This is a genomic window from Citrobacter sp. XY323, assembly GCF_025106035.1.
GTDB lineage: Bacteria > Pseudomonadota > Gammaproteobacteria > Enterobacterales > Enterobacteriaceae > Citrobacter > Citrobacter braakii.
This window is the reverse complement of sequence record NZ_JANYUK010000020.1, coordinates 1-53,028: the sequence shown is the minus strand read 5'-3', so window position 1 is coordinate 53,028 and position 53,028 is coordinate 1. Positions and strand designations below refer to the sequence as shown.

General features: G+C 41.3%; 80 protein-coding genes (1 of these 80 only partly in view). 34 read left to right on the top strand and 46 right to left on the bottom strand.

Annotated features, from left to right (window positions below; translation table 11 throughout):
* The 10 genes from N0B36_RS23010 to N0B36_RS22965 form a co-directional block, all read right to left on the bottom strand.
* Positions 1–800 carry the 5' portion of a TrbI/VirB10 family protein gene (locus N0B36_RS23010; protein WP_109862480.1) on the bottom strand. 325 nt of this gene lie to the left of the window's left edge, so only the first 800 of its 1,125 coding nucleotides appear in the window; the start codon lies at positions 798–800; the stop codon falls past the left edge of the window.
* The gene (gene virB9 / locus N0B36_RS23005) at positions 790–1,632 is read right to left on the bottom strand and encodes a P-type conjugative transfer protein VirB9 (RefSeq protein WP_109862479.1); all 843 of its coding nucleotides are present in this window, start codon (positions 1,630–1,632) and stop codon (positions 790–792) included. The genes N0B36_RS23010 and virB9 overlap by 11 nt, the downstream gene beginning before the upstream one ends.
* Entirely contained in the window at positions 1,629–2,312 is a 684-nt protein-coding gene (locus N0B36_RS23000) for a virB8 family protein (protein ID WP_109862478.1), read from the bottom strand. Before N0B36_RS23000 ends, virB9 begins: the two co-directional genes overlap by 4 nt.
* Before the next feature lie 94 nt (positions 2,313–2,406).
* Positions 2,407–3,369, bottom strand: a complete 963-nt coding sequence (locus tag N0B36_RS22995; protein WP_109862477.1) for a type IV secretion system protein — start codon at positions 3,367–3,369, stop codon at positions 2,407–2,409.
* Positions 3,370–3,400: 31 nt separating this feature from the next.
* Positions 3,401–4,057 carry a P-type DNA transfer protein VirB5 gene (gene virB5 / locus N0B36_RS22990; protein ID WP_109862476.1) on the bottom strand — a complete coding sequence of 219 codons (657 nt, stop codon included), beginning with the start codon at positions 4,055–4,057 and terminating at the stop codon, positions 3,401–3,403.
* Positions 4,044–6,509 (bottom strand): VirB4 family type IV secretion/conjugal transfer ATPase, encoded by a 2,466-nt coding sequence (locus tag N0B36_RS22985; RefSeq protein WP_109862475.1) that lies wholly within the window; start codon positions 6,507–6,509, stop codon positions 4,044–4,046. The genes virB5 and N0B36_RS22985 overlap by 14 nt, the downstream gene beginning before the upstream one ends.
* Before the next feature lie 7 nt (positions 6,510–6,516).
* Positions 6,517–6,822, bottom strand: a complete 306-nt coding sequence (locus tag N0B36_RS22980) for a VirB3 family type IV secretion system protein (RefSeq protein WP_109862474.1) — start codon at positions 6,820–6,822, stop codon at positions 6,517–6,519.
* 15 nt (positions 6,823–6,837) lie between these two features.
* On the bottom strand, positions 6,838–7,122 hold the full coding sequence (locus tag N0B36_RS22975) for a TrbC/VirB2 family protein (protein WP_109862473.1): 285 nt from the start codon (positions 7,120–7,122) through the stop codon (positions 6,838–6,840).
* Complete coding sequence (locus tag N0B36_RS22970) at positions 7,122–7,400, bottom strand: hypothetical protein (RefSeq protein ID WP_109862472.1); 279 nt, start codon at positions 7,398–7,400, stop codon at positions 7,122–7,124. The genes N0B36_RS22975 and N0B36_RS22970 overlap by 1 nt, the downstream gene beginning before the upstream one ends.
* 71 nt (positions 7,401–7,471) lie before the next feature.
* On the bottom strand, positions 7,472–8,236 hold the full coding sequence (locus N0B36_RS22965; RefSeq protein ID WP_109862471.1) for a lytic transglycosylase domain-containing protein: 765 nt from the start codon (positions 8,234–8,236) through the stop codon (positions 7,472–7,474).
* Positions 8,237–8,337: 101 nt separating this feature from the next.
* Here N0B36_RS22965 and N0B36_RS22960 point away from each other — a divergent pair, with 101 nt between their 5' ends.
* Entirely contained in the window at positions 8,338–8,673 is a 336-nt protein-coding gene (locus N0B36_RS22960; protein ID WP_109862470.1) for a hypothetical protein, read from the top strand.
* Between the two features lie 68 nt (positions 8,674–8,741).
* Here the strand turns inward: N0B36_RS22960 and N0B36_RS22955 are convergent, their stop codons facing one another.
* Positions 8,742–9,575, bottom strand: coding sequence for a RepB family plasmid replication initiator protein (locus N0B36_RS22955; RefSeq protein ID WP_213707399.1), 834 nt, complete (start codon positions 9,573–9,575; stop codon positions 8,742–8,744).
* Between the two features lie 1,957 nt (positions 9,576–11,532).
* Between N0B36_RS22955 and N0B36_RS22950 the strand changes: the two genes are divergently transcribed.
* From N0B36_RS22950 to N0B36_RS22875, 16 genes are all read left to right on the top strand, one after another.
* A complete protein-coding gene (locus N0B36_RS22950) occupies positions 11,533–12,276 on the top strand; it encodes a ParA family protein (protein WP_109862537.1) in 744 nt (247 codons plus the stop codon).
* Position 12,277: 1 nt separating this feature from the next.
* Positions 12,278–13,348 carry a ParB/RepB/Spo0J family partition protein gene (locus N0B36_RS22945; protein WP_259689269.1) on the top strand — a complete coding sequence of 357 codons (1,071 nt, stop codon included), beginning with the start codon at positions 12,278–12,280 and terminating at the stop codon, positions 13,346–13,348.
* Positions 13,329–13,802 (top strand): hypothetical protein, encoded by a 474-nt coding sequence (locus N0B36_RS22940; RefSeq protein ID WP_109862535.1) that lies wholly within the window; start codon positions 13,329–13,331, stop codon positions 13,800–13,802. The genes N0B36_RS22945 and N0B36_RS22940 overlap by 20 nt, the downstream gene beginning before the upstream one ends.
* Entirely contained in the window at positions 13,802–14,128 is a 327-nt protein-coding gene (locus tag N0B36_RS22935; protein WP_109862534.1) for a hypothetical protein, read from the top strand. The genes N0B36_RS22940 and N0B36_RS22935 overlap by 1 nt, the downstream gene beginning before the upstream one ends.
* A 316-nt stretch (positions 14,129–14,444) precedes the next feature.
* Complete coding sequence (locus tag N0B36_RS22930) at positions 14,445–14,969, top strand: J domain-containing protein (protein ID WP_119918960.1); 525 nt, start codon at positions 14,445–14,447, stop codon at positions 14,967–14,969.
* Positions 14,970–15,017: 48 nt separating this feature from the next.
* The gene (locus N0B36_RS22925) at positions 15,018–15,581 is read left to right on the top strand and encodes a hypothetical protein (protein WP_119918959.1); all 564 of its coding nucleotides are present in this window, start codon (positions 15,018–15,020) and stop codon (positions 15,579–15,581) included.
* Between the two features lie 78 nt (positions 15,582–15,659).
* The gene (locus N0B36_RS22920) at positions 15,660–15,944 is read left to right on the top strand and encodes a hypothetical protein (RefSeq protein ID WP_119918958.1); all 285 of its coding nucleotides are present in this window, start codon (positions 15,660–15,662) and stop codon (positions 15,942–15,944) included.
* Positions 15,941–16,168, top strand: a complete 228-nt coding sequence (locus tag N0B36_RS22915) for a hypothetical protein (protein ID WP_259689267.1) — start codon at positions 15,941–15,943, stop codon at positions 16,166–16,168. The genes N0B36_RS22920 and N0B36_RS22915 overlap by 4 nt, the downstream gene beginning before the upstream one ends.
* Before the next feature lie 447 nt (positions 16,169–16,615).
* Positions 16,616–16,843, top strand: a complete 228-nt coding sequence (locus tag N0B36_RS22910) for a hypothetical protein (RefSeq protein ID WP_109862529.1) — start codon at positions 16,616–16,618, stop codon at positions 16,841–16,843.
* Positions 16,844–16,943: 100 nt separating this feature from the next.
* Positions 16,944–17,375, top strand: a complete 432-nt coding sequence (locus N0B36_RS22905; RefSeq protein ID WP_119918956.1) for an antirestriction protein — start codon at positions 16,944–16,946, stop codon at positions 17,373–17,375.
* Positions 17,376–17,465: 90 nt separating this feature from the next.
* The gene (locus N0B36_RS22900; protein WP_119918955.1) at positions 17,466–17,879 is read left to right on the top strand and encodes a hypothetical protein; all 414 of its coding nucleotides are present in this window, start codon (positions 17,466–17,468) and stop codon (positions 17,877–17,879) included.
* Between the two features lie 122 nt (positions 17,880–18,001).
* The gene (locus N0B36_RS22895; protein ID WP_109862526.1) at positions 18,002–18,301 is read left to right on the top strand and encodes a hypothetical protein; all 300 of its coding nucleotides are present in this window, start codon (positions 18,002–18,004) and stop codon (positions 18,299–18,301) included.
* Positions 18,302–18,360: 59 nt separating this feature from the next.
* Entirely contained in the window at positions 18,361–18,699 is a 339-nt protein-coding gene (locus N0B36_RS22890) for a hypothetical protein (protein ID WP_109862525.1), read from the top strand.
* A gap of 179 nt (positions 18,700–18,878) precedes the next feature.
* Complete coding sequence (locus N0B36_RS22885; protein ID WP_109862524.1) at positions 18,879–19,073, top strand: hypothetical protein; 195 nt, start codon at positions 18,879–18,881, stop codon at positions 19,071–19,073.
* Between the two features lie 52 nt (positions 19,074–19,125).
* Positions 19,126–19,707 carry a hypothetical protein gene (locus N0B36_RS22880; protein WP_119918953.1) on the top strand — a complete coding sequence of 194 codons (582 nt, stop codon included), beginning with the start codon at positions 19,126–19,128 and terminating at the stop codon, positions 19,705–19,707.
* A gap of 1 nt (position 19,708) precedes the next feature.
* Entirely contained in the window at positions 19,709–19,948 is a 240-nt protein-coding gene (locus tag N0B36_RS22875) for a hypothetical protein (RefSeq protein WP_142972605.1), read from the top strand.
* Between the two features lie 283 nt (positions 19,949–20,231).
* Here the strand turns inward: N0B36_RS22875 and N0B36_RS22870 are convergent, their stop codons facing one another.
* From N0B36_RS22870 to N0B36_RS22850, 5 genes are all read right to left on the bottom strand, one after another.
* On the bottom strand, positions 20,232–20,447 hold the full coding sequence (locus N0B36_RS22870; RefSeq protein WP_109862521.1) for a hypothetical protein: 216 nt from the start codon (positions 20,445–20,447) through the stop codon (positions 20,232–20,234).
* Positions 20,440–21,237, bottom strand: a complete 798-nt coding sequence (locus tag N0B36_RS22865) for a SprT-like domain-containing protein (protein ID WP_259689265.1) — start codon at positions 21,235–21,237, stop codon at positions 20,440–20,442. Before N0B36_RS22865 ends, N0B36_RS22870 begins: the two co-directional genes overlap by 8 nt.
* Positions 21,238–21,311: 74 nt before the next feature.
* Positions 21,312–21,671 carry a hypothetical protein gene (locus N0B36_RS22860; protein WP_119918951.1) on the bottom strand — a complete coding sequence of 120 codons (360 nt, stop codon included), beginning with the start codon at positions 21,669–21,671 and terminating at the stop codon, positions 21,312–21,314.
* Positions 21,672–21,673: 2 nt separating this feature from the next.
* Positions 21,674–22,369 (bottom strand): StbB family protein, encoded by a 696-nt coding sequence (stbB, locus tag N0B36_RS22855; RefSeq protein ID WP_109862518.1) that lies wholly within the window; start codon positions 22,367–22,369, stop codon positions 21,674–21,676.
* On the bottom strand, positions 22,366–22,731 hold the full coding sequence (locus N0B36_RS22850) for a hypothetical protein (RefSeq protein WP_109862517.1): 366 nt from the start codon (positions 22,729–22,731) through the stop codon (positions 22,366–22,368). The genes stbB and N0B36_RS22850 overlap by 4 nt, the downstream gene beginning before the upstream one ends.
* Positions 22,732–23,180: 449 nt before the next feature.
* On the opposite strand from N0B36_RS22850, the gene N0B36_RS22845 reads away from it, so the two are divergent.
* The 4 genes from N0B36_RS22845 to N0B36_RS22830 are packed head-to-tail and all read left to right on the top strand — an operon-like array spanning position 23,181 to position 28,148.
* Positions 23,181–23,519, top strand: coding sequence for a hypothetical protein (locus tag N0B36_RS22845; protein ID WP_119918950.1), 339 nt, complete (start codon positions 23,181–23,183; stop codon positions 23,517–23,519).
* 2 nt (positions 23,520–23,521) lie between these two features.
* Entirely contained in the window at positions 23,522–25,063 is a 1,542-nt protein-coding gene (locus tag N0B36_RS22840) for a type IV secretion system DNA-binding domain-containing protein (protein ID WP_109862515.1), read from the top strand.
* Positions 25,064–27,880 carry a MobF family relaxase gene (mobF, locus tag N0B36_RS22835; RefSeq protein ID WP_259689262.1) on the top strand — a complete coding sequence of 939 codons (2,817 nt, stop codon included), beginning with the start codon at positions 25,064–25,066 and terminating at the stop codon, positions 27,878–27,880.
* Between the two features lie 58 nt (positions 27,881–27,938).
* Positions 27,939–28,148, top strand: coding sequence for an Hha/YmoA family nucleoid-associated regulatory protein (locus N0B36_RS22830; RefSeq protein ID WP_109862542.1), 210 nt, complete (start codon positions 27,939–27,941; stop codon positions 28,146–28,148).
* 58 nt (positions 28,149–28,206) lie between these two features.
* Here the strand turns inward: N0B36_RS22830 and dinQ are convergent, their stop codons facing one another.
* Positions 28,207–28,512, bottom strand: a complete 306-nt coding sequence (gene dinQ / locus N0B36_RS22825; protein WP_224774472.1) for a damage-inducible type I toxin DinQ — start codon at positions 28,510–28,512, stop codon at positions 28,207–28,209.
* Positions 28,513–28,660: 148 nt separating this feature from the next.
* Positions 28,661–29,479, bottom strand: coding sequence for a tyrosine-type recombinase/integrase (locus N0B36_RS22820; RefSeq protein WP_213707386.1), 819 nt, complete (start codon positions 29,477–29,479; stop codon positions 28,661–28,663).
* 841 nt (positions 29,480–30,320) lie between these two features.
* Between N0B36_RS22820 and N0B36_RS22815 the strand changes: the two genes are divergently transcribed.
* Positions 30,321–31,196 (top strand): hypothetical protein, encoded by an 876-nt coding sequence (locus tag N0B36_RS22815; RefSeq protein WP_259689259.1) that lies wholly within the window; start codon positions 30,321–30,323, stop codon positions 31,194–31,196.
* A 5-nt stretch (positions 31,197–31,201) separates the two neighbouring features.
* On the top strand, positions 31,202–31,507 hold the full coding sequence (locus N0B36_RS22810) for a hypothetical protein (protein ID WP_213707383.1): 306 nt from the start codon (positions 31,202–31,204) through the stop codon (positions 31,505–31,507).
* Here the strand turns inward: N0B36_RS22810 and N0B36_RS22805 are convergent.
* Positions 31,504–31,716 carry a hypothetical protein gene (locus N0B36_RS22805; protein ID WP_213707381.1) on the bottom strand — a complete coding sequence of 71 codons (213 nt, stop codon included), beginning with the start codon at positions 31,714–31,716 and terminating at the stop codon, positions 31,504–31,506. The two genes, N0B36_RS22810 and N0B36_RS22805, sit on opposite strands and share 4 nt — an antisense overlap.
* Before the next feature lie 536 nt (positions 31,717–32,252).
* On the opposite strand from N0B36_RS22805, the gene N0B36_RS22800 reads away from it, so the two are divergent.
* The 7 genes from N0B36_RS22800 to N0B36_RS22770 are packed head-to-tail and all read left to right on the top strand — an operon-like array spanning position 32,253 to position 35,361.
* Positions 32,253–32,744, top strand: a complete 492-nt coding sequence (locus N0B36_RS22800; protein ID WP_259689258.1) for a hypothetical protein — start codon at positions 32,253–32,255, stop codon at positions 32,742–32,744.
* Positions 32,745–32,759: 15 nt separating this feature from the next.
* Positions 32,760–33,011 (top strand): hypothetical protein, encoded by a 252-nt coding sequence (locus N0B36_RS22795; RefSeq protein ID WP_143365062.1) that lies wholly within the window; start codon positions 32,760–32,762, stop codon positions 33,009–33,011.
* Positions 33,011–33,571, top strand: a complete 561-nt coding sequence (locus tag N0B36_RS22790) for a type II toxin-antitoxin system RelB/DinJ family antitoxin (protein WP_230133467.1) — start codon at positions 33,011–33,013, stop codon at positions 33,569–33,571. Before N0B36_RS22795 ends, N0B36_RS22790 begins: the two co-directional genes overlap by 1 nt.
* Complete coding sequence (locus N0B36_RS22785) at positions 33,568–33,780, top strand: hypothetical protein (RefSeq protein ID WP_259689256.1); 213 nt, start codon at positions 33,568–33,570, stop codon at positions 33,778–33,780. Before N0B36_RS22790 ends, N0B36_RS22785 begins: the two co-directional genes overlap by 4 nt.
* A 9-nt stretch (positions 33,781–33,789) precedes the next feature.
* Complete coding sequence (locus N0B36_RS22780) at positions 33,790–34,413, top strand: hypothetical protein (protein ID WP_259689255.1); 624 nt, start codon at positions 33,790–33,792, stop codon at positions 34,411–34,413.
* 28 nt (positions 34,414–34,441) lie between these two features.
* Positions 34,442–34,927, top strand: coding sequence for a hypothetical protein (locus N0B36_RS22775; protein WP_222214675.1), 486 nt, complete (start codon positions 34,442–34,444; stop codon positions 34,925–34,927).
* Positions 34,924–35,361: a hypothetical protein gene (locus N0B36_RS22770; protein ID WP_222214673.1), complete on the top strand. Its 438-nt coding sequence runs from the start codon at positions 34,924–34,926 to the stop codon at positions 35,359–35,361. Before N0B36_RS22775 ends, N0B36_RS22770 begins: the two co-directional genes overlap by 4 nt.
* Before the next feature lie 248 nt (positions 35,362–35,609).
* Here N0B36_RS22770 and N0B36_RS22765 read toward each other — a convergent pair whose 3' ends face one another.
* The 17 genes from N0B36_RS22765 to N0B36_RS22685 all read right to left on the bottom strand — a co-directional run bounded on the left by N0B36_RS22765 (position 35,610) and on the right by N0B36_RS22685 (position 44,571).
* A complete protein-coding gene (locus N0B36_RS22765; protein ID WP_259689254.1) occupies positions 35,610–35,831 on the bottom strand; it encodes a hypothetical protein in 222 nt (73 codons plus the stop codon).
* 96 nt (positions 35,832–35,927) lie between these two features.
* A complete protein-coding gene (locus tag N0B36_RS22760; RefSeq protein WP_222214672.1) occupies positions 35,928–36,323 on the bottom strand; it encodes a hypothetical protein in 396 nt (131 codons plus the stop codon).
* Positions 36,316–36,912 carry a hypothetical protein gene (locus N0B36_RS22755; RefSeq protein WP_259689253.1) on the bottom strand — a complete coding sequence of 199 codons (597 nt, stop codon included), beginning with the start codon at positions 36,910–36,912 and terminating at the stop codon, positions 36,316–36,318. Before N0B36_RS22755 ends, N0B36_RS22760 begins: the two co-directional genes overlap by 8 nt.
* Complete coding sequence (locus N0B36_RS22750; protein WP_222214668.1) at positions 36,905–37,105, bottom strand: hypothetical protein; 201 nt, start codon at positions 37,103–37,105, stop codon at positions 36,905–36,907. The genes N0B36_RS22755 and N0B36_RS22750 overlap by 8 nt, the downstream gene beginning before the upstream one ends.
* A 63-nt stretch (positions 37,106–37,168) precedes the next feature.
* Positions 37,169–37,336 (bottom strand): hypothetical protein, encoded by a 168-nt coding sequence (locus tag N0B36_RS22745; protein ID WP_259689252.1) that lies wholly within the window; start codon positions 37,334–37,336, stop codon positions 37,169–37,171.
* A 64-nt stretch (positions 37,337–37,400) separates the two neighbouring features.
* A complete protein-coding gene (locus tag N0B36_RS22740) occupies positions 37,401–37,595 on the bottom strand; it encodes a hypothetical protein (RefSeq protein WP_259689251.1) in 195 nt (64 codons plus the stop codon).
* Between the two features lie 877 nt (positions 37,596–38,472).
* Positions 38,473–38,727 carry a hypothetical protein gene (locus N0B36_RS22735; RefSeq protein WP_259689250.1) on the bottom strand — a complete coding sequence of 85 codons (255 nt, stop codon included), beginning with the start codon at positions 38,725–38,727 and terminating at the stop codon, positions 38,473–38,475.
* Between the two features lie 267 nt (positions 38,728–38,994).
* Positions 38,995–39,216, bottom strand: coding sequence for a hypothetical protein (locus N0B36_RS22730; RefSeq protein WP_259689249.1), 222 nt, complete (start codon positions 39,214–39,216; stop codon positions 38,995–38,997).
* 96 nt (positions 39,217–39,312) lie between these two features.
* Positions 39,313–39,675, bottom strand: coding sequence for a hypothetical protein (locus tag N0B36_RS22725; protein ID WP_259689248.1), 363 nt, complete (start codon positions 39,673–39,675; stop codon positions 39,313–39,315).
* Positions 39,662–39,958 carry a hypothetical protein gene (locus tag N0B36_RS22720; protein WP_259689246.1) on the bottom strand — a complete coding sequence of 99 codons (297 nt, stop codon included), beginning with the start codon at positions 39,956–39,958 and terminating at the stop codon, positions 39,662–39,664. Before N0B36_RS22720 ends, N0B36_RS22725 begins: the two co-directional genes overlap by 14 nt.
* Before the next feature lie 15 nt (positions 39,959–39,973).
* Entirely contained in the window at positions 39,974–40,228 is a 255-nt protein-coding gene (locus tag N0B36_RS22715; protein WP_259689245.1) for a hypothetical protein, read from the bottom strand.
* A 101-nt stretch (positions 40,229–40,329) separates the two neighbouring features.
* Positions 40,330–40,581 carry a hypothetical protein gene (locus N0B36_RS22710; RefSeq protein WP_213707359.1) on the bottom strand — a complete coding sequence of 84 codons (252 nt, stop codon included), beginning with the start codon at positions 40,579–40,581 and terminating at the stop codon, positions 40,330–40,332.
* A gap of 62 nt (positions 40,582–40,643) precedes the next feature.
* Positions 40,644–41,003, bottom strand: coding sequence for a type II toxin-antitoxin system HigA family antitoxin (locus tag N0B36_RS22705; protein ID WP_222214653.1), 360 nt, complete (start codon positions 41,001–41,003; stop codon positions 40,644–40,646).
* Positions 41,004–41,008: 5 nt separating this feature from the next.
* Complete coding sequence (locus tag N0B36_RS22700; protein ID WP_115784126.1) at positions 41,009–41,311, bottom strand: type II toxin-antitoxin system HigB family toxin; 303 nt, start codon at positions 41,309–41,311, stop codon at positions 41,009–41,011.
* Positions 41,312–41,345: 34 nt separating this feature from the next.
* Positions 41,346–41,633, bottom strand: coding sequence for a hypothetical protein (locus N0B36_RS22695; RefSeq protein ID WP_259689244.1), 288 nt, complete (start codon positions 41,631–41,633; stop codon positions 41,346–41,348).
* A gap of 381 nt (positions 41,634–42,014) precedes the next feature.
* Positions 42,015–42,281 (bottom strand): hypothetical protein, encoded by a 267-nt coding sequence (locus tag N0B36_RS22690; protein ID WP_259689243.1) that lies wholly within the window; start codon positions 42,279–42,281, stop codon positions 42,015–42,017.
* A 121-nt stretch (positions 42,282–42,402) separates the two neighbouring features.
* Positions 42,403–44,571: a type IA DNA topoisomerase gene (locus N0B36_RS22685; protein WP_109862504.1), complete on the bottom strand. Its 2,169-nt coding sequence runs from the start codon at positions 44,569–44,571 to the stop codon at positions 42,403–42,405.
* A gap of 408 nt (positions 44,572–44,979) precedes the next feature.
* Between N0B36_RS22685 and N0B36_RS22680 the strand changes: the two genes are divergently transcribed.
* A complete protein-coding gene (locus N0B36_RS22680; RefSeq protein ID WP_259689242.1) occupies positions 44,980–45,303 on the top strand; it encodes a hypothetical protein in 324 nt (107 codons plus the stop codon).
* 57 nt (positions 45,304–45,360) lie between these two features.
* Here the strand turns inward: N0B36_RS22680 and N0B36_RS22675 are convergent, their stop codons facing one another.
* The 9 genes from N0B36_RS22675 to N0B36_RS22635 form a co-directional block, all read right to left on the bottom strand.
* A complete protein-coding gene (locus tag N0B36_RS22675) occupies positions 45,361–45,933 on the bottom strand; it encodes a hypothetical protein (protein ID WP_142972604.1) in 573 nt (190 codons plus the stop codon).
* A gap of 12 nt (positions 45,934–45,945) precedes the next feature.
* A complete protein-coding gene (locus N0B36_RS22670; RefSeq protein ID WP_181654468.1) occupies positions 45,946–46,185 on the bottom strand; it encodes an antirestriction protein ArdR in 240 nt (79 codons plus the stop codon).
* A gap of 25 nt (positions 46,186–46,210) precedes the next feature.
* Positions 46,211–46,654 (bottom strand): hypothetical protein, encoded by a 444-nt coding sequence (locus N0B36_RS22665; protein WP_109862501.1) that lies wholly within the window; start codon positions 46,652–46,654, stop codon positions 46,211–46,213.
* Positions 46,655–46,699: 45 nt separating this feature from the next.
* On the bottom strand, positions 46,700–46,987 hold the full coding sequence (locus N0B36_RS22660; protein WP_119918925.1) for a hypothetical protein: 288 nt from the start codon (positions 46,985–46,987) through the stop codon (positions 46,700–46,702).
* A gap of 718 nt (positions 46,988–47,705) precedes the next feature.
* The gene (locus N0B36_RS22655; RefSeq protein ID WP_162536112.1) at positions 47,706–48,191 is read right to left on the bottom strand and encodes a thermonuclease family protein; all 486 of its coding nucleotides are present in this window, start codon (positions 48,189–48,191) and stop codon (positions 47,706–47,708) included.
* A complete protein-coding gene (locus tag N0B36_RS22650) occupies positions 48,181–48,597 on the bottom strand; it encodes an H-NS family nucleoid-associated regulatory protein (protein ID WP_259689241.1) in 417 nt (138 codons plus the stop codon). The genes N0B36_RS22655 and N0B36_RS22650 overlap by 11 nt, the downstream gene beginning before the upstream one ends.
* A complete protein-coding gene (locus N0B36_RS22645; RefSeq protein WP_259689239.1) occupies positions 48,594–49,166 on the bottom strand; it encodes a TrbM/KikA/MpfK family conjugal transfer protein in 573 nt (190 codons plus the stop codon). Before N0B36_RS22645 ends, N0B36_RS22650 begins: the two co-directional genes overlap by 4 nt.
* A gap of 29 nt (positions 49,167–49,195) precedes the next feature.
* Positions 49,196–49,396, bottom strand: a complete 201-nt coding sequence (locus N0B36_RS22640; RefSeq protein WP_119918921.1) for an EexN family lipoprotein — start codon at positions 49,394–49,396, stop codon at positions 49,196–49,198.
* Positions 49,393–49,914, bottom strand: a complete 522-nt coding sequence (locus N0B36_RS22635; RefSeq protein ID WP_213707343.1) for a lytic transglycosylase domain-containing protein — start codon at positions 49,912–49,914, stop codon at positions 49,393–49,395. The genes N0B36_RS22640 and N0B36_RS22635 overlap by 4 nt, the downstream gene beginning before the upstream one ends.
* 75 nt (positions 49,915–49,989) lie before the next feature.
* Between N0B36_RS22635 and pilM the strand changes: the two genes are divergently transcribed.
* Positions 49,990–50,418 (top strand): type IV pilus biogenesis protein PilM, encoded by a 429-nt coding sequence (pilM, locus tag N0B36_RS22630; protein ID WP_109862493.1) that lies wholly within the window; start codon positions 49,990–49,992, stop codon positions 50,416–50,418.
* 29 nt (positions 50,419–50,447) lie between these two features.
* Positions 50,448–51,035, top strand: coding sequence for a prepilin peptidase (locus N0B36_RS22625; protein WP_162536111.1), 588 nt, complete (start codon positions 50,448–50,450; stop codon positions 51,033–51,035).
* On the opposite strand, the gene N0B36_RS22620 is transcribed toward N0B36_RS22625, so the two are convergent.
* Complete coding sequence (locus N0B36_RS22620) at positions 51,027–52,145, bottom strand: site-specific integrase (RefSeq protein WP_109862491.1); 1,119 nt, start codon at positions 52,143–52,145, stop codon at positions 51,027–51,029. The genes N0B36_RS22625 and N0B36_RS22620 overlap by 9 nt on opposite strands.
* Before the next feature lie 377 nt (positions 52,146–52,522).
* Between N0B36_RS22620 and N0B36_RS22615 the strand changes: the two genes are divergently transcribed.
* Complete coding sequence (locus tag N0B36_RS22615) at positions 52,523–52,951, top strand: hypothetical protein (RefSeq protein WP_259689237.1); 429 nt, start codon at positions 52,523–52,525, stop codon at positions 52,949–52,951.
* Positions 52,952–53,028 lie beyond the last annotated feature (77 nt).

The window sequence follows — 53,028 nt, the reverse complement described above, 5'->3', positions numbered from 1 at the left end:
GCGCTGATTTCCATAAAGACACCCTTCGGTGTTTCTATCCGATCCCATGTTGCGAAAATACGAGTCTGCCCTTGCGCTACCCCCCCCTGAAAACTGCCTGTAAATTGAGTGTTACGCTCCATCAGTAGCACCTTTCCAGACGATGAATATACGTCCTGTATTGTGTGACATGTAAGCTGGCCTGGTACATTAGAATCAATGTTCCTATCCAAAGCACAAGGAATTGTGTTTCCTCGCGTCAGGATTAAATCAAGGCTCTTACGTGCCGTTGCTTTAACAGATACCGTTTTGATAGCACTAAGAGACTTAGAAAGCGCGTTGTCACTATCACCCAAGTCTTTACTATCTGACTTACTCTCCGACTGGCTATTATCCGCTTCTTCACCACCTCCAAAAGCAGATCCCAAACGCCGCTTTTGTGCTGCTTGTTCAGGGGTTAACCCGTCTTTGTCCAAAACAACATCCGGCTGACTTTCATCTTTCCCGGAATCCCCCGCAGCAGGTTGATCTACCTTCACCTCAACAGGAGCAGGGGTTTCAGGGACAGGCTTTTCGACCTCAAACTTACGCCTAAGCTTCTCTCTTTGTGGAACAACATCTGTACTTTTTAGTTCCGGCTCGGCCTTCTTAAAGTTCGCGAAAAGAAAGTATGAACCAGCACAGATCACAGCAAGAATTAATGCTAAAGCACTAAATAGTTTGTTACCTCCACCTTTAATTTTTCGCCGTGCAACTGAACCATCAATATTAGAGTTTTCTTTTTCAAGTTCAGCTAATGGATCAATTTCTTTATTGCTCATTGATAATCACCCTCTTGTATTTGTCAGATACTGTTCCTGTATAGTTTTCGTAAACTGGTTGACGGCCATCATTTTCGTTATAGACGCCAGCAACAGAAGTCCCCAATCTCAAACGGAACTCACGACTTATCCTATGAACAACAACAATCTCACTATTCAAACCCTCTTGGTGCTTAGTTACTTTGGACTCATTACCTAAAGAATCAACAGCGCTTATTGTCGGAATATCTTGACCTGGAGCGAACTTAAAATATGTAAACCCTTGAGTGTCCCATACATTCATCGGGGCAAGTTTCTTCTCCCCATTAATCGTGTATTTAAGATTTACCCCTTTTGCAAGAAGCTTATTAAATTCATTTTTACGCTGAACTTCATCATCAGCATCTTTTTTCTTTTTGGCCTCTACCTCTGGATATTTAAACTGGATCTGGAAAGTCATTTTATTATCAAACGTTCTTTTCCCTTTAGAACCCTTCAAGTACTCCTCGAAGTGGTATCTTATATCAAAGTTGTAAACACGCTTGTCAGTGACAATCGTAAGATTTGTATCGCCATTTTCTGCTTTAGGCTTGATAAAATAATGATTTTTCTTATAACTAAACTGCCAGGCATCACTATCACCAAAAGCATGCGTAAGATAAGTTTCATTAGCATCAAGAATAATATGGGTTGCAACGCCAATCACACTATCAACCTTTGTTACATCATCAGAATTATACATCACCGTCTTGATTCTCGAATCATAAGCAGAACCAACCGGAACGTCCAACGCATAGGAAGATAATGGCGAGATAAATAAGAGACAAACAAGGTATAACTTTTTGAATTTCATCGGCTAAATTCCTGAGATGAACGATAACCATCTACAATTATTCCCATAGGGTTAATCCCTCGTTTACTTCCTTTCATAACATCAGTGCTAATATGATAAGAAAGCTCTGCCGACCAATATTGAGTAATTGGCTCACGATTATTTTCTTTAAATGTCTTAGAAAAGCGAATAACCGCCTTTTGGTTTTGAAGGTCAACGCTTGTTGTTAAATTATCAACTACAATTTCGAGATTCCCTTGATAGCGTTTATCAATAGAATCTTTTTTGCCGAATTGATTATCATACTCCCCGCCAACACTATCATCTGACATTGCCATAGTTTGATCATAAGCTATTTGAATAAGCGAATAATTATAACCCTCACGGCCAGTAACGTACTTACGGATAAAGTAATCCATAACAGCTTCATTGCCAGTTATTTGGTCAGGTGTTAAAACGCTCAGAGAATTAACGCTTCCGGTACTTTTATCAAGCTCTAAAAGATATGGTTCTTTATCCTTGAGAGGAACTAATGAAGCTAAAGCAACAAGACTTAATGCGGCTAAAACAAAGAAACCAACACTAGCCATACGATGCCGTTTATTTGATTTTTGCAAAAGTAATACAACATCAATTTCAGCATCATTGGCTTCTTTCACAAATTCTTTTACAGCTTCTTTTGTACTTTCAGTTTTACGCATAAACTATCCCCCATTGAATATAAACATTATATTCAATTAAATCATAATTGCAATTTTGATTTAATAAATTTAGCCCGGAAAGCCGGGCTAATTATTATTTACCTCTGAATGGTGCTGATGCAGAAGATACTGGATTTTTTAATTCCCCAGGACTTCCACCACCGCCGCCGCCGCCACTATTCTTACTCGGTGTATTTGAGGGGGTATTACTAGAGGGTGCATTACTACTCCCGGCTTTAGCTAACGAAGCAATTGCTATCCCATTTGATAGTGCCTGACACAGCTTAGGTATTTCATTTAAGAGTCGATAGCCAATATAACTAAAACAAACGATAGCAAATGTTGTATAAAGCATATTAGCTTCACCAACTGTAAATTGATTTACCAACCTTGTGTACATACCCATTAAGAAACTGAAAAACAGAGCACTTAAAACCAGCATTAATGAATAGTGGATAATTTGGTTTGCCCAATTGTTGAAAAAATTTCTCAACGGTTCCCACAGAAGCGTAAATATGAAAATAAAACCAAGCCCCGCAAGAACAGCAACAACAACCTTTGAGATAAAAAAGAAAATAGCTGTTGTAGCAATCAGGAACATAGAGCTTATGATAAGCGCTACACCAACTAACGCATTCAGCCACGACTCAGGAGAGTACCCAATTAAGCTAAATATTTCCCCAGCCTTATTCACTGATTGCTCTGCTGCAATGTCCAGTACGTTCATTCCAGGACTATTAGAATCAATCAGTGCAGATGCTAACTCTGATGGTAAGCCTAAGATAGTACTTACCAACTCCCGTTGATATAACCCCCCCGCTCCGGCAACAAAAACAACTATGGCGATTACGGTCAATTTTTTGATCCAATCATTAACTGGATTATCATAGTTCCCTAAAAATATCATTAAGGAAAACCACAGAAGTGATATTGACAATCCAGTTTGAACAACTGGCAAAAAATATGTCAGAGCGTTATCAGATATAGAATTGACGATTGTCACCACCATATCATCAATGTTTTTTTCAAGGTCAGTAAAAAAAGTAAATTGAGCCATTTAACGCTCCATTTTTTGCATGCAAAAAAGATTAAAACCTTGGCATGGGTTTATCGCTCGACCAGATATTCTTCTGTATCTGCCTCTCCTTCTCAATCGTAATATTATGCTCAGCTTGCTGTAGCATACTTATAAGTTGCAATCTTGAAGTTTCATTTTGAATCAGCGCTTGTTCCTGTTGGATTCTTGCCTGGAGATCCATAGACGCTTTAGCATCCTGAGTAGCGTTAATCTGCCGACCTAATGATTCAATATTATCAAGGCGTTTTAACGCAGCACTATAAGCAGCTTCCCCCATTGACTTGTTAGCAACAGAATTTTCCCATTGTCTTTTTTTCAATGCTGCCATTTCAGAGGACTTACCAGCAACGCTTTCTGCATCCTCTATTGCATTAAATGAACCATCAAGCCCTTTATAACCTCCATTTTTAACCTGGTCATAAACGCCTTTCCAATCAGTAGGAAGATAATTACGTAATTCAGGTTGGTTTAATAAATCCCCCATATTACGAATGCCCTCTAACTGAGAACGAAGCCCTTTTATTTCATCTATCTGTTGTTTTAATTGAACAACCGTTTGCAACGCTTGTGCGAGTCCGGCAGCATCAAACACCGGAATACCTCCGGCATTTGCACTACCACATGTAAGAGCTACACAAAGAAATATTGAGCATTTAGACAGTTTCATATCTTTTACCCTCGCGAATTTTTTTAATTTTCTGATAGTAAACAGAAAGCCAGTCTTTAGGATCACTTGACGTTTCTGCTATTGCTTCTAACGCAACATCGGCCTTAGCTTTATCGGATGATAGAACCTGCATTTCTTCATTCTTATATTCTGAGAAATCAAATTCAGCTATGGAAGATATAGCCCCTTGCTTAATTATAAACTTATAATCATCCTCAGCCCATCTTTTAAGGATCGAGATTTCCACATCAGACAGCTTCAATAATTTATAATGTTCTTCATTTGCCTTATCGTTACGCAAACAGAGTATCGTAGATAATGAAGCAGCAAACGTTGCACCAATTTCAGAACTAAGAACATCATTTGGCTCTTGAGTACTAAAGATAACGATGCCATTTTCCTTACGGATTGTTTTAAGTTTGTCCTGAATTAAATCAATAAAGAACTTATCTTTAGTAAGCTTCCAGCACTCTTCAAATCCTAAAATGAATGGTGTAACTCCATCAATCAATGCATTACCTCTATGCATTAGATATTTAAGAATAGGTTCTCGTACAATGTCATTATCGAGGAAACTGGTTGTGTCAAAACCATAAATACCACGACTCAATGAGAGGTTATCAGTTGCATTATTAAAGACCCATTTCAAATCGCCTGTAATCCATTTTTCCAGCATGCCCCCCACAGACACCCTATCTTCATCACCATCTGGAAGCATTTGTTTCAGATGCCGCAAAGAACGGAGGTGCTTTTCTTCTCGCATTATTGTATCTACAGCCAAATCTACTTCATCATTATCTTTTTTTGTCAGCACTGCGCCAGAAGCTTTGACGGCTAAATCCTTAGTTAGCTCCTTTAAGAAATAGATGTTTTTCTCTGTAGGCTCCATTTGGAAGGGGTTCCATCCAGTAGGTACACCCCATGTAACCGAGTTATATACACCATTGATAGAACGAATCAGGACTTCCATACCCCTGTCTTTGTCAAAAATCACACCGTTCGGTCTATACTTAGTCGCCATTGCCAACAAGAAACAGAAAAGTGTTGTTTTACCTGCACCTGTTTTACCAAATATTCCTGTATGGCCGACAGGCCGATCACCAAACGAGTCTTGATTAAGTGGTGATTCATGGAAGTTGAAATTAATAGGGGTTTTTGATTCCGTTTTAAATACAGCAACCGCATCACCCCAAGGATTTCCATTTAACTTACCGCGCATAAAGTTATGGAACGACGAGAAGCACCAAAAATTAAGCGTTGTTGCAGGCTTAGGCTTAGGACGATACTTCCGGTTAGATGGAAACTGCGCCCAAAATGCTGCTTCAAGGGCTTGTGTATGTGGTTTTACGATGATCCCATGACTGGAGAGGTCTTTTGCAACCGACTCCATGCGCTTTTTAACTTCTTTAACATCGCTGTCGGCCACCATGATAGATAAATGATGATGCCCCATTCCGAACCTGCCACTGGTGATCTGGTCAAGAGCTTCATCAATCTCTTTAATTTGGGTTTCACCTACATCATTAGATTCGCGCAAAAACTTTTTGTGATTACTCAGAAATGATTTAGCGCTACGGTCAGTAACGGGCACAAAGCTGTTTACCATTACATAAGGAAACTCACTTTCCAAAAGGAGATCAAACTGCCCCGGCCATGTATCAGGATCATAGTCAGATATACCACAGATACCGATATATTCATGACCTTCTGTACTGCGGCGAATACCAAGATCAGCGTTCAAGCTAAACTTAACCTGAGACTGTACGATGGTATTACTTAACCGCTCTTTAGTGAGCGGAACGCGAACCTTACGACCATTGAAAATATAGCCCATAACTTCTAGAGGTTCAGAATATAAAACTGGCTTCGAAATTGCTTCCGCACCGCCAACTCCATCTTCCTGATAAACTCCACACACCCGGCAATTATACGAACTTAATGCCGAAACCATTTTTTCAGTTATAGCCTCAAGTTCTTTAGCCGATTCCTCATGCAATACGGCAATTGCTTCCCTGCCTTTAGCCCCCTGCTTCCTTATACCAGAGAGAAAATCACTACCATATGGCTTATATACAAGCGCTAAATATAAATCATTCACCATCAATGTGTTGTTTTTAGTATCGGTGAATTTTGTTTTATATTTTCTATCAAATTCAGTGGTGAAGTAATTATCAAATTTACTCTCTGGATATTCTGCTTCGCTACGTCGAATAACATAAGAAAGCATATCGACGTGTGGAGAAACAAAAGACCTTGATACCGTATTAAGGTTTTCTAACCAGCTAAAGATATCTTCAGCATCTGTAGTCTTATGAGAGCGACCTTGAATTTTGATAAGAGTCATAAATTCACATTGTTTCAAGGTTACTATCTTATCAGTTAAATGATAAGCAAAAGGCAGATGTGATGAACCCGGCGTTTTCTTCCGAAACGCCATCAAATTCTCTATCATAATTCACCTACTTCAAATGTTCTTTATGTTCGGTAAAGTCCTCAGTTTCATAACCCTGTTCTTTACCATCTTTTAATGCGTGTATGAATGTCGTTTGTAGGCTTAGCATTAGTAACTGCAATCCATCAGGATCTTTTCTGTATACTTTGAAAAGGAAAACATAAATTACAGGGGCTAGAAACCACAATCCTTTCCAAATAGCTAAACCGAGGCAAATTAATAGACCGAAAGTGACCAAGAAAACATTTCGAGGTATACCGTAGACGAGAGCGGCACGAGCCGCTCCTTTGTAGAAACTATAAGGTTTATTCATCCCCCCCCTCCGTTTTTATAAGAAGAGGCTAATAATCCATGAAATACTACCCGCGCCGATCAGACCAGTTAATAACTGCTGGAAGATCTGCTTCCCTATCTGACCGAACATATACAAAATAAATGTAATAACACCGCCGAGACCAGCAATGATTGGGAAAATCGAACTCAACCATGTGTTAAGTGAATTTAGGCCTGAATCTGATTTATTGACTCCTGCCGCCATAGCTAACTCCGGTAGTGCAATAGCAACCGCAAGTACTAAAACATTCACAGCAACTTGTTTACTTTTAGCTTTCATTAACTTTTCTCTCTATGTTCGCAAATTTTAAATTGTCCGTCTGTTATGCCAAATTTCGTATACATGAAATCAAACATCTTCCTCGGATCTGCCCAGGTTCTCATTCCGTCCCGCTGCTTTTCGATATACACTTCCTCGATTTGCATCGAATCAGAATTATAAAAGGTAATAAAGCATGTCCATTCGCCATTCTGCTGCTGCTCAGCACTTACTGACGAGATAGACTCATTTGTAATGACCACTTCTGCATGCTTTAATTGAATACCTTTACGCCCCATAATTAAATCTCCATCCAGGCAGTTTAAAATTAAACGAGGCCAGCAATGGAATATAATTAGAGCGGTAGGGGTTAATCATTCTCGCATTTTTGATTTTCACCCTCTTCACATTCGCTACTAAAAACATCTCCAGTCCCACTTGCTGCGAACACATCCTCTACGCCATCATCTTTAGGTTTTTTTGTAGTCACAGGGGCAACACCACCATCACCTACAGAACCTGTATCAGAGTCCGACTTAGAAGCCTCTAGCCTCTTCTCCCTGCTCTTAGCTATGTAAGGTTGGCCACCGCCACCCTTCACCTCAAGCAGATCAGGAATATTAGCTAAAACTTTCGCAACATACCCGTTTTTAATGCCTTTAGTTGCTGTTCCAGTGTTGTAGCAACTTAACGCACCGACCATTGACCCGGTCATTTCGAAGCAAGAATTGTATATTTTTTCAGCTAGCTTTAAGTTATCGCATGGGTTAAAAACTTTTTGCATGCGAAAATTTATATCCCCCTCAACAAACTTATTAATATTGACACTATTTATCTGAGCTATTCCGGCATCGAAATTATATCTATTCTTCGCAAGCCAGGTTGATACTTCAATAGCCTCAACAATATCTCTAGGTTGACGTTTTAATCTAATGTTTTTTGTATTGATTCCAATCGCAAATGGATTACCTGCGGATTCAGTTTTAACTATACCATAAGCTACTTTTGATTCCGCTTTTATTTTTGGTGCACATTCTTTTATAAGCGCATGTAGATTATCTGAATCAATCATTGATGCACTTACAGAAAATGTATAACACAAGGGCAAAGCCAATATAGCCAAGTGAATTTTCATTTCAATGCCGAATTAGCAAGGTGTGAAATTTATACTATACTACTTGCATCAAGATTGCAATTTTGATTTAATGAATACATGTTGGAAATGAGGGTTTCTTTATGGCACAATCTATCGCACTACAAAAGCAGCCAAAGATCGTTATGACTGACGGTAATGATGTAAGCAACAATCAAAAGGCGCAGCCACAAAAGAGAACCATCCTATCTATGGCTGGTAAGGCTGTTGTGTATCTACTTATGAGCATCATAGGTATGTTGTGGTCGATAAGCCGCCCTATCATTGATAAGTTACTTGGTGTGATGATTTTAGGTAGTGCCGCAGGTGCTTATCTTTTTCATCATTCAGGTAACGACAAAGCTTTCTTCATCACGCTAGGCGCTTTGGTAGTGTCAGTTGTAATCAAAGCACTGATGTACGGACGCTACCACCGCTAAAAACACTTACAGCATCCAAAAAAAAACCGCTTTCATTAGCGGTTTTTTTGCATGCAAAAACATAAGGTTCAATCATTTCTCTTATCATGGGTGAATGGTGTGAACTGGAAAAGAACACTAGTTATTTTACCTGTTGTTTTTTCTTTCCTGGTTTCCATCGTTAAAGTAGAAAACTCTGGTATTTTTCTTACATCCCTCATTGAAGGTTCCAATACACGCGATTTTAATAATGAGAACTTTTCATATGAGTCTGGTAGCGACCATCTTTCTTTTAATACATCAATTCTTATCGCAAACATACCCGTATCTCTAAATTGTGATAAAGCTTGCAATAATCGCATTGAGTATTTTGATGGCGTTTTAGAAATTTGACCTAATCTGTATGCAGTGAACTGATGATCATGAGCTAATGGCTCCATGAACTCTCTCAAATCACTATTTAGCTTAATTTGATAAATACCTCTTTTCTCGCTAGTCCATCGCGAAGTGACCCAGACCATATCTCTAACAACCGGTTCATCTACCTGATCCCAAGTTTCATAAAGAGTAAGTTCTTTACCCCGGAAGTTTTTCATAGCACGCAGAATATCTTCCCTAGCTTCTTGCTCACCAATATTAAAAACATGCATATATTCTTCGTGATCAATACGAAACACTCCATCTTTCGGCCACCCGCTACGGGCGATGTTATCTAAGCACATAACGAGTACTCGTTGCTGATCACGCGAAAGGTCATTCTTAGCTTGTGTAAGCGCATTCGCTTGCATCAACACCCGGTTGTCAGTCTTAACAACAACTGACCCGCTTCCTTTTCTTCTAGTCGTCATTTCAGCCACACTTAGATTATTGGTTTCTAACTTCCACAAGGGGGGGGAACACATCACCGTTAAAATGTATTTCAATTGTTCCCCCCAGTCAAATCAAAATTCAAATATTGATGAATAATCTATCCTTTATATAGATATTGAGAAGCACCCCTCATATCGGTTTCCCCATCAACAACCAAGAAGGGGAACAAATCGCCGTCCTCACGGCCAGCCCCACAGGGGGAACAAATCACCGTTCTCACGGCCAGCCCCGCAGGAGGAACAAATCGCCGTCCTCACGGCCAGCACCACAGGGGGAACAAATCGCCGTCCCCACGGCCAGCACCGCAGGGGGAACAAATCGCCGTTCTCCTGCCCTGCCCCGCACCGGAACAAATCGCCGTTCTCACGGCCAGCACCGCAGGGGGAACAAATCGCCGTCCCCACGGCCAGCACCGCAGGGGGAACAAATTGCCGTCCTCACAGCCAGCACCACAGGGGGAACAAATCGCCGTTCTCCTGCCAGCACCACAGGGGGAACAAACCGCCGTCCTCACGGCCAGCCCCACAGGGGGAACAAACCGCCGTCCTCACGGCCAGTCCCACAGGGGGAACAAACCGCCGTCCTCACGGCCAGCCCCACAGGGGGAACAAATCGCCGTCCTCACGGCCAGCACCGCAGGGGGAACAAATCGCCGTCCTCCTGCCCCGCGCCGGAACAAATCGCCGTTCTCACGGCCAGCACCACAGGGGGAACAAATCGCCGTCCTCACGGCCAGCACCACAGGGGGAACAAATCGCCGTCCTCACGGCCAGCCCCACAAGGGGAACAAATCGCCGTCCTCACGGCCAGCACCACAGGGGGAACAAATCGCCGTTCTCACGGCCAGCACCACAGGGGGAACAAATCGCCGTCCTCACGGCCAGCCCCACAGGGGGAACAAACCGCCGTCCTCACGGCCAGCCCCACAGGAGGAACAAATCGCCGTTCTCCTGCCCCGCGCCGTGCTGGAACAAACAGCCGTTCTCCTGCCTCCGAGCCGTGCTGGAACAAACAGCCGTTCTCCTGCCTCCGAGCCGTGCCGGAACAAACCGCCGTTCTCCTGCGCCTCCGAGCCGTGCCGGAACAAACCGCCGTTCTCCTGCGCCTCCGCATTGCGATCTCTTACCAGGTTGAATTGGAGATAGCTGTTAATTACTCACTGGACTAAATGTAGATAATTTAATTGGTGAATAATCAGCATAAAAAAATCACAGTAACTACATGTTTTATATGAATAAAAACTTATCCACACCACATATATTGTATTGTACAATACAATAATCTAAACGGCGATTTGTTCCTACTTACACGGCGCTTTGTTCCTGTATATATTTCAATATGTTATAGTTTTATAGTGCTGATAATAGAGGCTATTAAGGGGGGAGCATTATTTAATGTTAAACGGCGATATGTTCCCTCATAGACGGCATTTTGTTCCCTCCTAAACGGCGATCTGTTCCCGACAGTTCAATAAAGTGATTATAAATCATTTGCTTATGCACGTTTTTGGAGGGCTACAAGGCTTTTAACAAGGATCTTTAACAAGGATCTATATACAAAGATCTTTTAATAAGTAGTTGAGTGGATAAATTGAATAACTCATTCAAAAACGCTTACCAGCGCCGCAAGCGGCTCGGTCAACCCGAGAAGAGCAGAAAACAAGTTTTCTACTCCTCTCGCGTTATCATATAACACCATTGCGTTTGGAACTATTTCAAGACGTTATTTATATAATGTTAGCAATTAGTTATAATTAATATATTCATCACACTTATCATGCAAACAGTGACCTATCTCTCATATTTATAGTTGACCTGGTAATGTTAATAGCGGTTAATACAGGGGTTTTGACGCAATAAGAAATCTCTTAAATTTATCTTAAAGTTTTGAGATTTATTGCCGATAAAAAAAAAGTATAAAAAATTTAAGGTTTCAATATTGATACCTTACAGAATCTGAGTTATGATACGCACATGGAATCGGGCAATCGCCCATGCTAAGAGGTGTTAAATGGCGCGTGTAATTACAGTAGCTGGTCAAAAAGGTGGTATCGGTAAAACGTTTACTTCTTTGACTATTGCAATCTACATTTCTCAGGTCTTGAAGAAAAAGACACTCTATATCCCTCTCGATAACCAAGGGAAAGCTTCAAAGCGTGTCTTAAACCTCAAAGACGGATTAGTAGTAAATGGAATGTTCTATAACGAACCTTATGATATTCAAAAGGTCGATGAACATCTTGATTCTCTCTGTTCTGACCGCACCATTCATAACCTTGACCGTGCTGATTTTGCAGAAGCGAAAGCTTTTGCAGATGAAGTTAATCGCATCAAAAGTAATTACGAATTTGTCGTTGTTGATACGCCTCCCGGTTTAGGGACGCGCATTACTGCTGCCATTCTCGCGGCGGATAAAATCGTATGCCCGGTTGAAGCTGAGATCACGTCTATCGACGGTCTCATAGAACTGAGAGATACCGTTAGAAAACTAGTCCGTTTTAATCCAAAAGCGCGAATTAATTCTATAATTGTTAACAAGTACAAAGATGTTGATGATCAGAAAGACATTCGTGATCAATTAATAGCTATGTTTCCAAATGAGGTACATCCAACTCCAATAAAAGATTTACAACCTATCAAAACTGCCATGTCACAAGGCCGCATGGTTTGGCAGAACGCAAAAAACGGCAACCAACGTGTTGCCGCTAAATTAGTTAAGTCGGTCATTTCTGAAATTATCGAAGGAAAACTGTAAAATGAGCAAATCAGCAAGCAACAAAGTAACTCTGGAAAGTGTATTTGATGAAAATGAATACATCATGGACTTTCCAATGAGCAATATCATTATTAATCCGCAGGTACGCCGTAATAAGAATCCGGAAAAAATCAATGAAATTGCAAAATCAATTGAAGCACACGGCCAGCAACAACCAGTAATCATTGGTTTCCCTGATGATGATGGGAACTGCCCTTTGTATTTTGGTTTTACACGTTATTTTGCTCAAGAACAGCGTGGTTCAGAAACCATCAAAGCTGTTCAGCGTGAAAAACCAGAAAACATTTTGGTTACTCAATTTGTTGAGAACCTGCATCGTGAAAACTTAAATATTGTAGATATTGCCCTGGGCATTAATGACCTGAAAGAAAAAGACGGTCTAAAGGCTAAAGATATTTGCGAGAAATTACAATTAAGCAGTTCTCAAGTCAGCAAGTATACCAGTATTGGTAGCATGCCGACTGACCTGCTTGATCGTGTAGCACCGTTAAGCAATGATATTGACACGTTTTACTATCTTTCGCAGATCTACAAACGTTCTCCGGCTGATGTTGAACAACTTATTGCTCAGGGTGAAAAGGACGGCGAACTAAACCGTGTAACTGTCCGTTCTGCGTCTGATAACCTGAAAAATGCAAATGGCAATGCCGATAATTCCAGTGATAACTCTGGTGCTAATGACGGCAACAGTGACGAAGGTACAAAAACTAAAGGTAAAAAAGGTAAAAACAAAACTGAAGATGATGATGATCAGACTAACGGTGATAATCACTCACCGGACGATAGTTCTGACTCTAATGACTCTAATGACTCTAAGACTGGCGATGATTCAGAAGCAAATTCCCAGCGCACGACGGGAACACAAGCTACCACAAAGAACGTCGCCCGAATTTGGGTAAGCTTCCAGGAAGAAGGCCAAGCAATTGAAGGTGAATTAATTGTTTCACCAGATAAGAAACCTTCTGATAAAAACTCTGCAATTGTTCTAATTGATGGGCTTCTAAATGAGTTGCCGCTTGAGGAGTTAACATTTGTGCGAATCAGTTACTAACCCTAGTGCGCATGGCGCACAGGGGTTTAAGTGGCTAACTCGGGATAGTAAATCAAAAGCCATTAATCAATGGCTTTTTTTTTCTAAGAAGCCGCCAGCAGTGGCGGCTCAAATCTTGAACGATTATGCCAATGAACATAAATTACGGGATAATCTATCTCCACCTAAAGGCACAACGCTACAGGATTGGGTGGCTAAAAATACTGCACCTTTGTGGGCATGTCAGGCAGCGCTTGAACTTTGTCTTGCAAATGGTTGGCGGCCTGAAACTGCTACGGAGTGGGCTGTATATGCCTATTTTTTAATTCGTAAAAAAAAGGGTGAATACAGATTACAGGTATTTTCTGAATTGATTCACCCTGGTTTAGATAGAATGTGTGCGTTGGGTTGGATTGTTGCTGCACTAGAGGCAACAGGAAAAGTCCCAGCACCACCCGAAAGAAAAGGTAAATAATGACACTTACAAACTTGCTCTCAGCTATAGAACAGAACAGCAAAAGGCCGCTGCTCTGCATACAGGTACTGTTCTTCTGTTTAGAAAAGCAGTCAGAAGGGCAGCGTGTAATTTTCAAAAATGAAATTGATGGGTTTCTTTGTAAAGACGAAAGTAAGATGAAAGCGTTCTCCAAAAATACAAGCGCCGTTATTACAGACATGGAAGCCGCAGGTATTCTAGTAAAATACTCTCTGATCTCCGGTGAAGTCTCAGAGTATCGCGGTCAGCCTTACCCCTTGGCAGTCAGCGTCACTAATGAGGTAACAGCATCATTTGGCAGATAGAGTTTTTGCATGCGAAAAAAGTAAAATTTGTTGATGGAGTTAACAAGATCTTACCCCCGCTCACTAAAGCATATCCTAAGTAACCGCTAGGTGCGCTGTAAACGCGCCTAGCAACATGCAAGCGACATACCTACCCTACCCCACATCTAACGTTAGTCCAATGGCTTACAGGGCTTCTCAGGCGGTCTCAGCCTCTGTCATAAAAATCATTAAATTAGTCTAACAATGTAGACAACTCATCAAATTATGAGTTATAATTATTTCATCGAACAGCAATCCGCTTTTCGAATTTAGCCCACAGGGGCAGGAGTTTTAAATGACTATTCAAGAAGCATTAAACATTTTTGGTTTATCCGGTCAGTTAACCAAAGAAGATATTAAAAAAGCTTACAGAAAAGCTTCTTTAAAACATCACCCGGATCGCAACAAAGATAATCCCATCGCAGCGGAAATTATGAAAGCTATCAATGCGGCTTTCGATTTCCTGAGCGCTAATTTCGATAAAATTAATGATTACCAGGCATCTGATGAAAAATCTCATTATAACTACGGTGAAGAACTTGAACGTGTACTGAGTGAGTTAACAGCATTAGCCGGAATTGTTTTTGAAGTTATCGGGAACTGGGTATGGATTTCAGGAGACACCAAGACACATAAAGATGTCCTAAAAGTGATGGGTTGCAAATGGGCATCACAGAAAAAACAATGGTTTTATCGCCCCGAGGAACATAAATCCCGCCGTAACCGTAAAGAACATACTCTCGATGAAATTAGAGAGATGTACGGTACGAACGGCCAGCGTAAATCATATGGCCGCAAAACGGTAGAAAACCGCGCATAAGATTTGAAGGGGGTGCAAGCCCCCTGATTAAAATTCTAAGGGGGGATAATGGAACGTAATTTTTTCTCGAAGTATGAATCTATATTCAATCGTGTATGCGTTTTTTTGGGTGAAGGATGGAAGATTGATCGTAGAATCCAGGATGATTACAGAATTCATCTTATTCACCCTGATTACCGGAATTACTCTATTTCGGCAAGGTTAGAAAATAATAAAATCAAGTTGCTGGGGTGTGTCCATCTAACCAGAAGAGGAAATCAATTTTCCTCTTGTTCTGTTTCTCCTTTGCGTGATGCTATTGGAATCGCTAGGGATATAAAAAGAAAGATATTGTGTAATGCCCGCGAACAAATTTCATTTTATGAAGCAGACACGAAAGGAGAACGTCTTTTGCGGGAAGAACGAGAATATACCATTAACCTGCTTTCTCGGCTTGTTGATGCTAAAAAATATGAGGGTTATTACGGTGGCCTTTGTCAAATAAAAACCAATCATGGAATAACTGGAAAGGTAGATGATACCAAGGGGGTAATATACAGGTTGGAATTGGACGACCTAAATAAAGACCAATTAATAAAACTCATAGGGTTCATATCTACTCTTGAGCGGTAGCAGTATAAGCGGGTATTTAACCCGCCTATACTGCTTTGCAATATATGCTTATTCAGTTTTGCTGTTAGGTGAGGCGCAATGAATATAATCGAAAAGAAAAAATCTAAAGGCAGTAAAAGTATATCGCTGACTATTACAATGCCAAATGAAAGCGATAAATTAATCGCAAAACTAAAAATACTAGGCCGCACTAACCCTCCGAACGGAGGCGAGCGCATGCGTTATATTATGTTTGAAAAGGATGTTGAGATCAGCAACGTTTCTGAACTGCATTCATTGTTGTGGCCTGAAATTAACAGCAATAGGGCATTGCAAGGTATTGATGTTATTCTTGATGAATTATGTGCTGAGGCAAAAAAATGATAAATACCGCAACCCCGCAGGAACTAAAAGAATTGCAGGTCAAAACGGGGTTAAACAAGGCAGAATTGGCCGCAAGGCTGGGTATGACAGCCGCTGCCTGGGATAATTTGATTTCCGTGAATAGCCAGCGAAATTTGCCAGCGATTAAATACGAGTTTTTGCTGTTATTAGCTGGCGAACATCCTGAATATGTTCTTCAAAAACGCAAAAACGTGATGGTTTAAGTTCATAACCCCACCCCCGTAGCTTACCTGCTTATCAGCAGGTCGCGCACTCGCAGTACCGCGCCGCTGGCCGCTTAGCGTCCAGCCGTTCCCGGCCGCAAGCGTCCGGCGCTAACTGCGCCCCACCGGGGGGGTTGTGTGAGTTAATCATTTGCTGAAAGTTCGTTTAGGCTAAGCAGGGAGGGGGTGTGATTGGTGGTTTTTATCAATCACGCACCGGCTTTGCCGGGTCTCGGCGGCCTGCCCATTCCATAATATGATGCTTTATCTTGCCGCCTTTATGTCCTTCGGACATTCCCTAAGCCAGCTCGCACGGCTCACAGGCTTTTTTTATGATATATAATTATCCTAAAATATTTAATTTTATTAAATGGCTACTCATCAAATTATGAGTTATAATTATTGTATTAAATAACTTGTTTTAACTCTGACCAATAGGAAGTTCACATGTCTAAAGAAATTAAAAACATCCTAGATGTTAAAAATGCGGCCAGCAAATTGTTGCTTAAATTTCAGACTGGTAAAATCACAAAAGATGTTTTATATGCAGAAGGTGCTACTTTAACAATTATATTTAACGAGGTAATGAATAATGCATGTGATGATGATACTTTTTGTCATGTGAAAGATGCCGCCGGATTATTAAACGCAATTAAACATTTTTCGACAATATAGTAAGATAACATAGACAACCCATCAAATTATGAGTTATAATTTATAACATAGAAAGGCACGCCGCCTTTCTAATTTAGCCCAACGGGGCAGGAGTTATATAATGTTAGATATTGAAACTATTTCCGTTCGTGAAGTTTCACATAGCAAGCGTACCTGTTTTTATCCTGCTGCATTTTCCGGCGCTTTTATCCTCGGTGAAACTATGATTCTCAATTTCATGAGAAATCACTCTGATAATTATGATGGTGGCCGCTGGAAATATTATTCTTGCACTAATGGCGCGTTTTTTTCAGCGCCAGAAAATGAAACCTATCGTTTGTCTCTTCCTAATTATTTTCAGGAATCAGTATCTGGTAAAGTTGCTGGTATTATCGCAATGATCTACGCACTTTCAAATCTTAGCGGCGTGGCAGATGATAAAGGATTCCATAACCTGACAGAATATTTAGTGCATAAATATAATCTGCTTTGGCAGTACGTGAACACACTGAGCAGCGAAGAATACGGACAGATTAAACGCGCTTGTGATTGACCTATCAGGGAAGGGGAAGCCCTTCCCTACCCGCCTTGCTAGCTGGCATAAGCCAAACGGAACCCCGCCGACTCGGGAGGGAACACCACAATGATTAAGTTACTTAAAAGCCAGCTTCTGGACTCAACCTGGTTTATCAGTGATATTAATGTCGATTCTGATTTTCTAAGCCCTGGTTTTTTTTATGAAGATGAAAAAACGATTGATCGTTATATGGATGGATTTATTACATTAAAATGTAATTTGGATAATAATGTAGACGAAGATAAGCAAGCCCGTCTTGTTCTGTATTGGGAGTGTGATTCATTTGTCGATGGTTCTTTTAATACTCGCATTGCATTGAATGAAACGGTATTAATTGAACACGTTAATTTCATAAATGAACTTGGGGAATCAATTATATTATCACCGTTAGAGATTATTAAAATCATCGAAAGCAATATCGATAAGTTTAGATTTGGTGGTTTTGATTCATGGGATGTTTATATTTGTAGTAAGTTTTAAATAAAAGGGCGAAAGCCCTTTATTTTTTCTCATAGGACTTGAATTAAATATAACTATATATATAATTATATTTATGGAACACGCCATATACGGAACCCCGCCGACTCGGGAGGAGAATCACAATGAAAAAGTACGAAGTTCGTTGCGCTGTAATTCACCTGGTATGCTCTTTAGGCCATGCGTTCATTAAGCTTGAACGTCGCAATGGCCGCTTAGTTATTTTGCATAAAGAAAATAAGCATGGCCGCTGGGATGTTCGTTATCTTCCCAAGTTCAGGAAAGAAGCTACGCCAGAATTATTTGATAAAGTTTCTGGCTGGGTAGATTCAGCTTTAGCTGAGGCGTTGAAAATTGGTGTTGGGTATTACAAAAAAGCGAAAGTAATCAATATCTGGACAGGTGAAGTAGTAGAACGTTGGTAATATTTTGCGCGCCGCTGTTGGCGGCGCTGACTAGAACCCCGCTATCTCGGGAGCTATCCATGTGTAATACGATTGAATTTGAAGGTAATCAGATCTCTTTAGGTGATATTTTTGTTTCTATTTGGGGCTACGAACAGACAAATGTTCACTTTTATCAGGTAGTAGGCGTTGCAGGTAAATCCACTGTTAAACTTCGTGAAGTTGAATCCAGAGAGGTTCCCGATCACAAAGACGCATATTCAGGGGAAAAATACGCAAAACCTGACTATTTCAAAAACAATGACATTCTAACTCGCCGCCTGGTAAAAGGATGCACTAAGCCAACAGTGAAGGATGATCATGCAAGAATGCGTAAAATCGATCCCTTGAAGGGCTATAGTTATTCAACAGGTGCATGATCTCAAGCGTCTAAGTCTGGATAAATATGATCGCCCCTTTCGGGGCGATTTGTTTTCAGAATGGTGAAAGCATGGCTAAACCCATGCTTTTTATTTGCAACTCCCTTTAATTATATATATAATTAAAGGGTAGCAACGGCTACATCGGAACCCCGCCGAACTCGGGAGAGGAAACAATCATGGCTTCTCAGATTATCTTAAATTCTTGCTCTATTTCTCAGCCCTCTGAATTTTTATCCGCGGATTCCCTTGGCGAATTTTGCCAGCGTCTAATTAAGAATATGAATGCTGGCGTACCAACAAGAATGCCTCGGTTACATGGTTGGCAGCTTGGCTATATGCTCAATGCTATTAAGGCCAGTGCAATCAACTAACAAATCAAACGGCGCAACGCTTCGCATTGCGCCGTTTGTATAGGTAGGGTATATGATCGGATTTCCACACGGTTTTGATGTCAATTTCCTAGAAAGGCTTGCCGCTTCTCTTTCTGATGGATGGATCTTGAATAAGGTGCTTAGCGCCGGGCGTAGTACAGTGTATTTTTCTAATCAAAAAAATAGAGATTACATGATCTCCGTTTTTGCCAGTAAAGGAAAGTACGCCATTTCTACTCTGCTTGTTCATTCTGTATGGGGGAAGCCGGAGGATTTTTGTAGCATGCATGCCTCCATGAAACGCAACCCTGATCATGTCGCCAATGAAATCAAACGAAGGCTTTTGCCTGGCTATGATGCTGCTATTTGTGAAAGTAAAATTAATTTAAAGAAGTATCAGTGCGAACGCGAGAAAGGCGACCTTATAGTTTCTGCGCTAAAGCGTCTTTTTAAGATGCATCAAAATGGATTAAATTCTTCGCATTTGTTTTATAGTCGCGGGAATGACAAGCCTGATCTTGATGTGACTCGTTACGTATCAAGCGGTGATCGGTTTGACCTGAAAATCAAACATATTGATGGTGAGCTTTTGGTGAAAATCGCAGCACTGATAAAAGAACATGAGGGAGCTTGATTTGGCAGTTTTATTTTTTGATGAAGTAATAAAAGATAATAAAAAATTTGTGTTCTCTGTTGAAAGGGATGATCAAGGTTATTTAGTTACAGCATTCAATTATCGTAGGTTTGGTGATCAACCCTTTAAGCTTATGAGTAGTGGGGCATGGCGCTCAGAGGATAAGGAAGGGCTGGAAAAATTGGAATGCATGCGATCAAGGCAAGGAAAGAAATTTTTACGCACTCTCAATCAGCCATGATTTTTTGCATGCAAAAAATTCTTTATGGTGACACCTTCGGCTCCACAACATTTCATGTTGTGTCGTCGAGTCCAACTCAGCTAGCCATATTACATATGGCAAGCTTCGCGGAACCCCGAAACGGGTTTCCGGCCATTCGGCTATGGCCTGATGTCTAGACCCAATTTATGCGCCCTGTAATTAATTATAAGCAACTTTAATTTAAAGCTTTAGGGGGGTATTGCTATGGGCGTTAAGTGTTGTTATGGTTGATATTATAGCCCTATTTTCCCACATTCATCAATTACCACGGCCTCCCGGCTTTAACTGCTTTAGCCTCAGCTTGCAGGTAATATCTCTCTCTATCCTCATTGCTCGCAGCCTCCAGTGCAAGTAGGGCGGCTCTAACCACGTTGCTCTTGCTTATTTTGAATGACGCAGACTCGATCAGTGTAGTTAACCGCTCATGTTCTTCATCACTCAGGGAAATGAGCATTTTGGTGATTATTTTATTAGTCATTACCGTACCTGTTATTGTCAGTGTTTATTGTCATAAGGGGATGGTCGCTACAATCCCCACAAAGAATCTTTAAGCTGTTTTTTCCCCAGGCATTTGCATGGCAATTCGGGCAAGTGAATTTGAACCGAGTTTGTTTTTCATCTGTTGGACGAAAAACAAGCGTGTCGATGAACTCGCTGCCAGTATTATCACCATCACCATCACCATCATCGTCACCATCATCGTCACCATCAAGTGAGAATGGCAAGCTAATGCCGCCAAGCAATCCGGCCATCGTGCTCTGCCTTACAGGAGGGAAGCGATCAACCCAGGATAATGTGAACTCTTTAGTTAGCAGGGAACGGCAAGCTTTTTCATATGCCCCATTTTTAACAATGTAATGAGACATACAATCACCGGTGATCGCACCACCTTCTTTTCCGGTACTGGATGGGTATAAACCAACATTTATCATCCAGTCTGCCCATTGGCGATTATGATACCGACCTCGACCCGGTTTACCGTTGTGTTGTTGGTCAAGATGAACCATTTCATGGACGAGAGTACTTAGTGTTTCTTCTACAGAGCGAATGCCAAAATAAGATGGGTTAAGCGCAATTTCATCCGTGTAAACTTTGCTTCCTCGCGCTACAAAGCGGTTACTCGAAAAGTACCCATAGGTTCGTTTCTCGCGTTGCAGGGTAATCAGGCAAGCGGGTAAACGGTTATCGAACAAAGTTTTGTTGAAGTGCTCATATGCAAGCTGGAGTTCTGCATATGTTTCAGTTGTAGGGAGACTAACACTCATCATCACCTCCATTTGTATTGTACAATCCAATTGTATTGTACAATACAAAACAGAAATAAAAAAAGGGCTTTCGCCCTTTAGAATATTAAATGGATCATTGCACCGGAAAGCAACAAGACCGCTACGACGAGCAGGGAACTCAAAACAAGCAAAATCTTAATTAATTTGCTTTGTTTAATTAAATGAAAGCGAATTGAAACTAACGCATCCATTTCAATGCCGTTTTTATCTTTCAACGCAACACTTATTTCCCTGCTTGCATCTTCTAATCGTTTAGTTATAGAAAATGCATCAATTGAAAATTTAGCACTGCTTGCCTGAGTCTGTTTACTCGTATCATTAACCTTTAATTCAATCTCACTGAGTTTTCCAACTAACTCATGAATATCTTCAAGAACAGTTGCGGCTAATGATTCAATCAGTGTTTGTGATTTCATTTTTATTTTCCGGTAATGGTTTTAAATACATTATCCAGATTATCTTTAGCAGAACGAGCAAGACGTGTCATTGAAATCATACGAACAGCGGTACGCTTCTCCTCATCTGTTTTTGCTTCGCGCATCTTCAAGCGCCAATCGGTAGGATCATTGAGTAGTTTGTCGATGGTAGTGCCATATGTTTTCAGGAGTGGATAAATCTCTGACGTTTCGACTTTGGCCGAAGGAGAAAGCGTGAATAACTTCTCTTCTTTGTGCATTGCAAAAAGAGGATAGAATACATCCTCAACAACATCGTCTACTTCAACCTTGTTCATCACTACTTTGATTTTTTTCGCTGGAACACCAAGAGCACTCAGGGCGCGAATAGTAGACATGGTATCATCAATCTGTTTTGATTCTTTTACTGCCGGGACAACAAATAAATCAAATTCTTCGTGAGAACCTTTATACTGGCGCATTAATTTCATCAAATCCTCAACATTACTCGCGCCAACGTCGATAATCGCCTTTTCAGACATCATCATTTCTTCAAGGATAACCCCAAAGTCTTTACCACGAACCTTTTCTGCATCACTACCTGCGTTGATACTTTCGACAGTAAGATAAAGAGCATCAGGAATGCGGGGAACAAAAAGGTTATCACCAAGCGTTGTTTTACCGTTGTTACCCGAGAAATTGATAATAGCTACTTTCATTTATTCTTCCCTTTACCGAGAGGTCTATGCTGCTGGAGATATTTGGTATTTAATCCTGAGCGTTTTTCAGCGTCAAGCATTGTTTCAAAACTTACATCAGGAACTGTATCTGAGTTAGTGTCTTTAACTTCACCTCCCTGAATATCTTTTGCATGCAAAACATATTCAGGCTTAACAGTTGATTCAGCATTGCACTCAATATCTTCAAAATCTTCTTTATACTTATGGAAGTAATGTTTAAATGTCAGGGGATTAATCTTCATATCCTCAGCGATACTCTTGATTGTATACCCCTCACTTCTCTTTCTCATTATTTCCGGCATTGCATTCTTTATTAACACTGACAGCTTTTGCTTAGCCATGCCTCCCCCTTTGTCTACCGTCTATTCTGATCACTGCCCACCACCTTGTCAACTGATTTTTCTACATTATTACTACCTTATTACTCCTGTTTTAATACTTAACTACTATCTTACCAATACCATTTCAATCCATTACTTATACACTTTCACTACTATTTACCGGGTTTCAATGTCAAATACGCCCTGACACTGCCCCCCTTAACCCTAATGCGCTCAAAAAATCCCCAGTTTTCCCTTAACCCTTAACCCTAAAAAGCCATACACAATACGCACCCTAAAGGGTGCTGTATTGCGCTGATTTAAAAAGATACGTATAATTTATAAACATAGTGAAGCATCATATGTAACATCATATTTTAAAGCTTAAATTATCGAAATATACATGTAAAACATCATGTTAGTAATACTATCTAACATCATATTCAAAGGCATGCTATCAGGAGGTAGGTATGGCGGGTAAAAACTTCAACTCGCGGCTCAGTTTGTTGGTTTCTGGCGAGTTGGAAAGCACCCTACGAGAACGCTCAAAAGGGTTTGAATCATTCTCTGACTACTTGCGTTATTTATTAGAGAAAAATAGTGATGATGAACAATTTAAAGATACAGTAATTAATAGCATACTAGATATTGGTGAGAAAATTGATTCAATGTCTAGTGCTGGTAAAAATGATTCCAATGCTACTCTCACCGAAATTCTTTTATTGTTAAGATTCCTAGCAAAACCGGAGGTTCTTAATAAAGTTAAAGCTGAAATGTCCCGCCTCGGTATTTCTCAAACGGAGTTATAAATATGGGAAGAAATTCTGATTTACATAAACTTGGCTTTTTTATGACTGCATTTGCTCCTGCAATTGGTTGGCTAGCAGCAGCGAAAAAAAATGGGTTGGCACAAGTTACTCAACCAAAAATTACAGGGTTTATAAATCTTTTTTCTCATACGTTTGAACATCCAATTCTCTACATTTCTTCTGGTGGTGCATTTATTGCAGCTATAATTTTGTGGATTTTAATGGTTAAAATTAATAGCCCTGATTTTATGGGGTATAAATTTGATTATCGGTTAAGGGGTAGTGATATTGTTAGTGCAGAGGCTCTTAATAGACTTACGACGAAAAGAAAAGAAAAACAGGTTGTATTCGGCACTATAAAAATGCCAACGGACATAGAAAATCTTCAAACATTAATAGTTGGTGCAACAGGTTCTGCGAAAACGTTGATTTTAACTCAGGCCATGTACTCAATTTTATTACGTGGAGACCGACAAGTTATTGTTGATCCTGATGGATATTTTACTTCGCTTTTCTATAAGCCGGGTGATGTAATTTTAAATCCACATGATGAACGAACTCCTGGCTGGGTTATCTTTAATGAAATGAAAGAAACCTACGACTATGAAACATATTCATTCTCTCTTGTTCCTCTCGGCAAAAGCTCTACAGAAGAAGAATGGAATGGGTATGGGCGATTATTAGTAACAGAAGTTTTTAAGAAACTCCATTCACAAGGAATAAATGATTTCACACAGCTTTATTATTGGTGCGTTAATGCTCCCGAGGAGGATTTAGAGGAATTTTGCAAAGGAACGCTTGCTCAATCTCTCTTTGTTGGTACAGACCGTACTTTGGGTTCTGCGCGTTTCGTATTAACGAACAAGCTATCTGCGCATATGATTATGCCTGGCGGTTCTTTCTCTATTCGTGATTATTTGGCTGATAAAAATGGCGGGAATATATTTATAACATGGCGTGAAGATCAAATTGCCACTTTAAAGCCATTAATATCTACATGGGTTGATGTTATTTGCAATGCAATTCTTTCATTACCTGAGTCAGAGGCAAAAAACATTTGGTTGCATACCGACGAATTAGCATCACTTGAAAAAATAAAAGCATTAGAACCAGCTTTGACTAAAGGACGAAAGAAAAAACTTAGAATAGTTTCTTGTGTACAGGCTATTTCACAGTTAGAAGAAATCTGGGGGGAAAAAGGTTCCATTACCTTACGTAGTTGCTATCGTAATTTGATAGCGCTTGGTGGTGCTCGTTCTGATGATAGAACACCAGAAGTTCTATCTAGAGCGCTGGGTGATTTTGATGTTGTCCGTAAGAAAGAAACAAACAGCCGGAACTCCGGTGGAGGAAGTAGCAGCAGCAATGCCGAGGGCAAAGACAAAGATTTTGTGGTCACGGCCAGCGAAATTTCTAACCTGCCTGACAGGGAGGGATATGTTGCATTCACTCGTGGTTATCCAATTGCCAGGGTAAAAGTACCTATTGTTAGATTTAAGGCTCGAAATGCTGCCTATATCCCCCGCTCTGCATTGGGAGGCTAAATGCTTAACGTCACGATCTTAACCGCAGAGAAAAGTGTTGATGATGTTACCCGTTACTTTATGGACGGAATTGACGATTATTATCAGAAGGAAGGTGATTCAAAAACGTGGCAAGGTGATGGTGCGGAACGTTTAGGGCTTGGGAGTGATGTTGATGAAAAAACATTTCGCGATCTGTTAAAAGGAAAGCTGCCTGACGGCCAGCAAATGGCGAGAACCCAACGGAACGACAGTAAAAACCGTATTGCAATAGACTTCACATTTCAGGCTCCTAAATCAGTCTCTATACAGGCACTTATCGGGGGTGATTCACAAATTATTGCTGCCCATGATCGCGCGGTTGCTGCGGCAGTGAAGGAGCTTGAAAAGAGAGCTAAGACCCGTCAGAAAATGAACGGTAAGAGTTATGTTCAAAGTACCGGTAATCTGATCGTGGCAAAGTTCAGGCATGAGACAAATCGTGAAAAGGAACCTCATCTTCATACCCATGCCGTTGCATTGAATGCTACACAACGAGCAGATGGGGAGTGGCGAGCTTTAGTTAATGATGAATTGGTAAAGAATCCAATTTACTACGATATGGTTTACAAGTCGGCTTTTGCGAAAGAACTTGAAGATCTCGGCTATAACCTACGCTTGGAAAAGCACGGCTTTGAACTTGCTCATATCTCCCGAGACCAGATTGAAGGAATGTCAACTCGACTACAGCAGGTTGACGAAAAACTCAGAGAAATGGGATTAAGCCGGGAAAATTCTACCGCCGCACAAAGAACGTTAGCTGCAAGAACAACCCGGAAGAAAAAGGATACCTCAATAGAGCGCGAGGATTTATTCAAACAGTGGGACAAGAATGCTAAAGAGCTGGGCATTCAATTTGACAGCAGAAAACTCAACCTTGATGGGATCGGGTATTCCGATAAAGTTTCGGAAGTCTCAAAAAATATTGAGGGGGTTTCTTCTCAGGAAATGACGAAACGTGCTGTTCAGTTTGCTATCAATCATCACACGGAACGCCATACCATAATCACATATGAAGAACTGGCTACTACGGCGCTGAATCATGGTATGGGGAAATCCACCGCCGAATCTGTAGATCTTGAGATTGAGCGACTCAAGGCCAGTGGAAAATTGATCACAGAAAAGCCACTTTACACGGCAATTAATACTTCCTCAGTAAATTCCCTCACCCGTGAAGAGTGGATTAAGGAAATGATTGAATTAGGCCGCTCAAAACAAGATGCCCGGCGACAAGTCGATTTAGCCATTGCTCATGGTCGTTTAGTCAAGCAAGCCGAACGTTTCACTACCCAAAAAGCGCTAGAGCAAGAGAGGAAAATACTTACCAGTGAACTTACCGGGCGTGGCGCGAGTAAGCCCGTATTGTCGAATGAAGATGCTCACGCATTTATGGACACCACCACGTTACGAAAAGACCAGAGAGAAGCCGCTGAGCTAATTTTATGCTCAGACAGTAGAGTACTTGGGGTTCAAGGTCAGGCAGGTGTAGGAAAGAGTTTTATGTCTACGTCCGTGACGGAAAGACTTAAAGAAGCGGGCTATACGGTACACATCCTTGCACCTTATGGATCACAGGTAAAGTCATTACAAAAAGACGGTATGACTGAGGCGCGTACCGTCGCATCTTTCCTTCACACGTTGAGCCGCGAACATACGCTTGATAGTAAAACTTTTATCTATGTTGATGAAGCCGGGGTACTGCCAAACCGCTTAATGGCGAAGCTTGCTGATATTTCAGCAAGTTCAGGTGCTCGCCTTGTTTTAATGGGCGACACAGAACAAACCAAGGCAGTCGAAGCTGGTATTCCGTTCTCCCTTCTGCAACGGAATGGCATGGAAACAGCGGTGATGAATGAAATTCAGCGCCAGAAAGAAAATCCAACATTGCTTAAAGCTGTTGAACTGGCAGCCGTTGGAAGAAGCCTTGAGTCTCTTGCATTAATAACTCAGGTTGCAGAAACAAAAGAATCAGTTATCCGCTATAAACAAATTGCTGATGAATACGTGAGCCTGGATAAAGATGAACGTGATAAGACACTGGTACTGACAGGTACAAACGAAAGCAGGGAACAGATTAATGAGTTAATTCGTACCGGATTGAACATTCGAAATGATATTGAAATCACTGCGTTATCGCGTTTTGATTCTACTCAAGCTGAGCGCCGTTATAGCCGGAACTATAACGCAGATAGCACAGCTATCCGTCCAGAACGAGACTACCCTCATGCTGGGTTAGTAAGGGGAGAAGTCTATATAGTCAGAGGACAGGGCGAAAATAATACCCTGATTATTGAGAACAAAGGGGGCGATCGTTTTTCTATTAACCCGGCACACCACAAGCATATCTCAGTTTATAAACTGACCAAACAGCAATATGGTGTCGGTGATAAATTGGTCATCACACGAAATGATGCTGGCCTTGATGTTGCCAATGGCGATAGGGTGACAGTTGCAGCAATAAAAAACGATCAGCTTCATCTAAAAATTGACGACAGAGAGATAGTACTAAATACAAAGGAAAAACTACACCTTGACTATGCCTATGTGTCAACCGTGCATTCTGCTCAGGGGTTAACGTCTAATCGAGTGATTGCCAACATCGAAGCTAAATCAAGGACGGTAAGCAAAGATTGGTACTATGTAGCAATCTCCCGCGCAAAGCATGTGGTTAAAGTATATACCGACAATATCAAAAAATTGCCATCTTCCGTTGCCAGAGCTAGCACTAAGCAAGCAGCAATGGAATTAAATCATAAGGTTATGGAGAAAACCCAACAAAAAAGCAAAGAGAAAGCCTGATGCAAAAATTTTTGCATGCAAAATTTTTTGCATGTACCAGAACAAAAAAGAGAACTTAATGGAAAGTAAAAAGCAAAAATATCTGATGCAGTTCAGGCGTTGTTCCAGCATCGACACGCTGGAAAAAGTGTATGAAAGGTTGGTAGAAAAACTTACTGGTGAAGAACTTGATGCCGTGCTTAGCGCATCAGACCATCGACGTGCTGAGTTAATGCATGGCAAGTTGTGGGATAAAGTACCAGCATCAGCCTGGCGAAACGTCAGGTGATAAAATGTTAAAGGCCGGGGAGTGGTTTTCCCCGGCCTTAGCTACGTTTCCGTCACGCTCAGAAGAACATGCGGATCAATTCTAAAAGGACGATAATCGCTTTCAGAACCATGATGATTTTATCAATCATGCGTTTCTCCAGTTCACTGGAGCGAGAACACCACGGCTTACTCTTACACTGCCTGTCACCGTGGCTCTCTTTACTGTTAGATGCAGAGCGTTCCCCTCCTGCCAGAGCACCGGACACAGCACCACCTGTTTGTACGGTCAGGACTTTAAATCGTTCATACCCGTTCAGGCCGGGTTTAAGGGCAGGGAAGATCGCCGCAGAGCTAACCCGCTGATTATACCGGGTTAGCGCCATACATCCACACTTAACCGCCGAGGGTTGCAAATCGGCTGTTACGGGATATAATTAGAGCGTTAGATGCAGAGCGTTCCCCTCCGGTCAGAGCACCAACTCCGCACCGGAACGATAAAAAAGCCGACCTCACCAGTCGGTTTTTTTACGTCTATGATCTGGTCAGCAGATCCCGCGCCGTCTGCGCGTCATAGCTGAATGACAGGCCGTTCCCGGTCAGCACATCGAGCGAGAACACGCGCGTATAGACTTCGGTACTCCGGGCATAACGATGCCCCAGCAGCCCCTGTATGGTTTTCTCCGGTACACCGCTCATGAGCAGGTGCATGGCAAACGAGTGCCGGAAGGTATGCGGCGTGACCGTTATCGGAAACGTTACCCCGTCACTTTTTGCGCGGGCTACCGCAGCGTTCAGCCAGTTCAGCGGCGTTTGCCGTGACTTCACTTCCCACACCGGAACATGCTTAACCCGCTTTCGCCAGGTGGCGAGGTATTCCCGCATCCGTTGCACGTAGGCGGCATCGAGCAGCGGCACGATTCTTATGCCGGGTTCGGGCGGTTTGCGGTAGCGCGGATCGGGGTGCAGGGTGTCAGCATCAACAGCCGGACGACCACGCCCCCGGACGGCTTCGCGGTTGCGTTGTTTCAGGGTTTTCAGCATCACCACCGCTTGCGGGTGGCGGCGTGACGGCTCCAGCGTAAAACAGGCAGGTGTCAGCGCCAGCGCTTCATTGAGCCGCGCCCCGGTATTCCACAGCGTTTCAAAATACATCCGGGCGGTGAGATCATCTATATAAGAAAGCAACAGACCCACTTCCGGCGCGAGCAGGTATTTCGGCAGACCCGCGCCGAGGTGCGCGGCGTAGTCCCGCATTGTCCTGGCGGCATCGAGCGACCACGACCCGGCGACGTTGCCCGGAACGGTGACGCTACGTGAAATCTGAAAATTTCCGGCAGGTAAGTTACTCAATTTTTAAATCTCCGCATCCTGATAAAAACCCGCTGCCGCCTACGGGCTAAAGCCCTCCGTTGTCCGGGCGTTCAGCCAGGCACAAACAGGTTTGCGCATGGCTTCGCTTCCCCCTGGTAAGAACCGGTACTCAGATCGCAGGGCAGGGAGTAAATCAGCCAGGCGGCGCGGTGTCAGTATTATGGCGTACCGGGCGGCGCAGTCCGAGGACAATAAATCCGATCACCAAAATAAAAATTGGACATTTTTTCCGATAGTGCCGTTTTGCCTGGGCGGTTTGCGCCGGGAACCGGACGTGTCCGGGCGGCGGGTGCGCCCCGTTGTACTGATTAGCCCAGGATATGGGCGCGGAGGCCGCAGATCAGCACCAGATATGGCGATCATTACAATGTATGTTGTAACTAATGTAATGAGGGAAGGGTACTGGACAAAATAACTGTTATGTCCAGGTGCCTGATGAATTAACCCGGAGCCGGGAACAGGCCAGCGCCGCTGGCGACCAGTGCGCGGGGATCTGACCGGACACGTCGCCCGGAACGCGGGGAATCTTGTTCAAAATTACTGTAGCGGTCGCAGCTGAGGATCGACTTGGCCAACGCGCTCGATGCACAACCGGCGCGAACGTGAATTGTTGTTTTACAGACACTTAGGTTGTTTGCAGTGCGAAAAAAATCGGTGAGTATTTTTGATGGAGTCAGTAACGGCGGTGCGCTACGTGAAATCTGCGATTTGGCGGGAGGGTTTACCGGGGAGAATTGACGAAAATCGCCCCTGAACACGAGATATGATTGTATTTAATGCTATGATGTCATTTACGGCAACGATATCATAAAGAGGCAACATGGAATTATCACAACTCTCCCTGCGGATTCTGACAACGCTAATCACCCGCCTGAAAGTCAGGGCGAAAGAAGAAAATATATCGGTTAACACGCTGGTGACGGCAATGATTGAAACCGGACTGAATGACGGCGGTATCAGCGCCGAGTTCGGACGGTTAAAAGCAGAACCCGCTGTTGCCCTCGCAAATATCCACCGTAAATTATGTGATCCTTGGCACACTGGAAATATAGTGCCATTGTCGGAGGCTGAAATTAAATTTCTGGCAGACGGTACGCGAGAGCATATGGATAATATCGCACTGGCTGGCAGCTATTACAATAACATTTACCAGTTGGCGATAAACCCGGAAACTATTACCGGGGCAGACGATTATCGTTCTCTGCTGGCTTTCTGTATTCGCCATTATATTGCTGATATGAACGAACGAATGCAGTTTGCAAAGACGCAATGCCCGGAAAATATAGCGCCATCAACCCTGCATATTAAGGCCGGGGATCTGGTCTTTACCATCAGTGTTACGGGTACTGAGTTTAACCGATTCGCCAGCACTGACGAACGCCGCCCCCCATTATTCAGCATGCAGTGCAAAGGTAACAGTTTCGAGGCTACGCTGGATTGGGATGTGTTTACCGCACTGGTTAGGTTACTGGACGCATTCAGGAAAGGGGAAGCGTGTGAAAGCCGCAGCGGTGCAGCAGCGCGATTAATCAGGAACGGGGCAGCACAGAATGAATGGTGGCTGTTGCTCGGGAAACTACAGTTGCGAGTGGATAGCAAAACGCTGGATGCGCTGGCCTCAGAGATTGACGAACTGGTAAACGGCACATGGTCAGCCACCTTTGCACAATTAATTATTTTATACGGAGAAGGATAATCGCTATGAGTAGCCAATTAAAAGAAAATCAGATTTTACACGAAGGTATCATATTCAATCTAATTATGGGTGATCCCAATGGTTCTGATGGGTACGTGTATTTACAGGATCAATTAAACATTGACGCTAACTTCTGCGTAAGGGCATTGTATAACAGTGAAAAAATCATTGCGGTATTAAAAAATAAAAATGATGCAATCGCAGTGTCTAGATATGCAGCTTCGCATGATGGTGGTTATGGGGATGTCTGTATTATGTCATCAGACAGTCCGGTAACTCACCAGGATCATTACGACTGGATTTTAGGTTAGTTTTTTAAACAGGCCGCTAGCGCGGCCTGAGAGTCATCCCGGTCAGGCTTAAATTCCACGACCTCAGCACCGTAATGCCACGCAGAGCGTTTCGCGTTGGCTTTCTTATCAAATACTCTTGCTGCATCAATATCGTGGCTGAAAATTCCATTTTTCATTAAATATCCTTCACGGACAGTACAAAAAACAACATAAGACATTTTTGACATAATCGGCATCTGATATAGCGAATTGTCCTATAAGTATATCCGTCCAGATCACGCACAGCCAGCAGAACTAGACAGAAGACGCTGTATGTCTAACTGCCGGAGGAATTAACAGAGGGAGAGCGAACACGTCACATTCTGGCACATGCAACATTTTGTGGCATGTTAACCCGGAGCCGGGAACAGGCCAGCGTCACTGGCGACCAGTGCGCGGCGATCTGCCCGGAGCGCCGGGAATCTTGTTCAAAATTACTGTAGCGGCCGCAGTCGTTCAGGAAGTTGGCCAACGCCATCGAGCGATTGCCGGCGTTTCAGTGAATTGTTGTTTTACAGTCACTTACGTTGTTTGCGGTGCGAAAAATATTGGTGAGTATTTTTGATGGAGTCAGTAACGGCGGTGCGCTACGTGAAATCTGCGATTTGGCGGGAGGGTTTACCGGGGAAAATTTACAGAGCAGCACCACAAAAAACCGTAAAATGTAACGCATGATTGCTTTACACTTTCGGCAACTGGCGCTATTATAACCTGTAACGCAACTTTGCTTTACGATTACCGGGAGCCGGATATGAAATTCAGACGACAGGAACGTTATTCTTATCACTGGACGCCAACTAAGGAAGCCGCTTATTTACGCAAGCCGCAGCGCGTACAGAATAAACTGGCTGCCCGGTATCCTCTTATTGCCGACCAGCTTACAACGCCGCAGAGTTCGCTGGAAGTGGAAAAACAACGCCGGGAAGAAATGAGCAATAAATCAGAAATGAATATGCGGAATTTTCGCGCTACTCAGTGGCGACAAGCCCGGAAACTTTATTTTTCATGCGACACAAATACCCGCGATATTATTAAAAAGGCATGGCAGGACGGCGTATACCCGGCTGATCCAACCTACCTGATTTATGTCATAGAGAAACATAACGGTGACTATCAGCGCCGTTGTGATTTCTACGCCGAACAGCACAGAATATTGCGCGAAGAAACCGCCCGGATTTATAACATCCGTGAAAACCAGATTGATTTATTCCAGTAACCGGAGTGACAAACAATGAAACAATCAGTGTCTGAAAAGTTAATTGCTTTCTATTATACATTAGCCTTGTACGGCATTTTCAATATATCCAGATTTACGAAAGAGGATGCAATGAGAATGAAAGATAACATGGGTGAAACCGTCGCCATGATTTACGCTGTATATGCCAAAATGGTGCTGCCATTTATTACTGTCTTTGCGGGTTACATGGCTGTATATCTGACATTCTGCTTCATTCGCCAGATCACAGCGAAAGGGGGTAAATAATGGCAACGGTCAACGTGAACGTGCGTATTGACGCAGAACTCAAGCAAAGCGCCGATGAAGCGATGCAGATCGCCGGAGCCACACCGACACAGGCTATTACCCTGCTGTATCAGTACATCGCTGAGAACAAGCGTCTGCCCTTTGTGGTGACGACCAGCGTAAAAACGCCGGACGATCTCACCAGTGAAGCGACAGAGCTATTAGCTACCGCGCTGGCGGTGGCGCTCAACATGGAAGCCGGGCTTAAAGACAAAGTGGAAGCCGGGCTTAAAGACGAAGGGCAGATGCCGGGTAAAACCATGCTGGAGTATTACAACCGCCTTGATTTTCTGTTTACCAGTGCCAAAGAAAAGACGGTACAGCCACAGGAACGGCGTGAACTGACACTCGCGATGAACAATTTAAATAAATTGTTAACCGTCATTGTCGATTTTACGGATTTTGGCTACGGGTATGAACTTGTCAGATTACGCCCATCAGAAAAGAACAAATTTAATATTGCGATTTCGACGTTTGAGCGCAGCATGTTTGAACTGATTAACAAAGGAAAAGAAGAATGAGTTTCAGTAATAATAAAGCTTACGCGGCAATAAACGTATCACTCAGTGTTATTTTTACTGCATTACTTATTGGTGTCGCTTCACGAAGCACAGATGAAGCAGCTTTGACGGGGAGGTTATTTGGATTAATAATTTGCGATTTCTTTTTCACTTCAGTTGCAACACATATGATCCTTTCCATATTAACCCAAAATAAACAGAATCAGTAAGGACAGTAAATGAATAAAATTACCCTAGGCGTATTGCTGGCGTTATCTTTCTCCGGTTATGCAGCAACGGAGCAGGTCACATCAACGCTGATTGATAGCTTTAAAATCGAAAGTAACTTCCACTTTCCCAGAGGTACAAATACACTTAACGTACATCAAAATGTCACTGTATACAGCTTTAGTGCAAAGAGTATCGCCGCCATTAAAAAGACACTAGCGGAGATTGAACAGAAAGGATTTTCAACAGCAACTGCAAGCCTGAGCGGTCTGGAGGAAAACCAGAACAGCACAATTATGGTATTCCGGGCAAATAAAGAAGGACAGTCACTTTCGCCGTCAGTGCTGTCAGAAGCATTACAAAAAAACGTCAGCATTGAGAGTAAGTCAGGGCTGGAAGGTATTATGCCGGAACGCCTTTACACTCAGATTGATAACGTCAGCCTGTCTGTAGTCAATACCGCGCTGGGTAAATTTGATGATGGCAGGATTGTACTCACTCAATTTATTAACGCGAACAATAACGGCAAGGAAATCGCCACGCATAATAAATTAGGGCTGCCGGAAAAAGGCGCGATCCTCAACATTATCAGAGTCAGGTCAGATGCTTATATGATTGTATTAACCACGATTTAAAAAAGCATCATCGGGAGGACTCAGGAAGATGAAACCACAACGCTATCCCTCCAGTATCATCAAAGTCGGCGCGGTGCTGTATAAAGCTTTTGGCTGGGTAGATGATGAAGGAAAGTGTCATGTTGATGTTGATGAATGGCATGTACGCTCAATACAAAACCGGACGGTATCAAAATATTTTGGTACTAAAAAGGTTGTGATCAGCCTAGTACAAAAACTGGATGATATTACCTGGCAAAAAGGGAAATGGCTTACAAACTTTCCGGTTCATTATCGCCAGAAATTTTATGAAAACGAACCATTACCCAATGGCTTTTATACCACACAAAATATGGCTCTACGTTACGCGCTGGAATCCACCTATATGAGTATTAAGTGGTATGAAGAAGAGAAAGCAGCGGGGTTATGGAGCGCAGAGCATGAAGAAGAATATAATGGAGAGCTAAAGCTGGTAAAAATCATTAAATCCAGAATTACGCGACTGAAAAACATCAAATCAGGAGGCAAGGTATGAAGATTAACACAGAAGATAACCTTGAGAACTGCCCGGACTGCGGCGAGGATATGCCTGGCGGGAACGTTCGGTGTACACGCTGTCAGCGCCAGCACGAAATTGAAAATATGACCGAGGACGATTACCGCGCACATGAAGCCCTGTTCCCGTCAGCCAGCATTGCGCCACAACTGCCCCTCATTACGTATACCGTGGGCGTGAAATCAGTATCAGATATGCTGACTCAACAGGAACAACAGCGGTATAAAAACGCCATACGCGAGGCGATAAAAGCTGCATATCCTGCCTATGACGTTGTGGTAACACTGGACAGCACCATCGGCGGCGCAGACTGTCAGGTGAGTAATGATCCGTATGGTGAAACGGATATAGCGGAACATACGCATTCTATCGCCCACAGCGTCTGGATAGGGGCAGCGTGGCTGGATAAATAAGGGAACAGCCCGAACAGCCGCGAAAGCGGCTTTTTTGTGGCCGTAGGAGAGACTGACCGTAAACCCGGCTTTGCAGTGTGGGGGATTTTACGGCTAAAGCCGTAATGCTTTCTGAGTCCTCGCTGGCGCTGCGGAGCTTCCGGCGTAGAACGCCTCCCATGCGCTCTGCGCATCTAACGGATAGACAGAATAGGTAGCGAGGGAATTAAACGGGAGGCGTAAAAAGGCCGCTGGAGCGGCCTGTTATGTTATTGAGGAAGAGTAGGCCACTTACCACCATGTTCCATGATCGCCTTGATAGAAGCCTCTGCGAAATCATGACTGTATTCACCCCAGTACCGTTTTTTAATGGAGCCGTCCAGTACCTGGAGGAAAGCGAACAACTTACCCTGGCTATCAGCCAGAATACACTTGCAGGCTTTATTCCCACTGTCGTAAAGGAGTCCGTTTACTTCAACTTTGATTTGCATGGCATTTATCCTTGTGCTGTTTTTATCAGTCTACCGCGCAGTTGCCAAAAATCATCACTGTATAGAGACTCATGTCGCATTTTTGCGCATTGCAACTTACCAACCATGAGGATAGCAAGGCCATGAGAGCCAAACATCATAAACACGGTTGAGACCGCATGCAGCGGCGTAGATCCCACGCTCAGGAAAGAAATAGACAGGGGAATTAATATTTTCGTTTTCAACATCCATTGCTATATGACCAACGGTGACTGTTTCATCATTAAGAAATCCATTCATGTAATCACCCGGTTTAATAGCGTTAACTGACCATGCCTGTTCTATTAATTCTCTTCTTGTCGCCCGACATGCAAATCCACGCCAAGCATCACTATTAGGATACACTGACTCACCCTGTTCACTCAGTTGCGTAAATTGCTTATAATTATCTTCCGGGATAGTCTCAACATGCTTTAAGACTATATTAATGAACTCCTCACTAAACTTATCCATTACACCGTCCCTCATTATTAACCCAAAGATTCAATACTAACCTCGTTGGCAACTGCGACTTTCTTAATTTTTTATCACCTGTTACTGTTACATCAACAAGACTCATGTTTATATTGGCAATGTCACTGTAAGACAACAAATCAGACACAATATAGTTTATTTGTTCTGTAACAGGCGTTGCTTTAAACTGATAGCCGTCAACCTCAAAATCACTCTCTACATCTAATTTAATACCATGACCGAGTAGTGTTTTTTCTGCCAACTCTAAACATTGCCGGGTTGCACGCTCCTGAATTTCTTTTAGAGCATTTACATAGCGTGTTGTCAGTTCTTTTAGCTCAGACAGTTCTGTAGATGAATAACCGCTGCTTTCAGCCTTATTGACACCATCAAGAATAGAATTAACTGACCATTGAATTGACGATTCAAATTCAATAATACTTTGAACAATGTCAGCACATTGATAACGTTTCTTATCCTCAGCATCAGGGGTAATTTTACTGTTCAGATTAACAATCCTATGCGCCACAGACTCTGGCTCCAGTGCATTTTCATCAGTAATCAGCTTTTCAGGCTCGTTATTAACCATAAACCACCTCAAATACACCATGACTGGATGATGCCAGTCGAATAAAGACAGAATCACCTTCATCGTCGATAACGTCTACACCCGGCAATGCCAGATGTTCCCGGCTAGCCGTGACCGGATAGGATTTACCCGCCGTAAAGAAATTAACCGCTTCGCCTGGCTCTATGCAAATTACAGAGATGATTGTTGCCATGATTGCCGCCTTTATTATATTGATAAGATCTAACACGCCCCGTTGTACGGGGCTATTAAATGTTTAAATACCAAGTTGCTTTTTTGTATATTCCATATCTATAAAAGGTGTCCAGTTACCTTTGTAAAATTCAGTGGCAGCTTGTTTAAGCGTAATCAAACCAGATTCAAATTCTTTCTTTACTGACTCATGAAAACAAGGAATATCAAATGCTTTATTCTTGATGCTCATATCATTATCCCGCTGTATGTTTAACCTGAGATAATTATAATACTTGTGTTATATAACACAAGTGTTATTTATGGCTTTTGAATATTTTCGTTTTGCTCGTCAGCATGATCCAGTCACCATTGTCTAACCTCGCGACCTCATAACCTTTTGAAACCAGATTATTAAGTTGTTGCACAGAATTAATCCCGGCTGCTTGAGCAGCTTTTTCACGATTACCCTCATAGTAATCATTCACCATCTGGACAATAGAAATACGCATAATGACCTCTCGTTAAGAACATTAAGAGTATATAACGATTGTGTTATATATCAAGAGTAAGCAATCACATTGAACTGGACAGAATGACCTGTATGTCTAACGGCGCGGGGAATTAAATGAGTGGCGTAAAAAAGGCCGCTCAAGCGGCCTTAGTGCAGGAAATGGCTTCCCGATATGCAGATTCTAAATCACGGGGATCTCTTGAGTTGTAAAGGCGAACGATAGATTCATAACGTTCCGCGCATCCTCGCTCGTCAGCGCGGCGGTAATACTCATTGTGAAGTCTATTCAGGCTCTTTCGCAGCAGAAGCCTACCGACAACTATCAGAGCAAACGCAATAATAAGAAAAGATGTCATGCCTACCTCCTGTCGTTATTACACAATACTATCAGGCCAGATCTCGCGCTGCCAGCAGAACTGGACGTAAAACGCTGTATGTCTAACTGCCGGAGGAATCAACAGAGGGAGAGCTAACACGTCAGATTTTTGCACATGCAACATTTTGTGGCGTGTTAACCCGGAGCCGGGAACAGGCCAGCGCCGCTGGCGACCAGTGCGCGGGGATCTGCCCGGACAGGTCGCCCGGAACGCCGTTAATCTTGTTCAAAATTACTGTAGCGGTCGCAGCTGAAAATCGACATGGCCAGCGCATCGAGCGTGTTGCCGGCGTTTCATCTAATTGTTGTTTTACAGTAAGTTAGGTAGTTCGCGGCGCGAAAATTATCGGTGAGTATTTTTGATGAAGTCAGTAACGGCGGTGCGTTGTGTGAAATATGCGATTTTGAGGGAGGGTTTACCGGGCAGAAATTTTTAGAGAATAAGCTTTAGACACCCTCTGAAAGATGTTTAATAAGCCTCTTAAAATGGAGGCTTTTTTTATTTGTACCGCTCTGAATATTTTTTTCTGGCAAGAAATCTGCGTCTTTCGTGAAGAACATCAACAAACTTGTATGTAATAACACCAACAAAACCGATGGTCATTAAGGTGACTGAAATAATCATCTTAACACCTCCACCAAGTAACTCTGTCAATGCTTCATAAAAACCACTGGATAATACAACATCAAAACCAGTGGCAAAACCCAACGCAATAAAGCTACCTAACACCATCATTTCATTTGGCCTTTTCATTTAGTCCCCTTCACGCCCCACTCACGAAAAAACAAGGCCGCTACACGGCCTATTATTATCTGATCACGCTCTGATTAAGATGTTTTCTTATAAGTGTCTGTATTTCTTCACACTCACTTTCCAGCGCAGGGTTCTTATCATGATACATCGCGTACTGCTGCACAGCCTCAAAGATGCGACAAACTATAAGGCTATCCGTCTGGTCAAGCGAATTAAGTTCATGGGCTTTAAGACCGATGCTATCTAGTATTTTTTCTACAGTGCTCATTATAAATCCTCTTGGATAGTTCCTAAACGTTTCTGGCAATTTCCGCAGAATGCGGTTTTCTTTTCAGTCGTAGTGACATAATCCCACATATGAGTATTATCTCCATCTTGACCATCAAACCGATAAAATATAGACGTAGTACCACTAACAGTTGCCCTCACATAAAATTCATCATATCCACAATGAGGGCATTTTTGAACATCACCTTTAAGTTTTTTCATTAGAAAAAGGCCATAACTAACAAACAACCAACAGCAATAAAAAGCCCAAGAAAAATAACATATTTAGCGATATTAGAGTCACTCATAGTTCACCTGTCACTGAACATGGAAAGTAGTTATTTTAACCGTATCTAGCCGCGTATTGAGCAAAGCGCGTATTCTTTCCTCTCTCCGAAAATATTTACCACGAGGTAATTTCTCTCCTAATGTAAGCCGCTGGCTCCAGTCCTTGAATGCCGGATTACCTTTATAGGTTTCACCAATGTACATGACGGAAGCATTATCACGAAAAACTGACTTACCCATTTCTGGTGTAATTGATTGTAGCGCTCTGGCATGTGCAGGGTTTCCGGCGAAATAGCCAATATGCCCGGTTGCGGTTGCGTTCAGACAATCAAAAAATCCCACAGACTCGGCAATTTTTGTTTCAGAAGGCTTTTCGATATTAAATGGTTTCATTTTCTTGCCCTTCTCTCAGTAATGGCACACGCTCACGATCTGTCATTTGCATGAACTCTTCTTTCTGCGTTTCGATTCGACGGCTTAAATCATAAGTCGCACACATGTTTTTTTTGTGCATATCTATATCTATTTTTGATACGAGTTCAAACCACAATGAACGCGCGCCCCACGCCGCATTATGAAACATTTCCGCAACGCCTCTAGAATCGGTCTTTATGGCTTCCTTCATATAGTCTCCGATACGTTCAGCGGTGATTTTTGTTATTTCATCATAATTCATTTTGCACACCCTCTTTTAAAGTATCTGGTGACGATTATACCCCATCTCATTTTGACCTGTCGGGGTAATTCTCATAGTGTCCATGCCATTCACAACCCGGTGATCAGGCATGATCAATGATTTATTGAATAACGCTTTTGCTGAAACAGTACAATTTACTTTATCTGTACCGATAAAAAAACGCCCTTTGCTGTCGCGCCAAAGAGTTGCCCCGGCGCTCATTTCCCGAAGAATTTTCAATTGACCTTTTGGCATCCACCAACCCGCCATATTAGTACCCTTTGAATAACATAAGTAAACCCAGGCAGACTGAAAGAAAGACAGCTACACCGCCAAGAATCATGATAGTAACCAGAAGCTTGCCCTGCCCTTCACTTAACAGATTGTCCATGATTATTCACCATCAGAGATCTAATTTGTTTACGGCCTGTTTTAATCCAATCAACTGCGGCGATGGAATTGCCATTCTCAATAAGTGCAAAAGCATACTTTATAGCTAAAGCCGCTTGATTACGGTCAATGGCTCGTGCGTCATAATCATTAAAGATGGCCTGAATAAACCCCTCGAAACATTCACTATTTTCACTTCGTTCGTTCAACACACTATCAATTAAATTAGACATTACACTCACCTTTCGATAATCGTTTATAAGATTTTTTCTTTAATTTATTCATAGCGATTCTGTCACCCTCCAACAAGGCTTTTTAACGGAATGCCGAACATCGTATGTAATTTTCTAATCATCGGTAGAGTCAGATTACGTTTACGATTAAGAACTTCATAGACACGGTTAGATTTACCAATAGCTGGCTCAAGGTCTTTTACTGTTAAACCCTGCTGCTCCATTCTGAACTTAATAGCTTCAACTGGATCAGGTGCTTCAATTGGATAATGTTTGTTTTCATACTCGCTAATCAGTACGCACATAATTTCAAAAAAATCCCCTTCCGGTGTATCGGCGGCAGGTTCATTATCAAACATAGGCTCTACAGCGCGTAATGCTGCTACATAGTCCTGTTCTGTTTTAATTGGTTTAATCTGCATATGTTTCACTCCAGATTGACGGTTTCAGCATCTATTTTGTCATATTCTTTATGCGTACCAATGAATTTGATAAACATCCATCCACGCTGGTATGCAATGGCAACAATTAACCGATAGTCATTTCCTTTGATGTTAAACACCACTCGCCTGTTTTTAAGAATACTGGCACTGCGATATTGCTCTTTAATTTCTGCCGGAGTTTTCCATTCAGCTTTACTGGCTTCATCTACCCAAGCTTTTAGCGGCTGCTCTGCATCAGGATTCGCCGTCCAGAAATCCCTAAGCGTCTTAATGGCAATTATCTTCATATACTAGCCATTTGGTAAAAAAGAGCATTAGATCTTACCCCCAAAGGTAAGTGTCAGTTGGCATATCCCCACCTTTTTCGCGATACGACTTGAGAGCCTGTTCTTGCGAAGAAAGTAAAAGTGCTTTTTCACTAACTATTTCTACATTATTGACGACAATACCTTTGCTTTCGAGATAGGTTACAGCCGACTTGATAGCTTCTTCTTTTGTCCAGCCTGTAAAATAAAGGCAATCACCAATTAGCTGATGAATCTCTTTGTCTAAATGGCATTCCCACCTGGTATATCTTTTTGGCTGATAAAGGGAAACGTTGATATTCATAAATATCTCCAATTGATAATTTCTAAGTCACCAAAAGCATCTTTATATGTTTATAATAGTCCCATTTTAGGACTAACGCAAGATTTTTATCCCGTAATGGGACTTTTTATTTAGGCAAAATCTGCTCGGACACGTCGCCCGGAGCGCGGGTAAATTTATTCAAAAATATTGGAGCGGTCGGTGTCAATCAGGAAGATGGCCAACGTGCTTGTCGTGCAACCTGTATTAAGCTGATTTGTTGTTTTACAGTGAGTTAGGCAACTTGTGACGCGAAGTATATCGGTGAGTATTTTTGATGGATTCAGTAACGGCGGTGCGCTACGTGAAATTGCGGGAAGATTTGTGAGAGTACGCCGGGAAAAAGGCCACTAGAGCGGCCTTTTATCGCCCGTCGCGCATCAGAGCAATTTGTCTAAGAGCATCCTGATCTAATGGAGGAAATTCATCTACCACTCTTAGCACAGTGGGTTCACCCTTCGTCGATAGGAAGCCCTCCAAACGCTGCGCCAGTTCGTTATGCTCTACAGGTACTGAATCTGCATTCAGTACCAACAGGGAGGGCTTGTCGCTTATTAGAGTCGTATCTAGCTCTTTGGATAGTTTATCGGCCGCAAGGGTATCAGGTTGTTGCAAGTATTTATTTATCATCAGAAATTTCCTCCAGTGACCGTGTATGAATTTTAACCTATTATGCATGTTGAAACAATGTACTTATGCACTATAGTTCACATTAAAAAGGCCGTTTACCCGGCCTTTTTCAAAGTATCAATTATGCTTTTTTAGCTACAAACTCAAAACCCAGCTTGCCCGTAACCTTATCAACCAATTTAACTTTGGCTGAAAATTCTTTATTGTTTTTGTTGCTCACGAACCCTTTTAATTCAGATGTAATACCTTTAGTAATCAAAGTATCAATTTGTTTATCAGTTAATACTTTACTAGATAATGTTTTGTAAATCTTAAATTCGCATCCAGTACAGGCACACACTTTAGGACGGATCACTATATCCTTTCCGCAGTTCGGGCAAGGAGACTCAAGACGTTGCGCTTGACCTGCAACAGCCCTTGGTTCCACTTTTAGATTATCAACGTTAGCTTCTGCGACAAGCCCCTCAAGCTCGCTGTATAGCTCATTAATAAACTGTTCGACTGACAATTCACCGTTCTCAATCGCAGTTTGTTTCTCTGACCAAAGCGCAGTCATATCGGGATTTACTGCATTATCAGGCAATGAATCAAATAATGCATAACCTGTCTCAGTTGGAATTAGCTTACCCTTTTCAACGGTTATGTAATTCCTTTTCTTGAGAGTTTCCAGTATAGCCGCGCGTGTTGCTGGCGTACCAATACCTCCATGTTCATCTTTTTTATCTTTGTCTTTCTCTTTAAGTAATTTTTTAATTTCAGGATTGGTTACATAATCAGCAACGCGAACCAATGCCCCCAGCAAACTAGATTCGGTGAATAGTGGCGGTGGTGTTGTTTTTTTCTCGTTAACAATAACTTTATTAGTAGTTAACTGTTCACCAGTTCGGATCTTACTCAAAAGCTCAAATACCGAGTTATCACCGTCATTCGCGCTATCTTCATCAAAATCATCTTCACCATCTGAACCAATAAGCGCCTCAAAGCCATTATTAGTAGTTTTCTTAGCACGAACTACAAAAGATTCATCACCGCTTTTAATTGCTATAGATGCTTCTTTGTATGTCTTTCTAGGCATAAATTGAGCAGCGTATAGGTTAACAATCTCCATATAAACATTTCGTTCATCGTTACTAAGACGATTAAGATCAGGAACATTATTCGTAGGGATTATTGCCGTATGCGCGGTCACTTTTGAATTATCGAAAGCCTTACTTTTACGAGTTGCGTCAATATCAAAATTTGGATTAAGTATTCCTTTTAATGCTGCCAACGTTGCCGGGGCGCTATTAAATTGTTCGTCTGACAGATAAGAGCAATCTGACCTATTGTAAGTTATCGCCTTATGAGTATCTTTGAGAGTCTGAGTAATGTCTTGGACTTTTTGAGCGGTAAGTTTATATTTTTTAATTACCCATCGCTGTAACCTAAGTAGGTTAAACGGTAATGGTGCGGCTGTTTCTTTATCATCTACTGCGGCAGCTTCTACAGTAGCGCGTTTCCCTTCCAAATTTGAAGCAGTTCCGTAAGCCCAAGCTCTATCAATCAGCCGCTTATCGATTAGCGGTGCAAACTCACCAGGCTTCCAGCTTGCGGTAAAAACATCGTTACCACGTACAAAATGGCCTGTCATAGTGTAATAAACACTTGCGTCATGTGATTGATGGGCGCGTGTGCGTTTAACGATCAAGCCAAGAACGGGAGTTTGTACACGGCCAACAGATAAGACACCTTGGTAGCCTCTGGCCTTAGCAGGAATGGTATAGGCACGAGTCATGCTAAAACCATACACAGCATCAGCTACAGAACGCGCCAGTGCTTTTAAAGACATTCCTTTAAAATCACGATTATCTTTGAGATTAGCCAGCGCCTTTTTCACCGCCGGTAATGTGTTATCGTTAATTAATACACGTTTTACTGGCTTTGTATTACGAGCGTATTCTAATACTTCATCAACTAAAAGTTGACCTTCATCATCTGGATCGCCAGCATGAACTATTTCAGTCACATCACCACGCTTTAGTAGTTCTAGAATAGTTTTAACCTGATGTGCTGAACTTTCTTTTGGTTGATACTTCACAGGAAAAAGTTTCAGAGGCAACGTTTGCAGCGACCATAGTTTATAAGCTGGATTATAGTTTTCAGGTGGTTGCGATTCAATGATATGACCAAAGCAGTTGGTGACAATATCTGTACCACTTTCAAAATATCCATCCTTTCTTGTAAAGTCACCTCCCAACGCTTTTACAATATCATTAGCCACCGCAGGTTTTTCTGCAATAAATAGTCTCATTGTTAATTCTCCGATATTTTCACTATATTATTTTTGCATGCAAAAAATGATAATTTAAATTATATAAACCACATGTTTAACCACAAGGTTTTTATATTATGGAATATATAGGCATTTGAACACAACAGAATTATTCTAATTTTATAAAGAATATTGAAGAGTAATTAGCAGAGATATTTCACTTTATCAAAGAGATTATCCCTTGCCAGAAAACCTATCTTTAGATTCTCCCCTCGCCGGGGAGGGCAAATCCTTACTCCACACAAAATCAAGTTTTGTACGGAGTAAGGATTATTATCAGATTAAATCAAGCAACGCCCCCTGTATAGATTATTTATATTTCCATACGCAATCAAATAAAATATACTGGACAGAATGACAATCAACATAGTAAATGAGGATTAATTTATGATAGAAACCAACAATAGCATCGCTATTGATAAATACATAAACACTTTAGTAACTTCATATAAAAATGATATTTGGATTGAGCAAGCCACTAAACTAATTAGAGCGGCTTTGTATGCCAGAGAATATAATGGAAACAATATTTATGAAAAACTGTATACATCAAATCATGAAGAACTTACCTCTCTATTACAAAAAGAGATCTTGAGTAAAGCAGCCGATCCTGAATCTGTCGCTCATTTTAAAAGTTTTTTAACATTATCAAGCAAAGCACAACAAACCATTCTTGTAACCATCAGGACATTGCCATTATTTAACCTATAAATAAAGGCCGCTTATTGCGGCCTCTTTAAATGTATTTTATTTTTTTGCATGCAAAAGTTAAGTTCCTTTCAACACTTTCCTCTTCCAGTCGTCATATGACATAGAACTTTCATAGTGCTGCTTCCATTTTATGTAATGTTCATAGCTAGCGCTTTCGAGTTCAGACTTTCTATTTATATCATTTAAACTAGTATTTAATAATTTATCTCTGAAATTTGCAATATTTTTCTTATGAATACAGATCCAACGTTTACTAAACTTATCCCCATATTGACTTTTTATATAAAAATAGCATAACCAATTATTCATTCTTACAGCCAATTCGAGGCATAGGAAAAATGTCAATAAAGAAACTACAATTATAAATGAAATCCCAGACAGAATTAGAAATAAGTCACTTGAGAATAGTTCCTTCCCGTTCCAGATACGAATAAAGCCAGATATGCTATCGGAAAATATCTCTTCTTTAAAAATTGCATTACCAGCCGCAGAAGAAACTATTGCAAGGGGATTATACCCATCCAAGAACGAAAACACTACGAAACAACCACCACCTACCACTCCCAATAGCAACATGAATATTGTATATATATTAGTGATAATTACAGTTTTTTTCTTCATAGTTTTCATTTTAACGCCCATTTAGTTTTTAACAACCCAACATTTAGCGCCATCATAATCATTGCCACCTTCGGCAACAAAGATGTGTTCTCTCACGTCAACAGCAATAACACCAGGACGCTCGCTATGAGCATCTCTTAAAGAATCCTTCCATCCATAAGCTTGCCCATTCCAAATCATAACAATGCCCTTTGTTGCATGCTCTGGATGATCTTCACGCCACTTTTCCGCAATACCAAGAACATTGAGAATATCAGACATAAATAGTACCTTTCAGTCATAAAGACTATTCGCAGTCAAAGACACCAAGAACAGGTTTAACATCAACGACGACACGACCTGTAAGTTCAAGGAAAGTACGCCATACACCATATGGGATAATTTCAGCACCATTACGATACGCCCTAATCCGACGATCAGCGCTACGCCCCTGTAAACCAAGTAAGCTTCCTAGCTTCCCGTCCGTGCCATATTCTATAAAATTGTTTTTTACTTGTGTGAACCAAGCATCAATAAGCTCTGATGGTGGAGCAACCCAACCTTGTTCAATTGTACAAAAAATGCGTTGATCAATAGTCGAGTAATTGATGTTCTCAACTTTTGGAAATGGCTTACCATCCAAATTCTTTTTAAGCATCGAAATAGCTTGCTCTGTATCAGACTTTAAAATAAAAAATCGCTGCTGATCCAGTGATGGTAAATTTATTGATATTTCATTTTTATTTGACATTCTATGCCCCTGTAGAATGAACAGGGGTTTCCCCCCTGCTCATTGTTATTGCGGATTCAGGACGATGTTTTTAACGTCATGAGTTGTGATGTTAACCAGGCTCAATGTACCCGTCGCTAACGGCTTCCAGACCCCAGACATATGAAGATGAAGGAAGCAATAATAAAGGTATCTAGGAAGCACCAGATCGCTCCTAGTTACCTTCACACCTATACTCTCTTTGTTGAAAGAGTAGGACGGTTCACCCACGGAATTTAAAGAGCCTCGACGAACAATCCAGAAATCTGCATCCGGGAAGTTAGTCTTTATGGTTGCAACATCAGAAATATTCATTACGTTCCTTTGAGGGCTTAGCCTTCTCAGAACGAGTGGCTTTCTGTCGCCCCCGCAAAAACAGAATAGGCGATTTTCGCCTATTTCGCAACAACTAATTTAGTAATTTTCCCGGATAAATAGGCATGATTAGCATGGCTAAATTTTGACAAAAAAAAACTGTAGAGCATGCAGGAACGGCCACCCCGTTAACCATTCCCACAATCCCTACAGCCATATGAGAATAAATGCTAAACACTGAAACTGCAATCCCAAATACCTCATTTTTAATTCAATCATTAAGTGTAAAAAATTTATTTTTTAGTCTTAATGATTCTGCGGTGCAGGCGGCAAAGAGCCTGCTCTGTTGAAGTATGAGTTCCTTAGCTTTGACATTTCAAAAAGAATATTCATACGCCGTAATACGGCTTGACAGTTACTCTCCTGTAAGATCAACAAAACATTACGGCCTAAAGAAAGCATATCCCATATGCGATTGATAATTTCAGGATTCCATAATTTATTTGAATTAAAACCAATGAGCTTAAAAAATTTCGGGGTATAATTCCTGTAAATTACAGGCCATGACTCAACATCTTCAAAATGCAATGTGATTGAATCCCCCCCATCCAACGAACATATTAGATCCTGATCTGAGTTAATTACAAACACCACCCCACAACTCATATCATCAACATTTAGAGAAAAACCTAACTTAGTCCTATAAAATTGGTGTCTACTATTTATTAATACCATGCTGCTCCCTTCTGAATACCCACGGAGCAACCTGATTAATAGTTGCCCACAATCCAATCTTATGTGATTTAGAATACATCTGAGCCGTATAGAACGGTTGATCTCGACAAAATGCTTCATATACCCATGCGTTACCGCTTGATACCATCCTAAGATTTATATCTTGATTCTGGTAGGTAATATTAGCTATCTCTCTACCATATTTATCTATATTAGATACTGCTATTTCAACAGTTTTACCACCAATTAATTCTTTTAATGCTAATTTTGACTCTAGTCCATAGGGCTGTTTTATTTCAGGAGCATCAATGCAAGATAATCTAACTTTTTTAAAATCTTGTTTCTCTTTATAAACGATTGTGTCACCATCAATAACATAACTTACATGAATAGTTTTTGCATAAACATCGAGGGATAGAGAAAAATAAATTACAAGAAGTAATTTCGCATGCAAAAATTTACCTATCAATTTCATCCCCTAAGTAAATGAAACTATCCAACGACTTCCCACATTCGATTGCACGCTTAATTTTACCGGGCATACGACCTCTTCCACTCCAAAACTTTTGCTTATCACCATCATAATAAATATAAGTTCCTTTCTTTGGCTTCATAATTTGAGTGGTCTTTAATATCGGCTTATTTGGTAAAAGCTCACTAGGAGAAATACCATCTTGCTGTAGTAATTCTCTGTACATTTTAATTCTTTTCTGTTTCTCAGCCATCTTCTTTATACTAACTGACTCCTCCTCTCTCTTTTGTTCAATTATCAATTCTAGCTTTTCTTTTATTGAGAGAAGAACATCAATACAACCATGCATTTTGGCAATCTTTTTTAGTTCATTCAAATTTAAAAGCATTGATATAGTCATCATTGAGTCACCCACTGACCTTTAGGATTCTTGCTAAATTCATTTTTTGTTTGCCATTCCGAAACACCCGAATACTTAATATTAAAGTCAGTGTATTCATTGCCAAAATATACTTTGCAGTATGAAGGCATGTTTGGAGATATGCGATATTTTGTTATAGCCTGGCAACCATCAAGATCATTTCGTCCAGATCTACAAACCATAAATGTTTTTTGTTCCAATAGCTCCCTGTTCAACGTATCGGCTTCACAGCGCCCCGCCCCCCCCACAATGGCATCTGTAAGTTCAGGCATTCCCTGTTCATCTGACGCAGGGCATAACTTTAAAAAGTTTCGTCTTGCCTTTAACGTATCTTTCCATTTTTTCTTAGTTATATTGAAATATTTGGTAAGCGATGGCACACATTCACCTGGTCGAGTTGATCCAGCTAAGCATAGTGTCGCTTCACACGCTAGCTTTGTGTCTCCCGTTAGAACGTCCCCAACATCAACACCGTCCACAACCGTAGCATAGCTGTTTGCCCCAATGAACAGGGAGGACGCTGCTATCAATGTACTGAGATATGCTTTCATTTTATGTCCTTTTTTGCATGCAAAAAAATCTATTTTTGGAAATAAACCTGATGCTGAGCTTCCGCTGCATTCTTACATTCTTCTGTCGGACGTGTTTCTTTATTACATGATTTCAGCTTATCAATACGTTCATTTTTATGCTCTTTGTAGTAGCTTACGGATTTAACATCTTCTGAATTACACCCGATAAGCATAAAAAAGGTTACGCACATTACAATTTTGCTTTTCATTTGACTAACACTCCCCTTGAGGCATTTGCAATTACAATATCTCTATTTTTAGATAATAGTTGAATGTAGAAATTATACACCTTTTTGGCATATTTAATTCTTGCTGCTTCTGTCTTGTCCGAAAAGCCCGCATTATATGCACCAATTGATTTCCAGTTAACTCCATTTTTCTTTATATTAAGAGCCAATATATATGCTCCAACATAAACATTTTGACAGGGGTTATTAAGCAGATCTTTCCGAGTAATACCCCATTCGTTTGAAAGCTGACCAAACCAGATGCTATTGATCTGCATAAGTCCTATGTCGATACTTTCTTTTGGTGTTCCTTTTTTATTGATATTAGTAGCGGTAGGAACTAGACCGCTCTCTGTTTGAGCTATGGCAATCAACAGTAGCGGATCTACGCCATATCGTTCTCCAGCCTCTTTGAAACAAAAAGCATGAACTTGAGTTGAAAACAAAAAAACAGACAAATAGAAAATAGGTAACAATGCACTCACTCGAAAATAAAACATAACATGTACCTTTGATTTAAAATCATTTATATAATATTATCCATTAATCATAATTGCAATATTGAAGGTACGAAAATGAATGCAAGCTATTTAGGTTTCGTGATAATGCTCATTGTCTCTTATTTTATTTTTGGCGCAGTATCAGATAAGGAAAAAAAATCATACGATGAATCACTGATTCAGCAGCAAGTTACCTCCTATTTAAATTATGTAGATTCAACGCAAACTTATCTAAACAGTAATCCGGGTGCAAGTGGCAACATCACACAGATGATTACGCTCCCAAATTGGCTACCAAAGAACACAAACATAACTGTCTATGCGCAAGCTGGAGCGACTTATGTTTTTATGGCTAACAAACCTGGCTTTATGGAATTGCTCAAAGATTCTACTGGTGACTCTATCTCCTTCGGCTTAGCCAAATCGGGTAGTATTTTCACCACTTATGGGACGAAAGCAAAACCTAACTTTATACCCGACAATTCAGTGGTGTTTATTTTATGATCATTATATGGCTCATGATTTCTTGCTTCATGGCAATCATTTTAAATTTCACATCTGCAAAAGTTATTAATGCCGTTGAGGTTGATGTTTTAGAAACAGCAAAATCCATTGAGAATGGTGTTACTAGAAGAGTTTTACCACTATGGCTAATAATTATTTATATGGTAACTACTACATATATAGCTTATCTAATAAACAACGAGTATATTTTCTTGCTAACTATGATTATAATATCAATTGCATCTATAATCGATATTATACGGAACTGGATTCCTGATTTATTAATATTCGTTACCGTTGCGCTTTCATTTATGGGAACCAGCAACGAACATTCTGTTATCATTATCTCCTGCATTATTGCTTTATCGCCTCTCTTCATCATTAATTTAATATCATTTAAAAAAAATAATACAACCGCTATTGCCGCAGGTGATCTTTATATAATAGCCACCTTGTCGTTATGGCTAACCCCGTTAACATCCTTGACGTTATCAGCACTTATAATTATTTCGACTACTTTTTTTTCATTTGTATCAAAAGTTATAAACATTCCTCTAGTGCCATTCATACACATTTCGTTCTTGTTAACATTCGCGGTACAGCATAATTTACTGTAGCGGATTTATTATTACCATGTCTTTTGTTATTGCACTAAATTCACCTGGAACTGGTATTCTTTTTCCATTTTGAGCAGCAAGCGCTAGCTGTTTTAGTAGTAAAACGCTAGCGTCAGAAATTGCTTCATCTAAGCTATTTCTTTCAACTTTTATTTCTGAAAAATCAATTAATTCAACATAATGCTGTCCATCATTGCTTTCGTGATGAATGGCAGGATAAGGCACAAAGTAAGATGCTATCTTGCTGATTGTCTTTTTCTTTGCATCAAGTTTCTTGACTAGCTGATACGCACGTAAATGGGTGTATCTTTTCAGCATTGTCAGAGATTTGTGGCCTGATATAGAAGCAACTTCCATAACATTTAACGTACCTAACTCAAAGAATCTGCTTATTGCTTCATGTCGTAAATCATGGAAATGCAAGTTCTCTATTTTTAAAGATTCTAAACAATGCCTCCAAGCACTCTTTAAACCAGAGGACGTATATGTAAAAACCCTACCTGATGGTTTGATAGACATTTGTGTAAGTAGCTGCCTAGCTTTCAAACTTAAAGGAACATCGCGTGAAGTACCATTTTTTGTTTTAGGCAAATGCGCCACCCCTGCTTGTAGATTTATGTTCTCCCAGCTTAATGACAATATCTCTCCCTGTCTCATTGCTGTTTCTATTGCGAATAAGAAAATTACATAAAGCTCATTATTTCTTTCTTTCAGATACTTTCTAATTTTTCGCTCCTCATGAGCATGTATTCGTCTATCTCTCCCTGGGTTACATTTTGGTTTTCTTACCAATTTCACTGGATTAAAAGAACAGGTTCCCCATTCCGCGATAGCTAAATTAAACAATGCGGATAATAGCGCTAATTCCAACCTCACTGTATTACCACTAATATTTAACCCTGTTCGTTCATTAATCATTGACAGTCGCATGTCACGATATTCAGCAATATCTATCGCAGTAATTTCATGCATAAATTTATCTGAAATGAAATATTTCTTTATAACATTTCTGCGATAACTTTCTTGTTGCCATCCTTTTTTTTCTGTTGACACAGTATCGACATATCTATCTAGTGCATCAGCCAGTTTAATTGTCCGTTTTTTAGCCACAAGAAAATTCTCATAAATGTAAAGAAACCGTGAACTGTACTGACTTCACAGTGAATGTCAAACTGTCAATCCGGTACGTGGAAATATTCAGGGGGAAGCACTGTACACACTGGCCTAATCGGTAATGGACAACAAATACCACTACCAAATGGCTTTATCCAAAACCAGTGTAGCTGGAGTGTTAGTAACAGTGAAAACCCCCACGGTTGGAAGCCTAATTACTTTGCTGGGCAGGTAGCGACTGCTGATGCAAACCGGATAGTAAAGTGTGGTTATTATGATGAATACAATTTTCACCCAGGAACAAACAGACCTGACCTGTCGGGTAAATGTAGTTTCATAATAAGCTGTTCGTAACTGTCAATCCGGTGTGTGGAGTGGAGCAGGTAAAATATCAAATACCGGGTGCAACTGGTATCAGTCTCCAGTTGCAAATGATCACTTTATTGGGGGACGCAGCGGCGGCTGGATTTACTATAAACCTGTTCAATGCCCAGCCAATTATGTCATGGCCGGAACCCGGATGTATGGCATTGGTGATGGTGTTGATGAAGAACACGTTGATGCGTATTGCTGTCCTTTCAGCTAACTGTCAATCCGGTGTGTGGTCTGGCGGCGCTAAAATTAACTCCAGTGCCTGTCAATGGGTGTCGTCACCTGATGCCTGGGTGAATCCGGGTAAAAGGCAATTCTATAAAACTGCAACATGCCCCGCTGGTTCAGTTCAGTCTGGTAGTAGATTCATGATCTGGCCTGGCGCATTAGATGATGAACACGTTGATGTTCTTTGCTGCCCTTTCAGCTAACTGTCAATCCGGTGCGTGGGCATCCAGCACAAACTACAACGGAAGTTACTCTTCACTCGGAGCATTTATTTCAACTT

What these genes read in the sequence shown, in the direction of transcription:
- virB9 (WP_109862479.1), bottom strand. Translation starts at nt 1,632, where the DNA reads ATGAAATTCAAAAAGTTATACCTTGTTTGTCTCTTATTTATCTCGCCA.
- N0B36_RS23000 (WP_109862478.1), bottom strand. Translation starts at nt 2,312, where the DNA reads ATGCGTAAAACTGAAAGTACAAAAGAAGCTGTAAAAGAATTTGTGAAA.
- N0B36_RS22995 (WP_109862477.1), bottom strand. Translation starts at nt 3,369, where the DNA reads ATGGCTCAATTTACTTTTTTTACTGACCTTGAAAAAAACATTGATGAT.
- virB5 (WP_109862476.1), bottom strand. Translation starts at nt 4,057, where the DNA reads ATGAAACTGTCTAAATGCTCAATATTTCTTTGTGTAGCTCTTACATGT.
- N0B36_RS22985 (WP_109862475.1), bottom strand. Translation starts at nt 6,509, where the DNA reads ATGATAGAGAATTTGATGGCGTTTCGGAAGAAAACGCCGGGTTCATCA.
- N0B36_RS22980 (WP_109862474.1), bottom strand. Translation starts at nt 6,822, where the DNA reads ATGAATAAACCTTATAGTTTCTACAAAGGAGCGGCTCGTGCCGCTCTC.
- N0B36_RS22975 (WP_109862473.1), bottom strand. Translation starts at nt 7,122, where the DNA reads ATGAAAGCTAAAAGTAAACAAGTTGCTGTGAATGTTTTAGTACTTGCG.
- N0B36_RS22970 (WP_109862472.1), bottom strand. Translation starts at nt 7,400, where the DNA reads ATGGGGCGTAAAGGTATTCAATTAAAGCATGCAGAAGTGGTCATTACA.
- N0B36_RS22965 (WP_109862471.1), bottom strand. Translation starts at nt 8,236, where the DNA reads ATGAAAATTCACTTGGCTATATTGGCTTTGCCCTTGTGTTATACATTT.
- N0B36_RS22960 (WP_109862470.1), top strand. Translation starts at nt 8,338, where the DNA reads ATGGCACAATCTATCGCACTACAAAAGCAGCCAAAGATCGTTATGACT.
- N0B36_RS22950 (WP_109862537.1), top strand. Translation starts at nt 11,533, where the DNA reads ATGGCGCGTGTAATTACAGTAGCTGGTCAAAAAGGTGGTATCGGTAAA.
- N0B36_RS22945 (WP_259689269.1), top strand. Translation starts at nt 12,278, where the DNA reads ATGAGCAAATCAGCAAGCAACAAAGTAACTCTGGAAAGTGTATTTGAT.
- N0B36_RS22935 (WP_109862534.1), top strand. Translation starts at nt 13,802, where the DNA reads ATGACACTTACAAACTTGCTCTCAGCTATAGAACAGAACAGCAAAAGG.
- N0B36_RS22930 (WP_119918960.1), top strand. Translation starts at nt 14,445, where the DNA reads ATGACTATTCAAGAAGCATTAAACATTTTTGGTTTATCCGGTCAGTTA.
- N0B36_RS22925 (WP_119918959.1), top strand. Translation starts at nt 15,018, where the DNA reads ATGGAACGTAATTTTTTCTCGAAGTATGAATCTATATTCAATCGTGTA.
- N0B36_RS22920 (WP_119918958.1), top strand. Translation starts at nt 15,660, where the DNA reads ATGAATATAATCGAAAAGAAAAAATCTAAAGGCAGTAAAAGTATATCG.
- N0B36_RS22915 (WP_259689267.1), top strand. Translation starts at nt 15,941, where the DNA reads ATGATAAATACCGCAACCCCGCAGGAACTAAAAGAATTGCAGGTCAAA.
- N0B36_RS22910 (WP_109862529.1), top strand. Translation starts at nt 16,616, where the DNA reads ATGTCTAAAGAAATTAAAAACATCCTAGATGTTAAAAATGCGGCCAGC.
- N0B36_RS22905 (WP_119918956.1), top strand. Translation starts at nt 16,944, where the DNA reads ATGTTAGATATTGAAACTATTTCCGTTCGTGAAGTTTCACATAGCAAG.
- N0B36_RS22900 (WP_119918955.1), top strand. Translation starts at nt 17,466, where the DNA reads ATGATTAAGTTACTTAAAAGCCAGCTTCTGGACTCAACCTGGTTTATC.
- N0B36_RS22895 (WP_109862526.1), top strand. Translation starts at nt 18,002, where the DNA reads ATGAAAAAGTACGAAGTTCGTTGCGCTGTAATTCACCTGGTATGCTCT.
- N0B36_RS22890 (WP_109862525.1), top strand. Translation starts at nt 18,361, where the DNA reads ATGTGTAATACGATTGAATTTGAAGGTAATCAGATCTCTTTAGGTGAT.
- N0B36_RS22885 (WP_109862524.1), top strand. Translation starts at nt 18,879, where the DNA reads ATGGCTTCTCAGATTATCTTAAATTCTTGCTCTATTTCTCAGCCCTCT.
- N0B36_RS22880 (WP_119918953.1), top strand. Translation starts at nt 19,126, where the DNA reads ATGATCGGATTTCCACACGGTTTTGATGTCAATTTCCTAGAAAGGCTT.
- N0B36_RS22870 (WP_109862521.1), bottom strand. Translation starts at nt 20,447, where the DNA reads ATGACTAATAAAATAATCACCAAAATGCTCATTTCCCTGAGTGATGAA.
- N0B36_RS22865 (WP_259689265.1), bottom strand. Translation starts at nt 21,237, where the DNA reads ATGATGAGTGTTAGTCTCCCTACAACTGAAACATATGCAGAACTCCAG.
- N0B36_RS22860 (WP_119918951.1), bottom strand. Translation starts at nt 21,671, where the DNA reads ATGAAATCACAAACACTGATTGAATCATTAGCCGCAACTGTTCTTGAA.
- stbB (WP_109862518.1), bottom strand. Translation starts at nt 22,369, where the DNA reads ATGAAAGTAGCTATTATCAATTTCTCGGGTAACAACGGTAAAACAACG.
- N0B36_RS22850 (WP_109862517.1), bottom strand. Translation starts at nt 22,731, where the DNA reads ATGGCTAAGCAAAAGCTGTCAGTGTTAATAAAGAATGCAATGCCGGAA.
- N0B36_RS22845 (WP_119918950.1), top strand. Translation starts at nt 23,181, where the DNA reads ATGGCGGGTAAAAACTTCAACTCGCGGCTCAGTTTGTTGGTTTCTGGC.
- N0B36_RS22840 (WP_109862515.1), top strand. Translation starts at nt 23,522, where the DNA reads ATGGGAAGAAATTCTGATTTACATAAACTTGGCTTTTTTATGACTGCA.
- mobF (WP_259689262.1), top strand. Translation starts at nt 25,064, where the DNA reads ATGCTTAACGTCACGATCTTAACCGCAGAGAAAAGTGTTGATGATGTT.
- N0B36_RS22830 (WP_109862542.1), top strand. Translation starts at nt 27,939, where the DNA reads ATGGAAAGTAAAAAGCAAAAATATCTGATGCAGTTCAGGCGTTGTTCC.
- dinQ (WP_224774472.1), bottom strand. Translation starts at nt 28,512, where the DNA reads ATGGCGCTAACCCGGTATAATCAGCGGGTTAGCTCTGCGGCGATCTTC.
- N0B36_RS22815 (WP_259689259.1), top strand. Translation starts at nt 30,321, where the DNA reads ATGGAATTATCACAACTCTCCCTGCGGATTCTGACAACGCTAATCACC.
- N0B36_RS22810 (WP_213707383.1), top strand. Translation starts at nt 31,202, where the DNA reads ATGAGTAGCCAATTAAAAGAAAATCAGATTTTACACGAAGGTATCATA.
- N0B36_RS22805 (WP_213707381.1), bottom strand. Translation starts at nt 31,716, where the DNA reads ATGTCAAAAATGTCTTATGTTGTTTTTTGTACTGTCCGTGAAGGATAT.
- N0B36_RS22795 (WP_143365062.1), top strand. Translation starts at nt 32,760, where the DNA reads ATGAAACAATCAGTGTCTGAAAAGTTAATTGCTTTCTATTATACATTA.
- N0B36_RS22790 (WP_230133467.1), top strand. Translation starts at nt 33,011, where the DNA reads ATGGCAACGGTCAACGTGAACGTGCGTATTGACGCAGAACTCAAGCAA.
- N0B36_RS22785 (WP_259689256.1), top strand. Translation starts at nt 33,568, where the DNA reads ATGAGTTTCAGTAATAATAAAGCTTACGCGGCAATAAACGTATCACTC.
- N0B36_RS22780 (WP_259689255.1), top strand. Translation starts at nt 33,790, where the DNA reads ATGAATAAAATTACCCTAGGCGTATTGCTGGCGTTATCTTTCTCCGGT.
- N0B36_RS22775 (WP_222214675.1), top strand. Translation starts at nt 34,442, where the DNA reads ATGAAACCACAACGCTATCCCTCCAGTATCATCAAAGTCGGCGCGGTG.
- N0B36_RS22770 (WP_222214673.1), top strand. Translation starts at nt 34,924, where the DNA reads ATGAAGATTAACACAGAAGATAACCTTGAGAACTGCCCGGACTGCGGC.
- N0B36_RS22765 (WP_259689254.1), bottom strand. Translation starts at nt 35,831, where the DNA reads ATGCAAATCAAAGTTGAAGTAAACGGACTCCTTTACGACAGTGGGAAT.
- N0B36_RS22760 (WP_222214672.1), bottom strand. Translation starts at nt 36,323, where the DNA reads ATGGATAAGTTTAGTGAGGAGTTCATTAATATAGTCTTAAAGCATGTT.
- N0B36_RS22755 (WP_259689253.1), bottom strand. Translation starts at nt 36,912, where the DNA reads ATGGTTAATAACGAGCCTGAAAAGCTGATTACTGATGAAAATGCACTG.
- N0B36_RS22750 (WP_222214668.1), bottom strand. Translation starts at nt 37,105, where the DNA reads ATGGCAACAATCATCTCTGTAATTTGCATAGAGCCAGGCGAAGCGGTT.
- N0B36_RS22745 (WP_259689252.1), bottom strand. Translation starts at nt 37,336, where the DNA reads ATGAGCATCAAGAATAAAGCATTTGATATTCCTTGTTTTCATGAGTCA.
- N0B36_RS22740 (WP_259689251.1), bottom strand. Translation starts at nt 37,595, where the DNA reads ATGCGTATTTCTATTGTCCAGATGGTGAATGATTACTATGAGGGTAAT.
- N0B36_RS22735 (WP_259689250.1), bottom strand. Translation starts at nt 38,727, where the DNA reads ATGAAAAGGCCAAATGAAATGATGGTGTTAGGTAGCTTTATTGCGTTG.
- N0B36_RS22730 (WP_259689249.1), bottom strand. Translation starts at nt 39,216, where the DNA reads ATGAAAAAACTTAAAGGTGATGTTCAAAAATGCCCTCATTGTGGATAT.
- N0B36_RS22725 (WP_259689248.1), bottom strand. Translation starts at nt 39,675, where the DNA reads ATGAAACCATTTAATATCGAAAAGCCTTCTGAAACAAAAATTGCCGAG.
- N0B36_RS22720 (WP_259689246.1), bottom strand. Translation starts at nt 39,958, where the DNA reads ATGAATTATGATGAAATAACAAAAATCACCGCTGAACGTATCGGAGAC.
- N0B36_RS22715 (WP_259689245.1), bottom strand. Translation starts at nt 40,228, where the DNA reads ATGGCGGGTTGGTGGATGCCAAAAGGTCAATTGAAAATTCTTCGGGAA.
- N0B36_RS22710 (WP_213707359.1), bottom strand. Translation starts at nt 40,581, where the DNA reads ATGTCTAATTTAATTGATAGTGTGTTGAACGAACGAAGTGAAAATAGT.
- N0B36_RS22705 (WP_222214653.1), bottom strand. Translation starts at nt 41,003, where the DNA reads ATGCAGATTAAACCAATTAAAACAGAACAGGACTATGTAGCAGCATTA.
- N0B36_RS22700 (WP_115784126.1), bottom strand. Translation starts at nt 41,311, where the DNA reads ATGAAGATAATTGCCATTAAGACGCTTAGGGATTTCTGGACGGCGAAT.
- N0B36_RS22695 (WP_259689244.1), bottom strand. Translation starts at nt 41,633, where the DNA reads ATGAATATCAACGTTTCCCTTTATCAGCCAAAAAGATATACCAGGTGG.
- N0B36_RS22690 (WP_259689243.1), bottom strand. Translation starts at nt 42,281, where the DNA reads ATGATAAATAAATACTTGCAACAACCTGATACCCTTGCGGCCGATAAA.
- N0B36_RS22685 (WP_109862504.1), bottom strand. Translation starts at nt 44,571, where the DNA reads ATGAGACTATTTATTGCAGAAAAACCTGCGGTGGCTAATGATATTGTA.
- N0B36_RS22680 (WP_259689242.1), top strand. Translation starts at nt 44,980, where the DNA reads ATGATAGAAACCAACAATAGCATCGCTATTGATAAATACATAAACACT.
- N0B36_RS22675 (WP_142972604.1), bottom strand. Translation starts at nt 45,933, where the DNA reads ATGAAAACTATGAAGAAAAAAACTGTAATTATCACTAATATATATACA.
- N0B36_RS22670 (WP_181654468.1), bottom strand. Translation starts at nt 46,185, where the DNA reads ATGTCTGATATTCTCAATGTTCTTGGTATTGCGGAAAAGTGGCGTGAA.
- N0B36_RS22665 (WP_109862501.1), bottom strand. Translation starts at nt 46,654, where the DNA reads ATGTCAAATAAAAATGAAATATCAATAAATTTACCATCACTGGATCAG.
- N0B36_RS22660 (WP_119918925.1), bottom strand. Translation starts at nt 46,987, where the DNA reads ATGAATATTTCTGATGTTGCAACCATAAAGACTAACTTCCCGGATGCA.
- N0B36_RS22650 (WP_259689241.1), bottom strand. Translation starts at nt 48,597, where the DNA reads ATGATGACTATATCAATGCTTTTAAATTTGAATGAACTAAAAAAGATT.
- N0B36_RS22645 (WP_259689239.1), bottom strand. Translation starts at nt 49,166, where the DNA reads ATGAAAGCATATCTCAGTACATTGATAGCAGCGTCCTCCCTGTTCATT.
- N0B36_RS22640 (WP_119918921.1), bottom strand. Translation starts at nt 49,396, where the DNA reads ATGAAAAGCAAAATTGTAATGTGCGTAACCTTTTTTATGCTTATCGGG.
- N0B36_RS22635 (WP_213707343.1), bottom strand. Translation starts at nt 49,914, where the DNA reads ATGTTTTATTTTCGAGTGAGTGCATTGTTACCTATTTTCTATTTGTCT.
- pilM (WP_109862493.1), top strand. Translation starts at nt 49,990, where the DNA reads ATGAATGCAAGCTATTTAGGTTTCGTGATAATGCTCATTGTCTCTTAT.
- N0B36_RS22625 (WP_162536111.1), top strand. Translation starts at nt 50,448, where the DNA reads ATGGCAATCATTTTAAATTTCACATCTGCAAAAGTTATTAATGCCGTT.